The organism is Sphingomonas sp. 4RDLI-65, from assembly GCF_049472435.1.
In the GTDB taxonomy this organism is placed as follows: Bacteria; Pseudomonadota; Alphaproteobacteria; order Sphingomonadales; family Sphingomonadaceae; genus Sphingomonas.
Window position 1 is genome coordinate 1 of the sequence record NZ_JBCEBT010000009.1, and the last position, 53,887, is coordinate 53,887.

The window sequence follows — 53,887 nt, forward strand, 5'->3', positions numbered from 1 at the left end:
TACGCCTCCGGACGGGCTACGCCCGCCCTACGCCGCAACCAGCGCGAACGGCGCGTCCGTTACCGTCACGCCGCCCAACGAAGGGGGTCTCTTTTGGACGCCGATAGGGGGTCCTTTTTGGACGCCGATTGACACGGCTATTCCCCGGACAGCCAATGCGAAGCCCGACACGTCGCCGCTCAAGTCCGTTCGATCTGGCAAGCCAATGGCCGTCCTTACCTTCGGGCTAGCGATTGCAAGTTCGCGTTCCAGTACCTTGCCGCCTGCATCCGTAACGGGATCATCCCGCCGATCCCGACACTGGGCGACGTGGAGCCAAGCTTCCCCGCCAAACCGGCACCGCCTCACATTCTAAATATGTTCAAGGAAAACCAATGACCGCACTAACTCCCCGCCAAGCCATTAAGGTGAAGGCCGCTCTTTCCCTGATTGCAGTACATGGGCACAATCCCCGCTCAGTACAGAAGCAAGCTCAGGATGAAATGGCGAAGGGCTATCCGGCGAATGCTGCGTACTCTACGGCTCTAAACTCGTTCACGGCCCGCGTCCCCGCATTGAAGAACACGCTAGAGATTGCTGTCGATCTTATCCATAATAGCGATGATGCTACCGTTTCGATGTATGACAAGGCACTGACTGCTTATAACAATACCGGTGACGAAAGCCATTTAGATAACCTTGCCCCTATGATCCTTGAGGACGCAAAGGCGTTGGCTATCAGCAAGGGTGAAGTAACCGAAGCCGATGCAGCTAGCTGGACTGTTGACGATGCACTAGGCAGCACTGTCGAAGCCTATGCAGAAACGCCTGATGTTCCCGAGGCGTCTTCGATCCCACCCGGTGAGACTGTCAAAAGCTCATTCGCATTCAACCCGCCTCCCGGCGTCGCTCGCCAGCCTGCCCAGCAGCCCGCTCAGGCGCAACAGACCGGCCCGCAGTGGATCATGGGTCCGACCGGTTACACCCTCGTAGCGAAGGCTCCTACCGGCCCACAGACGGGGCAGAGCATGACCGGCTATGATCCATACAAGGGCGGACAGGATGCGACCGGCATTCGGGTAGCTCAGACCGGGGTGAAAGCCCGTCAGTCCCACGGCACGCCGGTAGGCGATGTTGTCGGTTTCCAGACCGATACGGGATACCGCGTTACGCCGACCGGGGAGCAGGCCCGCCGAGAGGCTGGCGTCCCGCTTGGCTATGATGCCTGATAGACCGGCTAGGAGAGTCGCTGAGAGGCGATAGCTAATCCGGCCACACAGATACCCGAACGCATCCTATCGACTCCTATCGGGGCTGAACGGGGCGCTCTCGGGTATCTGTGTCTTTGGCTTTTATGGCTTCCCGATTTCCAGCCCCGGAACGCGGTACGTCACCATAGCTTCCGCCAAGCCGTGTAGATCATAGCCGCTACCGTAATCGTCGGCTACGTCTTTGCCAGCATGGCCCATGATCTGCCGTTGCACACCCTCAGGCATTCTAGCCCTACGGGTATAGTCCTTGAAGGTATGGCGGAAGGAATGGAAAACCTTGCGCTTGTCAGTGATGCCGCAAACAGTACGCAGGTAAGGCCCAAACCACTCGCCCCACTTCGCGGTAAGTCTTCCATAGACGTTCGGCTTTAGCTCAGGGAATACCCGACCTGTTTGATCCTTTAGCTTTTCAACATAGGTAATGAAGCCAAGCCGCTCTAATTCAGGGTGCAACGGAACAAGCCTCTCGCTCGCTGCATTCTTAAGCCGGTTCTCTTGCCCCTTTTCGTCTATGGTCTCAGTGATATTCAGGAACCATCCCGATAGCATCTTGCCATCTTGATCGGGGTAACTGTGATGCTGCACGTCCGGCACGCGTAGCTGTCCAATTTCCTCTAATCGCGCCCCTGTAAATAGACCGAGCAACGGCAACCAGTATGCGGCTTCCGCACGGCCTTGAGTGGGGCGCTCCCCATTAGCATAGACCGGACTGGCAAAGATGGCCTGTAGTTCGGGCAGGGAGAACGGAAGCCGCTTGTTCTTACCGCCGTCCGCTACCTTGACGCTAATCCGTTCGGCTACATTCGAGGCGGTTAGATCATTCTGATAGGCCCAGCCGAGCAAAGTCCGCAGGCGAGATAGCTTAGTATTCGTATTGGATACGGACTGGCCCTCGCCAAGTAACTTGTCTTTGAAGGCTAGTACGTCTTGCCGTGTAACTTGCTCGACCGGCTTGCGCTCAGTGCGGGCATAGAACCATTCGGCTACGGCCTTATGAGTATCCTTGCCCTTGGCTACGACACCGCGTTCTGTTGCCCAGCGATCTAGGATATCCTTGTCGAGATACAGACCGGACCCGGTAACAGGCTCGCATTCAACGGCTTGATTTTGGCTTTCCGATGCGCGGGCATTTTGTCCGTTTCCGTATCGAGTATGGAGAGCGGCGACCAAGCTATCGGCCTTCTCCCTTTCATGCAGAATAAGGAGGCGACCGGCCCTAGCTATGTCAGCCGGAGAACCCTCAATCTCGATACCGTCAGCGAGGGCGTCCATGATCGGCTCTAGGCGCTCAGTTTCCATATGAGCAGCAAAGCCCGCATCCGAAGCCAAGTCGATTTGCTCTTGCTCATGCTCCCACCGTTGGCGTTCCCGCTCTATCTGAGCAGCAGGCTTTGCTACCGCAGGGGAGGGGGCAGGTTTCCCCGTCGCATCTTTATCCCGCTTTGCCTTATCGAGCAGGGCATGAGCGGCCTTAGTCATATCCGGTATGACGGCCTTTGCGGCCTCCCGATCCTTGAGCCCCAGCGAATGCTTAATCTCCCGCTTGCCACCTATGAATGGGCGCAAGTCGGCAGGTATCCCCATGCGGAAATAATAGACGCCATTGGGGGCACGATGCAGGTAGGAACACATAGGTTTTCGTCCTAGCACGTTTGTACTAGACGCTTGTAAAAAGTCTTTGCTTTTCAATACTTTGCTGTCTTTTCAACAGCTTAAGCGCGCTGGTGGAGCCGAAGGGAATCGAACCCTTGACCTCTGCAGTGCGATTGCACTTTTTCGAACCTCGTAGGAGACGATCCCGCCCTTGGCAGGAGGGAGTTTGCCGGAACGGGGTGCGAACATCGAGCAATTTGCGGTCCCGGTGCGGTCCCGGATACTTCCGTGGTAGATCGGCAGGCCAACTGATTCTCCGGAGCCCGCCCGCACCATGACCAGCTACACGATGTTTGATCCGGAAGTCCGCGATACGAAATCCGAGATCATCATGGCGACGCATACCGCGCCGCTTGGCACGTTCATAATCTACGTTCAGACGGACAGGACGTACGAGAAAACGCCGGTCGTCCTGTGGGGTGTCGATCAAAACGCGACAGCGGTCCCGATCACGCTTTCCGGTGTCTGGGACGGGGTCACCAATCTCAACATGTGCGTCCTGCACCCGACCGGTCAGTGCAGCCGGTACGAGGAATCCTGGCCGACCTTGGCGGACGCGCTCGACGCGCTGGCATCGGTCGGTGACTGACGCGATGGCGGCGGGAGCCCCTCCGACAGATACCGAAACCCCGGAGCAGTTCCTGCGCAGCATCGTCGATCTCTCTCGCAGATGGACGAGTGCTGGGGTCAAAGGGAAAGGGATTCGTTTGGAGGGACACGAAATCGACCTTCTCAACGCTGTAGGGTTGGGGGACATACTCATGTCCGCAGCGGCAGTTGAGCAAAAGAAGCGCGCGATCGAACGGCGCTCGCTTCGCGCTCATGCAGAACCCGCGCCGCCCGTGGAGGCACGAGCGCTAAATCCTGCCACAGCCGACGCGGAAAAAATATCAAGGAGCGCCGGCGACCGTCGCGGCGATAATCTCCTGCGCATTCCGGAAGTCCGCCGGCGTACCGGACTGTCCCGCGCCACGATTTATCGCCGCGTAGAGGAGAAGACTTTCCCTCCGAAGGTTCGTCTTGGACCAATGTGCGTGGCTTGGTACGAGAGTGATATCGACACCTTTGTTGCTGATCCTTCCGGCTATGGCAATCGAGGAGAACACGGTGACCAGGCTTAGTCCGGTTTCGTTTATGCCAACTTGGCCTGCTGGAATGTCGCGTGAGATGGCGCTTGCCTACACCGGGGTTGCATTGGCTCAATTGTGCCAATGGGAGCGCGAACGGGTTGTAAGGTTCGTTGCGCGAGGACCTCGGGGGGCGAAGATCACACTCCGCTCCGATCTGGATTCTGCCCTTTCCACCCTTTTCTCGTCAACTGCGGGAGATGGGGCAGACCTCGACTTTGGCTGATGCGAGTGGTCGTACGGGCGCGATCATCGGGCCGGTCGCGCGAGGCGCATCGACGGCTCATGGCGGGCGAGGAAGATATCAAGCCCGCAGCATGATCATCGACACCCTCTATCCCAACCTCAGGAGCGCGAGAGCATGACACCAGCGAGAATCGAGGGCGATGCATTCCCGCTCGGCAAGCCCCGCGATTGGAAGGATGATGAGCATGGCCGGTGCTCGACGCTATGGGTGCGCCGAGACGTCGAGCAGGGCATCCCGTTCCTCCGGTCGGCATGGGACGTCGACAGCGACGAGGCGGGATGGCTTCTCGCCGGCGCGAAGGTCCAGTTCGGTCTATGCGTTCCTCAGCACCCGGTCATCAACGTCGGGCTAGGGCCGATCCCTGAGGACTTCGCGCCCCCGGTGACGGTGCAACAGATCGTCAAGCCGAACGGAGGCCGCGCAACGCGCGTGACAATGTTCCTGCCGAACCGCCAGAAGATCTTCGCGGAGGCATGGATCGGTGACGATGGGCTCGGTGCCGCCGTCAAGTTCGCAATCGATGAGATCGAGGCGCTCGCGCGGCGCGAGGGTTGGCTATGATCGTCAATGGCGTTCGCATGGACCACGTGCGCCGCTGCCACTGCGGCCGGCGTCCGGAGATCATGACCGGTTACAAGGGCTTCGACGATGGCACAGGCCCGTTCGTCACCTCGTGCATGCACGGGCGCGGCGGGATCATGGAACAGTACGAGAAGACCCGTCGCGGCGAACTCGATGGCGAGCGCTACGTTATCTCCCGGTCCTGGTACAAAACCCGCGCTGTCCGGAACTGGCGCGCGCTAATCGCCGACACCCTCAATCTGGAGAACGCCCGTGGCTGAGAAAACGCTGACGGAGGTGTTCGCTGCACTCGGCGCGGCGATGAAGCCCGCGCTCGATCGCGAGCGTGCGGAGTGGGATGCCCATGGCGCGGAGGCGACGTTCAGGCTGGAGGCGACGGGCGCGATCCTCGATCAGCTTGGCGGCAACTGCCCGGTGCAGGCTGAGGGAACCGTCGACGGGCAGGCCTTCTACTTCCGCGCCCGGGGCGACGCGTGGGAACTGTGGATCGGCGCGGCTGACGACTGGTGGACGGACCGCGCTTGGTCGATCTACCGCGATTACGGCAAGTGGCCCGACGCAGGCTGGATGCCGCGGCATGAGGCGCTCGGCTTCATCGTCGAGGGCATCGAAGTGTATCGCGCCCGATGAGCGGCCGGAAGCGCTGGACCCACCTCGACCAGATGGTAAGATCAGGCATGGCAGAAGAAATGAGTCCCCTAGAACGAGCATGTCGCGCGGCGCACGCGGAGCATAACGACGATCTAGTATCACGGCGGGAGGCGGCGGACCCAACGTGGGGTGGCTGGCTAGCTTGGACCGACGTCGTTCGCGCCGTTCTGCTGGCGGCTCGCGAGCCCACCGAATTCATGGAAATGAATGCCGTCTACAATGTCAGCGACACCGCCCAGGACAGCCCTCGCTATGAGCCTGCTGACGTCTGGCGAAATATGATCGACGCCCTCTTAGTGGAAAAGCCCTAAGCTCCGAACTCCGGCCCTTCCTCATCAGGATAGAACGCGTGGGGATCGTACACCGGTCGCTGCGCCGGCCGCATCTGGCGGGGAGGCTGGGGCTTTGGGACATCAGGGACCGGGTCGGGCAGGGTAGGTAACCCGCCTCCGAACCGGATCCGGATATAGGCCCCGTTACCGTGCATCGCTTGGAAGACCGCGGTGACCTCGTCCTGACCCATCCGCTTGCCGATGAGGGGCGCCCGCTCGGCGCTGACGTAGCCCATTTGCACACCGCGCTCGCTCCAGATCGCAACGGCGTTGCTGTCGAAGGGGTTCTTCGGCTCGAGGCGTAGTTCTATCGGGTCACCCGGAGCGCAGAGCATGCACTCCATGCGCCTGTTGCTCTTCGACTTATCCTCGTTCGGGAAGTCGATGCCGACAATGGATGTGGTGAGCTCGTCCATACCGTTTTGTATGTAGTTGCGGGGGCGATGGGAAGGTTTAGAAGTAGACGCCCGCCCCTAGCTCAACAGGACAGAGCGCGTGACGAGTCCGAGGTTGCAGGTTCGACTCCTGCGGGGCGGGACTTCATCGACTTGCGCGAATCGAGGGCCCGCGCATAGGCTCTGCGGATGGCACAAGCACCTGACCTCAACGACGCCGTCGCCCGCCTGAAGGCGTTCCGATCAACCTGGAACCCCGGCGATGTGATCGACGAGGAATCGGGTGTCACCGCGGACGACATCGATACGATCCTCAGCTTCGTCGCCGATTTCCCGTCGAGTGACTGAAACTCGGCGCCTTACTGAACAGGAAGTGTGGATAAGCGCGAGCGCCATTCTCTCCGAACACGGCGCAGGCTCTGCCGACCACATCATCAAGCAGCTGGATGACGTTTTGGGAGACCGGGTCGCCGTCGAAGACTGGCGTCGAGTTGCGGCTGCCCTCGACGCGATCGTCGACGCGCAGCCGCAGTAGCTAGGCGCTCGTTTTTTAACAGGCGCCGGACTCACGCGATGGTTCGTATTGAGACACGCGGTACCTTCTGAAGGCTTGTGCTACGCTAAGGTCGCCGTTTAACCGCTGGAGAATGGCGAACTTTGGAGAAAATTCTTACGCAAAAGCCGGCAACATAATGCTGTCAAAGGCGTGTTGTGGTGGCTAAAAAACCTCAATTTTTCAACAGCTTCGTGCTAAGCCGGTTTCTTTTCAAAGTCTCGGCGTTGTACGTTGGTATGCTTAGCGTCGGAAGTGCGTTCAGCGATTATTCGCAGTTCGTCAGCGACCTGCGCGACGCATTGAAAGCTGAGCGGTGGACCGTTTTCTACATTTACGGGTTTTGGGTCGCAGCATTTTTCGCGCTCGAGTTGGTTCGCCGAAAGGTCAGATACGATCTTGACGTGCTGCGCTATGAGCGGCTTTCTAAAAGCAGGCGACGGCGGTGACAACGCAACGATCCGTTAACCCGCTTGTTGATAAGCGAAGCGCCATGAGCATATATAGGGCTATGTTGGAAAATCGGATATGAATGTGTTGGTTGCAGCCATTCTCGTTCTGACTGCGTATGTAGGCATCCTGTCGGCGACGACGTTGTTGTCACAGCCCTTCCGCGTCCGCGCCCAGGATATCGGGATGGACCTACTGGAAAGTCCCACGCTATCGAAGGTTGAGCGAGACGAAGTTAGCTGGATGATTGAATCTGGAACGTCGTCGGCTATTGGCCTGATGTTGCCCTTCGCCGCCGTATTTTTGCTGGTCGGGATGCTATTAGGGGCAGATTTGAAGGACGACGTTGCTACTCCTCATCTCAACAAAGATCGACGCTTTGGAGAAATGACCCGCTATTACGTACTGTCGATCATGGCATGCAGCCCATTCGCGTCTCTACTGGCAATGCCGCTAATCGTTATTTTGGTGGGGGCGGTAGCGCTTCGCGGGCACCGCGGGCTTATTGATGCGGCAGAAGCCCCGGCAATGAAAGCGGCTGCTCATTTTCAGCCCGCAAGAGCCTGAAAATAGTAGCTGACTGGGCGATCGCACTGGATGACTGGCGTGTAGTTGCTGTCGTAAACGATACGATAACCGGTGAGCGCAGGCCTACTACGAACTTGTGACTTCAGAATACGCGCCCGACCGGCGCAACTGGCGTACGATGCCGTTAAACGAAGCGGTGACGCTTTGGCTTCGGCCTATTTGATTATCCTGCTGCGCGCCTTCCCAGAACATCACGAGAGGCCAGCGCTCGGGGCAATGCGACCATAGGCATCGCAGCGCCAAGCGAACGGGCACCGTATCTACGCGACCATGCTCGGTTTGCTCCAGCGTAGCCCGCAAGATCTGGACGGCCAAGTCGACTGTGATTCGCGTTTGCCGGTGCATCCTCTTATGGAACGCAACGGGAACAAACTTGCAAGGATTCGATATGGCCGGGCGGTGCAGGCTCTGTACGAGCAACGATGAGGACGCGGTGATCGAGCACGTCGCTGCTTATATGTGGGAAAGTCGTATGGAGCGGGTCGAGGACCGGACGCCGTGGGCGGACGCGGGTGCGACATGGAAGACTGCTTTTCGAGAGATGGCGGTTGCCGCTCGTCAAGCGCTCACGCTACCGTAGTCCGTCGCGGCGTCATCTCTGCCTTGGTGAGTGACGCCGCGGCAATTAGGCTGGAAGATCCTTCAGGCGCCGCGCGCGGATAGCCCCGGTCGGCCCCGCCATATTAACGTATAGCCCGTTCGGCTCTGTATCCTCGATGACGAGCGACTTCGCCCCGATCATGCATCCTGGTGCGATCGTGACCCCAGGATTTATGGTACAGTCGGCCATTACCCAAGAACCCGTTTTAATCGTGATTGGCGCGACGGATATCTTAGGAGAGGATCTGCGCGCAGGATCGCCGCTGTGGGGATGGGTGCTACAGGTAAACGTGCAACGTGCTGCAACGCGAGCACCATCCTCAATCGTCAACGTTGCCCCACCGTCATAGTACGCGAAATTATTGAGCATCGCGTTGCGGCCCATAACGAGATCCGCGGATGCCAGCCAACAGGAGTGTCTAACCGTTGCCGTGGGATGGATGCGAGCACCGATAAAGTTCAAAATACCCCGCCGCATGCGGTCGGAGAGAAATCGTGAGCCTTGCAAGCGAAGTAGTACCGATCGGAATTTCGTTCTTTTCCAGCCTTGTGCAGATTGCAACGTAACCCCCCGAACCAAAATCAATCATCCTGCCAACGGCAATGTTTCTGTCGTATAATGGAATGAATTATTTGTCACGTTAACATAGTGATAGACACCACCTCTTCGAGCACCTGGTCCCCGTCGGTAGGGCAATGAACCTCCACCCACTGCACGACTTTGGCCGCTGCCGTCCCGCCCGACAACGTGAAGTGGATCGCTGTCCCTTCGATGCGTGCGGCCGATACCGCGATGTCGCCTCTCATCACGGCCACGGTCGGCTGCCCGGTTAGGCCTTCACCATCCGACAGGGCGGGTGCGAAGTCGACGACCGCGTTGCGGACCTCGTGCGCGTACTTGGGCGGGAAGTTGAGCATGCGTTTGCACCCGGTGCTGGAGAGGATGAAGGAGCGATGGATCGCCGTGGCGACGAAGCGGCGAGGGATGGTGAACAGCGTCCAGCCGGGACCGACCAACTGGTTATCGGTGCCCTGACCGACCGTGGCGGACGAGGTGCCGACGATCCCGCTCAACGTCGACGAGGCGACCGCCGATGCTATTGCACCGCCCCGGCCGTCCGCGCGCACGCCGCCCAGGTTCGCCGAGCCGATCGCGCCGATCGGGATACTGCTAGAGGACGACGACACGACCGCGCCGAGCGATGCCGATCCAGCACCTCGCACCGCAGAAGCCGCGCCGCTGTTCGATGCGATCGTCCCGAGCGTGGTCGAGCCATTGCCCACGACAGGGACCGAGCCCGTCGCCGCTGTCGAGATCAAGCCGAGCAGAGATGCACTGGACGCAGTCGCCAGGGATTGCCCCCCGGCCGTCGCGCTACCGACAATGCTGCCGAGCGACGCCAATGCCGACCCGTGCACATCCGCGCGCGCAGCTGACTCCGTACCGACCGCGCCCAAGGTAGAGGACACCGCACCTGCGACGTGCAGCAAGCCGTTCGCGCTACTCGAGACGCCGCCGATCAGTGTCGCGCCGGCTGCCACGACAGGCAGCGCTCCCGTAGCGCTCGTGCTGATCGACTGAAGCGCAGCGGTCCCGGAGCCTATCGCCGTGATCCCACCGGCGCCTGCTGAGACGACCGCGCCCGGAGAGGCTTGCGCCTGCGCGGCGATCGGCGCGGACGCCGTCGACGTGGAGCCGATACCAGTCAGGGCGAGTGCGGCCACACCGAGAATTGTCAGACCGGCCGCTGAGACCGCGCCGAAGCTGGAAAGAGTAGTCGCACCCGATCCCGTGACGACCAAAGACGCTCCGTCCTCAACCATTGGCGGCAACGTACGATAAGGATTGTCTTCCGGAATCGCACGCTTGGACTTATTGGCGGCAACCCACCATTCAATACGCCAATGCTCGTCTTGGGTAGGTGACCTTTTTCCGATGATAACGTAGAATGTGCGGCCGACTATTGTGTAGAACGCCTCGTCGTAACCCGCGATGCCGAACGAGTTAGCCTGCGTCGCAAGAACTACGCTGTAGCTTCCAGCATCGACGCCATCGACGCGCATCGTGGAAACAGACGCTTCGTGCGCCACGCTTACAAGGTGGACGAGAGACTTATCTACCGGTAACTGCGATGTTACGGTGTTGCCTTCGTAGTGAAAGCGGTATCCGGGCTCATAGTGCGAGTCGATCCAGTAATCATTGGCAAGCGTATTGCCATAGCCGCCGATAATGCCGTCGTTGTGGAGCACCACGAACGCCATGTATCGATCAGCGTTACCAACAGGCAGGCCGCTTAGGTCCGAAAGGAACAGACCGCTTTCGTCCGTGTTGGAATTGTTGCCCGGCTTGTAAGCGCCCTGGACGCCGTTGAACGTTTCCAACGTGCGCCGACTGGATGACGATGGCGTACGGGCAAGGCGGCCCTGCCAGTTATCGACGATTGACGCGATGCCTTCGTTTGCGTCCAGTGTGATCCTGTCGTTGCGCGCAAAATCCCACTCGAACAGCTTGAAGTCGTCTGGCAGGTCGTCCGGCGTCCAGAGGCGCTGCGCCATGTTAGATCACCATCAGAATGAGTATCCACAACACCACCGCCGGCACGAGGCCGACGACGGCCCCGAAGCCAGCGGATCGGACACCCTTCACGCGTTGGGGGCCGTGAGGCTGTAGCTGTCGATCGAGAACTTCTGACCGGCCGCGAAATTGGTATTGTCGACGGTCATGTCGCCGCCGCCGCCGGTTGCCGTCACGGTCCCCTGGAGGTGGCACGTCGTGCCGTCCGCGGCGTAAATCCGGTAATGCCCGACCGTGCCCGCCGCGTCGGCGCTGTCATCGCCCCAGGTGCCGAGCTTGGCCTTCACGCCGCCGGCAGCGGCAGCCATCCAGTCGGCAGGCAGGGCAACGGTCGCGAGGACGGTGCCGGTGTTCGCTGCGGACGGGCTAGCGGGGGCCGCCCCGCTGCGCATCATCAGGATAGGGCTCGCGCCGATCGCCGTCTCGATCGCATCGAGCAGGGCGTTGCGGACGGCAGTGGAAAGCTGGACGGTCATGTTCGGATCCTAGTCAGGTGAGGGTCGGGAGATCGGCAGGGCAGCCGCGTCAGGGCGTGGCCGTAGCCTCGATCCTCGCAGTCGCGGCCTCGGCCTGCTTGAGCGCGGCGAGTTGCTCGGCAGCGGTCGCGGCGTAGCGCGCGGCGAGCAGGCCGCGCTCTGTCAGTGCCATCGCCAAGCGAACGCGCGCCTGGCGCTCGGGCGACAGAAACGGCAGCACGAGGTTCGCCGATACCGAAATGCGATCGTACGCAGCCTGCGCCCGGTCGATCGCTGTGCCGATCTGCGCGGCCTGTTCGGTAGTCGGGGTCGGCAGGGTCGAGCAGCTGGCAAGCGCCATCGACGCCGCGCACAGCGCAGCGGTCAGTAGTTTCTTCATGGTGGTCCTTTCAGGTGACGTCGTTGAAAGTGAGCCGGGCGACTTCCGCCATGTCCTCGCGGTACAGGGCGGCTTCGGCAGCGCGGCGACGGACCAAGCCCGACATCACCTTGCCGGCCGCCTTGGTCCACGACCCGAACGCGAGAGCGGACGCGTCGTATTTGCCGGCGCGGTGCTGCTTCAGGACGTCCGACTGGCGGAATCCCTTCTGCATGCCGGGCACCCAGACCCGCGGGCCGATGCCAATATTGTATGCCAGCGCTACCATGGCGCCGAACTGCGCCGGGGCCGTCGGCGCATCGCCGATCGCAGCCGACACCGGCGCCGCGAAGTCCCGCTCGACCAGCTGGGCGAACATCGTGTCCGCTTGCTCTTGGGTGATGCGGTCACCGGGCTGGACCGCACGACCGTCGAGATAATACGTCATGCCCCAGCCAATCGTCCAAGGCTTCCCGCCCGTCCCCGGATCGGGATAGGCCTTCAGCTTGCACGATTCGAAGTGATGCATCAGGGCGCGCGCCTTCGGCCCCACCTTGCGGTCGGTCATCGTCGTTTCCTTCCAATGTGAAGCAATCGGGCTCCGCGGCCCGTTGATGCTGTGCCGGGGTAACCCCCAAGCATGCCCCGGTCGGCCCGCTCTTGGATTTCGCCAGGGGCGGGCCGTTACGGGAGGAACAACACAGGCATGAGGCGTTGATGCTGGCCGGAGACGTTGCAACCGGCCGGCCCGCCCTCGCTCCCCGTTGGGGCGGGCCGTTATTCGGATAGCAACCTATCGCTGCCAGACGGGGCCGGAGGCGAAGACCTCGCGTATGCGTTCGGGGAGAGTGCCCGTGGCCTGCCTGTCGTCCCCCCACACTAGGCAGGCCGCGATACAGTTATCCGCTATTACTAATTATCGAACCTGCGCAGGGTGCGGCTTTTCTGCCGTATTTTGCAGTCGGCTATTTTCTTTGTCTGTGATCGCGTCTGAATTGGACAGGTTTTCGTACCTGTCGGTCCGCGGCGCGGTTTTGCTCCCACGTTGATCCGCCGCGAGGCTCGGGACACGAGCTACCGAGGCGGTCAGCCTATCCGTTTTTCTCAGCAGTTTTCCGGATAGGCTGGCCGCTGCTCATTGCAGCTTGTCGATCTCACGCAGGGTCGCGGTCATTTCGGGCGGAACCGCAGGCTTTCCCGGAAGGGCGGCGTCCAACGCGTCGATCGCGCTTTGCCCGCGTCGCTTAAAGAAGCTGATGATACCCGCGCCGACGCCCCCAGCTGCACCGCCAGTGCCCAGCGCGGCGAACAGGTCGACCTGATGCTCGACGATCCAGACCGCGGTGATCAGCATCGCGAGCCCGGTTACGATCCCATCGAGAAGCCAGCGCCTGGGACCCGGCGCGTCGAGAGTGATGAACAGCCGCACCATGAAGCAGGCGAGCAGCCCGACGAACATGGAACCGGCCGGGAAAGAGTAGCCTAGGACAGACCAGATAACCGGTACCGTTACGCTCGGTACCGCAGCGATAGCCCCCTCTTTCATCACCGCAGCCCGACGGCTGCTGCCGCCATCAGGAGGCTGACCAGCAGGATCAGGCCGGGTCTTCGAAGCTGGGGCCAGCGTGACCACATGTCGACGGGCAGCGGCGCCTTGCGCAGCTGGTGCTCGATCATCGGCTCGGCAAGGATATGCAGCGCCATCCACAGGAACCCGCAGCCCACCGACAGCGGATCGAGCCAGCGTTTCAGTTCGGCCACGCGCTCGATCGTCGCCGCATCCCCCGAGCTCCACGACCAGAGACTGACCGCTTCCGCGCCGCCCCGGCTGGCTACTGCGCAGCCCGCCAGGAAGATGATGATGCGATAGACCGATACCGGGTCGGTCGGGTGATCGATGCACCGCGCGGCCCAGAGCCGGCGCGCCTGTTTCCCTGCCATCATAATCCCCAGGCACATCGCCGCGGTCATGACGAACAAATTCCAGGTAAGCAGACCCGGGTTGTCGGCAAGGGAGGGCGGCGCCAGCGCTGTCGTCGCGCTCATCGCCTGCCCGATGTAGTTGCTCGTGGCTGTCGCGGTCATGCGTCATCCTCCGCGAACCCGGCGGGCACGACGTAAACGACGCCATCGACACTGGTCGCGCGCACCGAGCCGTCGTCCTGCCGGACCTGCTCAACGATACCGGCGAGCCGGATCTCCATGACCTTTGGCCGGCCACCGGTGACCGCTTCGACGTCATCGGGGCGCGCCCAATTTGGCACGGGCGGATTCCACGCCACTGCATAAGGGTAACGAAAGACGGGGTTGGTGATGTCAGCCATAGGTCACCCGATCCGATCGAAGTTGAAGCCGTTGACGGTAAAGCTGCCGGCAGAAAGTCCGTCGCAGTTGAAGGTGATGAGCTGGTGCGTTGCACCGCCCGGCTTGCGGTTGGACGAACTGGCTGCGCCGAAAACGAGCGTGTCGCTGTAGGCGGCCGAACTGAAGGACGCCGACGTGCCGTCGATCTCGCGGATTGAGATCGCTTGCGGAATGACGCCGCCTTGGGGAACGGGGTCGATGCGAGCCCATTGCCGGCTAATGAAGACAGTGCCCGACTGATCGCCCGGCTTGCTGATCCGAAGCTTGCCGCTCAGCAGTTCGCCTGCCATCTCCGCCGGGACGGCGACGACGAACCGGGAGAACGAGCCCCCGCCGAACGTCTTTTTCGTGAGGGTCAGGCCCTCGCTCAGCACGGTGATATCGCCGGACGCGGGATGCGTATCCTTGTAGCGACTGGTTTGTCCGAAGTTCGGGATCACCCAGGCCATGTCCGACATGGTCGAGAAGTCTCCGTCGATGAACCGGCTCTTGGTGTCATGGAGCATGTAGCAATTCTGATGCGCGGTCTGGTACATCTGCATCAGACCTCGCGTGACTTGCCCGGCACCGGTCGCAAACGCACCGGTCGAGGTGCAGTCGATGATCGCTTCGACATTCTGCTCGCGGTAGTGCGTCCCCTCGGCGACGCTCACCCAATACGGGAACGACCCGCGACCGCCAGCCGGAACGCCCGTCAAACGTCGGTTACCGCCATCTACAATGACTGACGCGCCGTTGCCCGCGATTGTGATAGGGATCTGGGTGAAGTCATGATTCTCGATGTGGCAGCCGCGTGCTTCGAACAGTCCGTTCGTGATATCGAACAGCTTTTCATTATGGTCGAACGACATACCGTCCGCGAAGAGATCGGCGTTCGAGTTCGCCATCCGCACAGCAATCGCGCACTGGAAGATGACGCCGTCCGCCAACCTGATGTTTTCCCCCCCGTCAAATGCATCGAGAATGTCCGCACCAATGCCGCAGCCCCAGATATCAGGGCGCGAAACCTTGATGATGTACGCACGGTCGGAGAACACGAGCCCGCGCTTGCAGCGGTTGATGTCGGCGCCAACGAGTTCGAGATGCGAAGGTCCCCCGCCGATAGACACCTTCTGCTCGAGCAGAAGGCCATCGACATTAGAGGTCGCGCCAGGGCCAACGATCATTGGAGTGTGGAAGCGGTTGCGAGCCTGGGTATAGGGGGCATCCATGGTTCCGCCGAGCGTCAGGATCGCACCGCTCTGCATCGTCGTGCCGTTCAACGACGCTCCGTTGTGAAGCAGCGTGACGAAGGCATGATCGAGACGGATGCCGGCGCCCGTGACCAAGATCTCGGCGCCGGGCTTGAGCCGGAGCTCACGGCAGTCGCCCGAACTCACGATCATGTCGTTGGCCTGCTGGATGCCGGCCATGTCCTCGCCCCAATAGCCGAAGCGATCGAGGAAGCCTCCAAGCGCCAAGTTGGGCGCTCCGCCCAGGGCGTTGTGGCCGACAAGCCCCGACCCTTCTCCGCTCGCGTACGCGGCAGCGCCGGGCAGGCGAATGATCGGTTGATCGGCGTCTCCGCTTGTGCCCTTGCGGTAGACGTTGACCCACTTCCCGTCCGCCGAGACGACGGTAAAGTCGACACCGGCAGCGCTAGCGGCGTTGCCCGCGGCAAACGTCAGATAGCGATTGGCGAAGGCTGCAGCTGCTGCTGCATACTGTGAGGCCTCGACACTCTTCGCGGCACTCAGTTCCGAGGAAGCGTCGCTATCGCTTGCGCTCGCCGCCGACGCGTCTGCGCTGAGTTGCGCCTGTCCCGCGACTAGACCGGCGAGTTCGGCACCTGTCACTTTGACGACTGCGCGCCCATCGATCGCCCGTACAGTTGCATCGGAAATCATCGGGTTACTCCAGGCGAGATAGTGAAGGGGCCCTCGATCCAGCGGCGCTTGCCAACCGGCGAGATTGTCAGGTGCAGATCCCACGCGAGCAGGACCGGCTCGGCTGGCTCGAGCCCGTTGTCGGGAAAAGGCAGCATCTGCTCGATCGTCGTTTCGTTGATCCGGATCTGCAGAGTCGACGTCGGGATGCCGGCGATGTCCGTTGCCACCTCAACTGATAGCCCTTCCGCCAGCGGTTGCGCGGCGACGAGACTGACAAGCGGCGCGCCCGGCTGGTCGCGGTACAGCCGCACCTGCGCGGCTAGCCCGGCATTCGTAAGGTCGAAGTCGGGAAAATCGATGCGGTAGACGAACGGCGTCCCCCGCTGCACCGTCAGTGGCAGCGTTCCAGGTGTCATCGGTATCTCCGCGGATTAGGTGTTGAGGCGCGCGATGCGCAGCGGGATCGTGAAGCTGGCGCCGATGGCGAGCAGCGGGGCAGTGAAGCCGACCGAGATAGAGGTCGGGGAAACAGCGACGACATCGTGAACGGCGTATCCGGCGACGGTAGCGGAAGGCAGGGCCATCAGCGGGTCACCAGCGCCGACCCCCCAGCCGGCCGGGATAGCGACGATGAGGCGGCGCGTGCCGGCACTTATCGCCACGGTCGCGGTTTGCGTCAGATTGACCGTGCCGAGCAGCGCGGACGCGTTCTTGCCGTCCGCGCCGTTCGTGCCGTCTTTCCCGTCCTTGCCAGCAGCACCGACCAGCGTGGCAAGCCATTGGGTCTTCGTGCCGCCATAGCCAAGCGATCGGGCGATGTCGTAAGCGGACTGCCCATCAACGCCGTTCGTCCCCGCCTTGCCGTCTGCACCGTTAGAACCGTCCTTCCCATTTCTGCCGCGAAGGTCAGGGTTTGCCGCGGGGTCCGTGACAAAATCGATGTCGACGACGGCGCCTTCCATCAGCACGCCGCGGACAATCAACGCCGCCATCGCCTGTCCGACGTTGGGCGGGCTCAGCGAAAGCCGCATCGACGTCTGCCCAGCGGCGCCCGGCTCGAAGATCAGGTAGAGGCGCCGGTTCAGCGGGACAGTCTCGCTCATACCTGCTCCACTTCTTGGCGCTTATTGTGGCAAAGTTTCCATCCACCCCCTGGCTTGCGCGCCATGTAAGTGTGCGCCGTACCGACCAACGCGCGCATCACGCGGCCGACGCGGACCGGTGACCCGATCGTCTCCATGAAGAACCATGATCGCTCTTCGCAGAAAGGATGGTCGGCACTCGCGTCTGGATACCCCTCAGCTGCCATGATCGTGCATGTTGGGAATTCGACGGCTTCGACCTGATACGCACCCCATTCGAAGGAGAACTCATGCTGGGTCCACAGCCAGTCGCCGACGACGATATCGCGGGCCATCCGCTCTTGGCCCGGTCCGTTGCGGTCCGCATTAGCAAGCAGCACAAGCGAATCGTCCGAGACGCAGCCGGACCCACCACCGCCGCCGCCGTCACCACCGGGTGCCGTAGGCGTTGACGGATACACACCGCCTTCGGACGTCGACGCGAACCGGATCTGAACATATGCGCTTGATGCGATTTCTTCGGTCGCGGGCTCCGCAACGGCCAGATAGGTTCCGGCTGCCAGATCGTAGAGCACGACATAGGCCATACCCGGCATCAGCCCCTCAAGCGTCGCAGCCGGGAAGGTGATGATACGGCCATCGTCCAAGGTCCCTTGGAATGCCGCGACCGTTATGCTGTCGTCGTCGCTGGTCACAGGGTAGGCCACCGTTTGAGCGCGCAGCGTGTAGGATGCTCGCGCGATTTCCAGCGGGTATGACGGGGGGACGCTCAGGTCAGGCGTTGGAGGGGCATTGCCAGTCTTGCCTAGACAGAACGGATGCTTGGCCGCAGTTTCCGAGCGACACGTCAGGGTTACCCCCATGGTGCTGCCCTCGATCTCGCGGTTACGGACGACGACGTCGCGCGCAACGAGCGACGCTTCGGGGATATCAACCGTCAGGCAGTCGCCCGGCCGATAGCCGATCGCGTAGACCTTGGCCGGCAGCACGATGCCGTCGAGTTCGCGGCCGTTCCACATGGCGTACAGGCCCAACTGCACGCCCTGGTCGACCTGCTGCACAAGCGGGAAGGTCAGTTCGGTTGGCCGGCTGCCTCCGTCAGCAGCAACGTACGAAGGGATCGCGACCGCATCGAGCGGCACCTCTTCCCAACCATGGGTCTCCAACCTGACACGAGCGATCACGGTGTTGCGGCGCAGACGGCGCGACGCCGTTCCGGGCGCGTCGATATCACCCGTGATGTCGTCAGACGTGATAGTGCCGATCGAGACCCGCGGTGCCGAGTAGGTGCACGACAACTGTGCGCCGACTGGCATGACCTCGCCGCCGCCCGCCTGGGCGATCATTTTGAGAATGTCCCAGCTGTTATCCGACGTCGTGTAGACGATCCCGCCGACCTTCCAGCCGTTGGCATCGCAAACGTTCGCCCAATCGACGAATGGCGCCATGTCGATGCCCCCGACTTTCAGCCCGCCACCGGCGATGAGAACACCGTTCTGGATTCGACCGAACGCCCACGTCAGCGCGTGAAGAGCCGGGCATTCCGACCAGATGTAAGTCGTCTCATCGCCCAGACGGCAGGAACCGTTCCCGCCGGGATAACTGCTGTCTAGCCGAGGGTCGTAGACATAGACGCCTTCGACGATGCGTCCGCGTTGCGGAACGCCGTTCGGGTAGATCTTGCCCTTCTCATCGAACTTCAGCGTCCAGAGATCAGCGGCCAGGCCGGACATCTTGTGCGCCGCCGACCAGCCGGGGAAGTTGCCCTGAGGCCCCGCCAGCGCGCGTGCCTCCGGGACGGCGCCGAGTTGCTGATCCAGCCACATATAGCCGGCGTACGCTCCACCGATCGCGGTACCGGCTAACGCGACAGCGACCTTGTTGATCAGGAGCGGGCCGAGGCTTCGGATTGGGCCGATGCTGTGTACGGTTACCCAGCTTTCGAGGCTGTTCTTCGCACCGTAATACTGCCGATGCACGACGTTGCCGCCTGAATAGGTCCGCCCGATCGCAACCGGCAACCCGGCGTCCTTGTCGATCTTGAACTGGGTTGCGCTGCCGCCGATGCTCCCCTTCGGCGTTCCCGCTGCAAGTGACAACACCGCGCTCGCTGCCCCCGCGATCGCGCCCACCGCGGTCAAGGTTGCGGCTGAAACGCCGAGGAAGCCGGCCGTCGCTCCTGCCGCAGCACCCGCGCCCGCAGTTGCGCCAATGAGCCCGGCGCCCGCCAGAGCGCCAGCACCCGAGGCCACGAGTGCGACAGCACCGATTACGAATGCGGCTGTGCGAAGGGTCTTTGACATCGCTAGAGCCGCCAGGCCGCAAGGTACTCGACCGGCTGCAGGATATCCGCGCCTTCGAGATCCTGATGATAACCCAGCACGCGCCCGTTGCCGACGGCGATCGTCAGCGCGCCGTCCAACGGAGCTTCGCCGGGGATCATGACGATATCGGCAACGCGTGCGGCTGCGGGGGCAATGCGCTCAAGTCCCAGATCGTCGAGCGCGCTGGAGAGCGTGCTGTACCCGGCACGCTTCAGCGCCAGCAATGACCCCGCCCCCGTTTTGTACGAGCCGGCTTTGCCGAGTTGGGGCCGGTGCCCCATCTTGCGTAGAACGAAGGCGGCCATCCGGACGCAATCGTTCTTGCCAAGCTCCCACGGCTGCCCCTTGAAGCGATCAACGGCCGCTTGTGCCGCCTGCTGACGCCGGATCATCTCGATCATAGCCCCATCGCTCCTAGGAAGGACGCGCGCGTCGTGCCGCTGATGACGCTGACCGCGGACGGTGGCTTCTCAACGCCCCAGTAGCTGGTGCGTTCGATGCCGGTCATATTGGACAGGCCCAATTCCCCGGGTGCGACCAGCTGATGCCAAGCATCAGAAAGGCGGGCGCCGATTTCCTGATCATGGAAGGGCTCGAGCGCGGAAGTGCAGCGCCATTCGACCGACCGCGTACCTTTGCCGACGCGCAGCCGCGGCACGTCCAGTTCTCCAGCGAACAGCTGGATAGGCTCGGGCAACGGCAAACCCGTCGCACGATCGATCACCGCCAGCCAGCCGTTGACGAGGCCGCCCTGCGCAGTCGCGGACGTGAGTTCGGACGCGGCGATCGCGCTGGGCGGGACGAAGGTCAGCAACCAGTCGGGCGCCTCGTCGCCGATCCCGTCCTTCAGGGTGCTTGCGGCGACCAGCGCGCCGAACTTCGGGTCCAGGCCAGTGAAGACCTTGGTGCCCCAAGCCACTTCGCCAGCGCCGACCAGGTGACGCATGGTATAGGCCGGGAGCACCACTTCGACGAGCGGCGCGAGAGGCGACTGCCCGGCGCGCAAGGCCGCCGACATCTGGGGGGTCAGACGAAACGTCATTTCCGCTCCTGGATGCTGAAGGCGAGGGGCTTGGTGCGGTTGCGCTCGAAACCAGCGCCCTTGTCGAACCCGACAAGTTGCCCCTCGATCATAGGATCCTCGAAGTGGCACGGCTCGTCATCGATCGTGATGAAGCGCAGCATGGGCCAGATCGGCACAGCAGCGCGGCCTGAGGCATCCACCAGCACCTGAGACCTGATCATGTGCACGTAGTGAACGCCAGCATGCACGATGCTGAAGAACACGCCCCAGTGAAGAGCCGCATTGGGGATCATGCCGCTGACGCGAAGCAGCGAGCCAGTTTGCCCGGCCCCATCGACGACGCCGTTGCCGCGGATCAGCGTCGGCGTATTGGGCAGGCGCAGTGAAATCCTGGCATCAGCGGTGGTCGCCTCCATAAGTGCAGCGACGAGTTGGCGGCTCTCGGCGTCCTGGCGCAATTGTGAGGTCGATACGTCCACGACGAAGCGATCGCCCATCCTCGGGATCTGCAGATCGGCACCGCCGAGGACGCCTTCCTGGTTTCCGGAAAACAGGCGTGGCCGGATCGTCAGATCGGCGATCCGCGTCCAGGGAATGAGGACGCTCAACGGAACCTCCCCAGACGCTTCATGCCCGCGGCCTGTGCATCAGCCTGCCCCATCGCCGCGCCTCCCGCTGCGCCCTGCATCGCTGCATTCGCGTCACCTGCCTGGATTTGTTGCCAGAATTCGGGCGTCAGCAGGTTGCCGTTGAAGTAGTTATGCGTAACACCGCCGCGCGGCTGATCGTCAGCCATGCGGCGCGTTGCTCCTGCCGGCGTCACGCGTGTTCCCTTGGGCAGCCACGCCTTTTCCGGTCCGTGCTCGCCAAGAAGTGCTTCGCCGCCCGACCAATACTCGGTGCCGGAAGCAAGTTTCGGCACAGACGTAGTGGGCGCCGCGGCTTTCCCGCCAGATATCAACGTGGCGAGCGACCCGATGAAGCCGCCAGAGCCAGCCAGTTTGCCAATTTGGCTCATCGTCCATTTGGCAGCGAGCTCTGTGATAGCGTTGATGCCCATAGCCTTGAAGCTTTGGAACAGGGACCGTGTCCCCCCTGACATCGCCGTGCTGTAAAGGTCGGCAATCGTTCGAATGCCGTTCGTCTGAACCCGCTGCCGACGCTCTTGCTCGGCATCGAAAGCTGCGCGCTTGACCTCGGCATCAGCATCGTTCCGTGCGATCGCGTCGCCGATTGGATCCCCAACGTCGCCGAACAGATTTTTGATCGTTATCGCGCGGGCTGCGTCTTCCCGCGCCTGATCCTCACGCATAGCGGCGAAGATGTACTCAGCGGACTGATCCGCGGTAATTTTGCCTTTGCCGCGCAACACCGCGATTTTAGCGAGCGACGCCGCGTATTGGTCGGCGCCTTGGCGAGCCGGATCGAACCGATTAACGACGTCTTCGAGATCGCTATCCAGCTCCTTGTTCGCCTTGTCGAGTTCGCGCTGGGCGTCCTTGGTACGCTTCGCGGCATCGTTGAAATCGTCAAGGGCGAGCTTTCCCTTAGTCCATGCGACGTGGAAGTGATCGCTATGCCCCTTGTCGCCTGGCCCGAGCAACTCGACGACATCGATGCCACGCGCGGTAAATATCTTGCGCACATCGTCCTTCGACATCGACGACATGCCGCCCTTAGGCACGAAATCGACGGCCTGATTCCGGTAGTGATAGCTGTTCTTGACGTGCTGCCCGCCGGTTGTGCTGGTGACCTGAACGCCAGGCAGTTCCGACCGCAGGAGTCTGGCGACCTGAGCAGCGGTGACCGTTTCCTTGTCGACCTTAGCGGTCCGCTGAAGTGCACTTTGCTTATCATGCTCAGCTTTCACCGCAGCAGCACGGTTGATCTCAATTTGACCGAGTTGCCGCGTCAAAGCCGAGGTTACGACATTGTGGCCCTTGGCTGACTTATCCGCAGCCGCCTGCGCCGCGCGACCCTGCTCGTCATACTTCCGATTGATCTGCGCGATCGGGTCAGCCATCCGCTTCGCCGCCTCGGCAGCCAGGCCCACGCGGGTGCGCTGAACGTCGACCTCACCCTCGGTGATCGACTTGTTGAGCACCTTGAGCCGTGCCTCAAGCTCCGCGATCCGGGCCGACGCGGTGCCGACGTTAACCTCCGACCCTTGCGAACCGGACCGCATTGCCGCGGTGCGAGCGGCGCGCGCTACCTCCAATTCTTGGGTTAGCGTGGCCCGCGAGGCGGTGAGGGTCTGAAGGCTCTGCTTCGCGCGGATGTTCAGCTGCTCGGCATTCGTCCGGAGCGACGCGTTCTGCTTGTTCAATTCCTCGGTGAGCGCGGCGATATCAGCCCGCGCCGCTACCTCAGTTTTCGAGAACGCCTCTTTGGCGCGCGAGGCAACACCTGCCTTCTCGGCATTGTCCTTGAGCTCCTTCGTCTCCTTCTCGAGCGCGTTTCCGCCCTCCAGGATCTTGGCGACCAGCGGCGCGAACAGCGTCAGAGCGACCGTCGCGGCGATGCCCCACCCGCTCGTCAGGAAGGTGCCGACGGCCGCGAGCTTCCCGCCCATTCCTTGGACGGCAAAGGCTGCTTGCCCGATCTGCTGCGAGAACGCGGTAGCGATGCTGCCGCCGTTTGCCACCTGAACGCTAAAGTCCTGCATCTGCTGCCCGAGCATCATGTAGGACTGGCGCTGCTGGCCGGTCTTGCCCGTGACGAGGCCGTGCTTGACCGAGACCGCGTCGAGGGCTGCCTGCTCTTGCCGAAGCTTCGCGACGTAATCGTCGAGCGAGATCGCGCCGGCACTGATCAGCGTCCGTGCTTCGACCATCTCCCGATCGAAACGCTGCTGCGCACCGTAGACGGGATCGATGGCGACACGCAGCGCGATCGCGCGCGCCTCCATCTTGGCATAGGCAGCCTCGAAAATTGCAGCCGACGATTCGGCGCTCTTGCCGATATTGTCGCGAACCCCTGCCGCCATATCCAGCTTGGTCGGGTTCAGGCCGGGTAGCAGCGCCGCCAGTTTCGATGCCTGCTTGTTGGCGAATTCCATTGCGGTATCCGCATCGCGCCCTGCCTTCATGGCCGACTTTGCCAGGCGATTGAATGCGGCGTCACCGGTCGTGCCGATGGCATCGAGATCGGCGACGACCTGCGCCTTACCCTCAGTCCCAAGACGAATAGCGATCTGACGTGGCATCGGACCTCCTATTCGGTGAAATCGTCGGGCTCTTGGCCGGACAGGTTGTCGATGATGATCGGCTCGATTGCCGGCATCACGTTGGCGAGCAGGGTCAGGTCAGCCTTGAGGTGCGAGCCCATGGTCATGATCGCACCGAAATCGAGCCCAATCGGCGCGCCCATCATGCCGGAGCGCAGCTGCCGATCGCAGGCGGTCAGGACCCGCCAGACACCTTCTTCGGCCTCGGTTTGCGGCTCCTCGACGATGTACGGGCATTCGTTGCAGCGCCGCCCCGTTTCCGCGGTGCAGGCTTGCTGGCAGTATCGCTGTCCTGCGTCGCCGCCGCCCCAGTGCCATTCTGAGAGGCGGCGAAGGCGTTTCCCGGCTCTTCCCGTTCCCGCTCGGCCGTGACGAACGGCACAACGTACGCGACATCGAACGCTTCGAACGTGACCGGGTCCGAAAGGACGATCGCAAGGTTCTCAGGGGTGAACGGCAGCAAATCAAAAACCGGGTCGCCAGCAGGCGTAAGAACAGGCTCTCCGTCGTCGCCGAACCGCTGCGAAGCGACGTTGCGCCACCCCTGCGTGCCCTCGGTGATCAGCGCCCGGCTCATGGCGTCGCCCATTTCCTCGAGCATGTCGATTGCCGATGTCCCGTCATCATCCGCCTCGGCGACGGACACTGCTCGCGCCGCGCGCCGGGCGCGCATCAGCATGGGCCGGTCGATCGGGGCGAAGAGCACCTCGGCACCCATAACGGGGGTCCACTCTTCCCCCTTCGGCTTGCGGACGACGAGCATCAGGCGGTGTACGAAGGGACGTCGTTGATCAGCGTGACCACGACCGAGTTGCCCGATGCCGCTTTCGACGACTGCCAGTTGAAGGCCTGCATGATGCCATTCGGCCCGGTCACCGGCTTCTTCGCCTGAGGCATGAATACGCGGCCAACCAGGAAGATCAGGCTGAACGCGCCGAAGTTCCAGCCGAAGGCCAGCTCCATCGGCGTGGGGGGCTGCGAGGTCGCGGCATCGAGCAGCACGCGGTCCTTGAAGCGGACGTTCACCGACCCGGACATCTGCGCCATGCCGGGGTCGCTGTCCTCGATGCGGCCGTCGGGCTGGATCGTCTCGACCTTCTCCAGGTTGTTCGAATAGGTGAAGTCGGCACCGACGACGCTGCCCAGCAACTGCCCGTCCTTGCGCACGAAGCCGACCGCCTGCGGGAAGCGCGTCGTGGCGAGCGTCGCCGGCACCGCGGCACCGACCGTCGCGGCAACCGGCGTGGTCTCGCCGATGCAGATCAGGCTGCAGGTCGCATTGAGCAGGCCTGAGCGCGACTGCGAGATGCGCAGCTGGTTGCCGCGCGCGCCGCGGTTGACCGAGAACGCGGGCACCTCGGGGGCGCCGACCTCGATCGACATCGACGGCAGCACGACCGCGCCCGATTTGAAGACGTGGGTGAATGCGCCGGAAGCGCCGGAGACCGTTGGGTCGCCGAAGAACAGACGCAGCCAGCGGCCGAAGTTGCGGACGTCGACCGGCACGACGATGTCGCCGTCATTGGTAGCAACATCGGGGGTCGGGTCCTGCATCTCACGGCCCATGCCGAGCAGGTCGCTTTCGATCAGCGGGCGCTCTTCGCCGAGCGAATGGCTGACGAGCGGCACATTGAACCATGCGGCACTGTTTGCCGGCACGACGCCGGGCGTGTCTTCGAATGCTGCGACGACCTTGGCGTTAGAGCCGCGGGCGCGGGTAGGGGCGACGGCCATTCGGCTTCTCCTTCAGGACAATTCGGAATCGGTGACGTAGTTGGCGGTGAGCACGAGCTCGGCCCCGCGGGGCGGCTCGGCGCCGTCGGTGTAGATGTCTTCGCTGCCGGGCGCGGCGATGCCGAGCCAGTCGCACAGCCCGCCAAGGTGACGATCGGCCGCGATAGCCGCGCCGAACCGTACGAGCATGTTGTCGAGAGCTTCCTCGCTGGTCAGCGTAGCCGTCTCGACCGCGACGAACTCGATCGGAATACGATGCGACCAGTTGTAGGCGAGGGGGCTCAGGTCAATCTCGGGCTCGCCGGGATCGCCGGTGCGAATGATGATGCGACCGTTTGCGGGCACACGCGCCGGCGCCGCCTCTTCGCCGTCCAGGCCGACGACCTCGGCGAGCGGAATCGCGACGGCCGTGAGCAGCTTCAGCTTCTTGAGGATTTCGAGCTTCTTGCTCATTTCGCCCCCAGACGCTCGGTGAAACGAGATTCGAAGTTGGCGGCCCAGCGCTGCGCCACGACGTCCAGATCGAGCACCCGCGGCAGGCGGACGCTCGGCACCATGACGAACATCAGCACGGGCTTCGGATCACGGCCTTGCGCACGCCGACCCTTGGTAGCGACACGGAACCCGCGGCCATTGCGCGCGCCGACGGCGTTGATGAAGGCGAGCACGCGGCCGGATCGACCACGCTTGAAAAAGAGGTCCTGGTTGAATGCGTTCTCGACCTGCGCTGGCGTCATCTTGCTGCTGGAGCCGCGCCGCCCCCGCGCGCTGGGGACGTTTTTGGTCGGGATAGCGAGAAAGCGGCGCCCGGCGAGCGGCACGATCTGCGCGCCGCGCGAAAAGGCGTCGATGATGTCGGGAGCGTTCGACCAGATATAGCCCGACGGAGTCATGCTGCGCCGCTTCTCGGGAAAGACCCGATCGCGCCAGGTATTGGCGAGGCGCTGACCCATTCCGGCGCTGGTGACCTGCTCCCGCAGTTCCAGCAGGGCCTTATAGGTCGTGTCGCGCATCGCCAGCGACGCGGCTTCCGCGAGATCGCCTTCGATACCATCCATGAGGGACTTCATGTCGAAGTCGCCGACGTTGATTCTCACGCGACCGAGCTTCCGCCAATCGTCCAGGTCAGCCCCTCGACATCGAGCATGGGCTCGCCGAGCAGCTTGTACGTGGCATCGCCAATCACGACGATGTCGCCCTTGGCGGGCATCGTGACGTCGCTGACCCGTATTTCGAAGACGTTGGTGCCCTCGATGATCTGCTGCTCGCCGAAGCCGATAGCCTTGTCCGGCTGGCCGAGAATTACGCGGACTCCGGCCCGCCCAGGGCCATCTTTCGAGTAATAGGTAACCTCTTTCGACCCTGGCGCGCTGAACAGGGCGTCCAGCGCCAGGGCGAACGGGTCCATGATCAGGCCTTGTTCTGCCGTCGCGCGCGGATCGCCACGATCAGGTCGTCTTTCAGTGCAGCCGGGCCGACCGAGACGGCTTCCGCCTGCGCGACCACACGAAGCTCGTCTACCTTCAGGGTGTCGAGGTCATCGGCGCGCGCAAGTCCGGCTTTGATGAGGTCGTCGGCCTGCCGCGGCGACGTTTCGATGACGCCCTCGGAAGGATAGCGCAATTTGCCGTCGACCGGCGCTGCGCCGACCAGATAGATCTTCTTCATCGCTGATCTCCAGCAAAGGGGGCGGCGCGACACAGCCACGCCGCCCAGGTGCACCGGGTAGAGGGGAGGGCCCCCCGGTGTTAGATGGCAGCGACCAGCTTGACGGCGACCGAGGCGTCGCCTGAGAGGGCGCCGGCCTGGAAAATGCCGACCTTGAGATTGCTGCCGGCGACGTTCGTGACGACCTTGGCTGCGTTGTCCCAGTACGCGACCGTCTTGCGAGTGATTGCCACAGCCGCCTTGGGCAGGGTGAACACGCCGCTGGTGACGCCGATGACCGGTGCGCCGTTTGCCGCATCGGTCGAGGCAACTGCGAACTCGGCGCCGTCTTGGAAGCCCGCGCCGCTTGCGAGGACATAGGGGGCGATGCAGTCCAGGTTGATACCCGGCTGGATGAAGTTCTTCATGTCAGGGGCTCCTTACGCCGCGGGCGCCGCGCGATGGGCGCGGATTGCCTTGATGATGTCGGGCTTGTTCTTGGCGTCGCCGAGGTCGACCTTTTCCTCCGTGGCGAGCTTCTTCAGGTCTTCGACCTTGATGTCGTCAAGGCCATCGCCGTCGGTTGCCTCATCGGCATGCTCGGCAAGCTTCATTTCGACGAGACGATCCGCTTCGGCATCGTCACGGACCGGGATAGGTCCCTCGGAAGGGTATCGAACGGCACCGGCGATGACGGTGGCGCCCAGCAAAACGATCGTTTTCATTGTGGGTCTCCTGCCAGCCGTTCGCTGGCGGTATCAGGGTGACGAGCCGCGACGATCGCGGCTCGTCAAGTCGATCAGGCCGGGGCCGCGCCGGGGTTGCGGTAGAAGCCGCGCCGATCGATCGCAGCCGCGCCTACATCGAGGCGCGCCTTGTTCTCGACGCCGTCGACGTCGAACCCAACACGGGTTTCCGTGAAGAGCTCTTCCTGACCGTCGAGATGCGCCAACACGATCGTGTCGAAGGCGTCCGGCGAAGCCGACAGGAACCACTGGTAGCCGGTGATGCGCGGATCGACGATCAACTGCAGGTTGCCCGGGTACGGGTTCACGTTGCTGGTCTGCTGCGCCGTCACCGCGGTCAGGAACGCCTGAGCGGCGACCTTCTGGAGCGGCCCGACGATGAGGAACTCGGGGCGGATGGTGATGTAGCCGCCTTCGTCGTTCTTCTGCTGGAGCATCGCCGTTTCGCCAGCAGAAACCGACGCGACCGTGATCGCCGAACCGGTCGCGGCGAGGTTGCCCAGCGCGGTGCTGAACAGCGGGTTGCCATCGCCCATGTTCGGGTTGCTGAGCAGAATCCCGTAGACCAGATCGGATTCGAGATCCGCAGCCTTGCGGCCGAACATCGTCGGGATACGCCCGAAGAGGTCCTTATCGTCATTGACGATTGCCTGCCGGCTGAGCGCGATGACACGACCATAGGTCTGCAAGCGATAGGTCAGGCCGGTGTCGGTGACCGCACCGCGCTTGAACTCGCCCATCTCGGGGACGAGCAGCATGGCCGGCGCATCGCCCAGACCGACGATCTGGGTCGGCTTGAAGTCCGGCAAGGTGCCGGTCGAGATGAACGGGCGGAAGGTCTGCGGCGCGGCTTCGAATGCGGCGCGGACCCGACGGTTCGTCGCGAACGACAAAGCATTGGCGAAGTCGCTCGTCGTCATCGCGCCGTAGCGCATGCCGAGCGCAGCACCGGCGATTTCAAGCCGACCCATGCCGCGGGGGGAAACCCCAGTGCGGTCGAGATGTGAGCGCGCCATTTCCATGAGGGTCATCCCTCGGAAATCACGTGCCGCGGCGATGCGCTGGGCAGCGGGACGCGCGGGGTCGTCGTCCAAAGGGTCGCTCGGATTGGCCCGCAGCGACACCGCATCGGACAGGGCGAAGCGGTAGCTGTCGTCATCCGTCCCGTGCGATGCCGCGCGGGCATCGATCGAGGGCCGCGCACGGGCTGCGATCAGACGATCGCTGATCCGCTCCTGCATACCCGCTTCGGTCAGCGTGCCGGCTTCGCTGTCGCGGATAAGCTCGCCGGCGAAGGTGCTGCCGAGTTCCTCGGTGCGGCCGCAAAGCTCGAGGATGCGCGACGCTGCGATAGCAGGGCCGCGCTGGGCATCGGCTGCAGCCGTGCCGGCGGGGGTATGCGGTTCGGTGCGGGTCGCGCCGTTCGGCTCGACGACCACGGTCGTGTCGGCTGCGGGCGCCGCCGCGCCACGATTGGCGTTCGGGTGGGCGACACCGCCGCCCGGCTGGTTGCGGTACATATCGTCTTCCTCATTCTGTGATCCGTGGGCGGGGGTCCCAGTATTTGACCGAACCACGGCGTTCGGATCGGCGGGAACAGGTACGAGGCTGGCTTCCAGCAATTCCCAGGCGACTGCGCGCCAGGTCTCGTGATCATTTTCGTCGGTGGCGGTGATCTGCCACCGGCTGACATGGTAACCGATGCTGATCGCGCGGAGCTCGCCGGCGGCAACGCGGGCTTCTACTGCGCGCCCGGCGTCGGTATCGGAAAAATTCAGGGTGCCGATCAGCACGCCGTTCTCGATGCCCACGTCGGTGATGCGGCCGAGGACGGCGTTTAATTCGAACTGGTTATGGGTATCGAGCAATGGGCAAATGCCGCGCTCGACGCGTCCGAGATCGATCGCCTCTGCCGAGATCTCCAGTTCTTCGGTAAAGTAATACCGACGGACTGCCGAACCGGCCGAGAGGATAGCCTGCACCGTTCGGGCGCCTGCATCATAGCTTTCCGGGGTCACGGCCAGATTGCGCGTCCCCCGACCGCCTACCTGAGGCTGTTGCCGCTCCGAACCGTCGGGCTGCCGGCCCGGCGCATCACGCGTCATCATTCCCGCAACGAAGCTGGCCGCGGCGAGCCCGACAAGCGCTGCACGCTTGCGCTTCAGTGGGGGCAGCCCGCCGGGACCGGCGGGAACAGCGGGGGGCGAGGCGTCCGCGGAGATCCGCGGCGCCGGGTTTGGCTTCGTCATAGAAACTCCTGTTGGTTACGCAGTGCCGCGCTCTTGCAGGCGGCCGATCATCCGAAGCAGGCGGGTTGCCAAGACGCGGTCGGCTCGGGCCGATTCATCGCCCGCGGCCGCGCCCTCGGGCACGTCGCCTACAAACGTCAGCCCTGCCGCCTTTGCCTTCTCGCGGCTTTTGCGGATCTGCTCGAATATCTCGTCTTCGTCGTAGCCCCGACCAGCGAGCAAGTTCGGCCGGCTCTCAAGCCCAAGCGACATTTCGAGTTCGTCCGCCTCGGCGTCGCCAAGGCGATCGATCGATTCAATGGGTGGGGGCGTCCACGTAATTGTGACCGACTTGTTCGGGAACCGTCCAAATTCGATCCCAGTCTGCATGAACCACGCCCAGATCCGGTCGAGACCGATCGGAATAAAGGTGAGGTACTGGATGCGACCGACCTGACGATTGAACTCCAAACGTCCAGCCTTGTAGCTGGAGAAATTCACGTTCGAGAGGTCGCCCGTCATCTGCTCGTACGTCGTGCCAATGCCGGCCGCCGAGGCGAGCAGCGCGATGCGCGCCAGTTCGCTGATACCGCCGCTCCGTGGCGGGTTGGAGAAGACGATTTCCTCGCCCGGATCGAGCGTTTCAACCATGCCGGGGACCAGTTCCTCGACAGGCGGCCGGTCTGAGTCCCCTTCGACTGGCATCCCGATCGTATCGTCTTCGTCGGCATTCGCGTTCGGCTTGCGATAGCGGAAGCCGACCAGACACGCAGCGATGTTGGCCTTCACGACCTCCGCCTCGATTCCCTCGTCGACATCGCCGAGGCGCTTCACGACGCTATCGAAGATGCTGGCGCCTTCGGACTGACCGAAATACTCGGCGTGGAAGAGGTGGATGACCTCATCGGCCGGGAAGCGAACGGTCTCCCCGGTCCACCAGCGCTGACCGGGTCGGGTGCGATAGAAGTGGTAGGCGACGACCTTCCCGTCCCCATCATATTCGATGCCGCGTTCAATACCTGCGCCGATTTTCGACACGGCAAGCATGCCCTTGTCGAACGACTGCAGTCGGAGCGGAATGCCGCTCGCACCGGCGATGAAGCGCTTCACGATGAACGTGTCACCATCGCGGAACATTGATCGCGCCCACATTTCCTGAAGACCATAGAGATCAAGGCGACCATAGAAGTCGCACGCCTTAATCCATTCGGCCCAGGACGTTTTCAACGCCTTCGAACCGGCAGGAACGCCCTTGATTCCCCAGCCAATGACGCTGTTCAGTAGGGCGTTCATGGCCTTGCGCGCGAATGGGTTCTCGGCGACGAGTTTCAGGATAGTTGCGCGGTTCACATACCGTTTTGGGCGCGCATCATTGGGATTGCCGGTATTGATCCCGAAGTCGCGGTCTGAACGGGTGCCCGCGCGCCTGGTGGACCGCGTTGGCGACACCTTATCCAACACCTTCCGCGCCTGCTGCCTCTGGAGGCCGCGAACAGGGGAGACGTAGCCGATGGTCCGGTCAATCCAGTTCATCGACGACATCCCACCCGCAAGATAGTCGCCCGACGACGGCTTTGCCTGCCGTTGGCGACGCCCGCCAGATCAGCCTCGACCACTTTGATGGCCGCAAGGATCATGTCAGCGTTCTGGTACTCAGTGCTTCGACCATCCGCGAAGGAGACCTTTCGGATCCCCGACGCAGCAGCGGCACGAAGACTGTCCAGGTCGGTTTGAGTCCATGCCATCAACCGTTCACCTGCCGGCGACCGGCGCGGGACAAAACCTTGTCCTGCGCGGAATGGATCGCATGTCGAAATTCGCGCTGATCGTCGCTGTGCTCAACCGGCAGCATGAGAAATGCATTCCATGCGTCAGCAAGCTTCACGACCACGGCGTTTTCTGCGGCGGTGACCATGTAAGGGTCGCTCATCAACGCCTCCTGTTTATCCAGCTGCCCTTTGGGCCTGCCCGTTCGGCGAACTTCATCGATTTTCCGCGTTTTGCAGCGGCCTGAGCCGGTTCTAGGCTCGCCGTAGGTGCCGTCGGCAGCGGGCGAGGCGCTTCGGGCACCGGTGCGACTGCCGCAACAACCATGTTCAACTTCATGCCTAGCTGGATCAGGCCAGCCAGAGCCGCCATGGCATTGACGCGGCAGTCTGTAGCTTCGTTGGCTTTGCCTTTTGGGCAGTCCCAAATCGTGAACACTCGCCCGCTGATGACCTTGGGAATGAGGCGTTCGGCGGTAAGCTGCTCGTACCAAGAGAGTTCGCGCTTGCTGCTGAAGTGCATGTAACCAGGGCCGGGATCGGCAAATGATAGCCGTGCGCGGAGCGTATCTTTGGCCGAATTGACGCCAATGATGATCGGCTTGAACACTGTTCTTGTGCGGTTGCTCGGGCGCGTGGTCGGCCAGAGCGGCGACCTTTTGCCATTGCGGTCCGATGCCCCTTTTGTGGCCCAGACCTTGCGCCCGAGACGGGCCTTCGAGAACTCGTAGACTTCTTTTGCCCGGTGACCGCCAGAATCTATGCACGTCGCTTCGATCGCGAACTCGCGACCATCCGCGCGCTTGAAGGTGCGCCGCAACTGGCGGTCAACCTCATCCCACGTCGACTTCTTCGACGTGTCACCCTCGACGATCACATAAAGGAGAGACCAGCTTTCCTCATTGGTGCCCCAGCCCACGAACTCGAGTTCTACGCGATCATCCTGCGTGTCGCCGCCAACAGTGATGAGGCCGACACCGTCGGGTACTTCGGCCGGCCAGATCTCCGCGCGAGCGGCGAGCAGTTCGGCGACAACCTCCTTCGACGATGACCGCTTGTGCGGCTTGCCCAGCTGCGTGTTGTCGAACTTCACCCGCTTGTCGGGATCGTTCTTGCTCGCCAGCCACTTCGCCGCGATCTTCGGAGGCGCGTCGTTCGGCCAGGGGCTAAACACCTTGCCGGCCGTGAAGCTCGCGTGCTCGTTCGAGACCGGCCAGGTGCCGCAGTCCGGACAGCGCGCCCGGTAAACGGCGTGCCGCGGCCCCTCCCACCAGTCCCACGTCAGCGCGACCGCGTCAGAATCAGGATCCGCCTTCCATGCTGCGGCGTACGCCGACAACGGGTCAACATGCTTCCCGCAGCAGCGGAAGCGCTTGGTCTGGTGCCACCGGATCGTGCCCAGCGCGGTTAGGCGCTGGCCTTCGTTCCAGCCACACCCGCATGCTTCGCAAAGCACCTGCGCCGTTCGAGGATAATGAGCGGTGACGTTGCCGTCATCGTCGTAATCCTTGTCCCAGTTGATGTGCTTGAAGAAGTCGAGGAAATTGCGGTGGCCGCATTCCGGACATTCTACCGAGGCCTGCCGCTGATCCCCCTCGAGGTAGCTGCTCTCGATCAGGCTCTCGCCCTCGATCGTCGGCGAGCAAACCCGAACCGACAGCGAGCCCACGTACGTTGCCATGCGCTCATCAGCGAGACCGATCGGGTCACCTTCTCTGGTGATCGGATACTTGTCAGTCTCGTCGCAGAACACTCGCTTGACCGGGCGGCGTGCCAGGTTGTCGGGACTGCCGGCGCCGGCGAGGGCAAGGAAGCCTCCGGGGAACGCCTTGTAGAGCAGCGTCTCTTCGGCCGACCGGGTCTTCTTCGTACCGATCAGCTTGCGGAGGACAGGTGTGGCACGAATGAGCGGGGTGATGCGCTCCTTCGAGAACTGCTCGGCAGCCGCCTCCTTGGGCTGCACGATGAGCATGGGCGCAGGGTCGAGGTGAACGAAGAAGCCGACCGCGTTCTCGATGAGCGCGGTCTTCATCAACTGCGTGCAGACCATGCCGGTGATCGTCTCGACACCGAGCTCGGTCACCGCGAGCATTGGCCCGCGCGCAATCTCTACGGTCCGGGTCGACCAATCGCCTGACGTCGAGCCCGCCTCTGGGGCCAGCTTGCGGAAGCGATCGGCCCACTCGGGGACACTGATGCGTGGCGGCGGGGTAAGCCCTCGTCGCCACGATCGTTCTAGCCGTTCGTCCTTACTCTGCGTTTGCGAAGTCGGCTTCCGGCTCGCCGAGGGAGGCGAGGTGCTGCTGGACATGCTCGTTCAGCGCCTCCAGCAGCGGCTCGACAGCGATCCCTAAGGAGGCGGCGATCAGCGGCGAGACGCGCGACGGCCAGTTGAGCCAGGCATCACGCAGCGACCGCGCCATGTTGAACAAGAGGGTCTCGGCAACTTCGAGATCCACGACGTCGCCAGCTTCACGGCGGGCGGCCAGGAGGCTGCGAGCAGCGAGACCGTTTTCCTTTACCCGCTCGGCTTCGCCGGTGAGCGCGAACCGGCCGGCGAGCACCTCGGCGATGAAGTCCTCGTCGTCGAGACGGAGCGGATCAGGTGCATGGTCCGCGGGTGCGGACACTTTTGCGGGCCGCTTGGAAGTGCGGACAGTAGGTGCGGACATTTTCGCGGTGTCCGCACCATTGTCCGCACCCGCCGCGGCCCGCCGATTGGTCCGCCGCCAACCGGTTCCAGCAAGCGCTCGATCGAGCTTGCCATCGGCTGAAACCCGCAGTTTTCCTTCACTTATTGCCCTCCGGACTAGCTTATCGCTGCACCCATCGAGGCGGGCGAACTCGCGAATGCTGACGGTGTCGGAGGGTGCGGACATTTCAGGTGCGGACCCCTTTGGAAACTCGTAGCTGGGGATCGTTCACGCCTTTGCCCCCCGTATTACCCGGGATGCCCGGAAGGACCCAAAGGGGCCATCCCGGCCCTTTCGTGATCGTGCGTGGTCGCGCAACAATCGTGCGCGGAAACCGAGGCAGATCGGAGGTTTAGCCCTCACGGTTTGAATACTCGGTGAGGTCAGCGACCTCGCACGGCGGCCCGCAGGTCGATTGCTGCTTGCTCAGCCTGTTCGATCAGACGTTCGCCGCGCCCCTGGTGACGCGACCCGAAGGCCATGTCCTCGGCGATACGCAGCACGCGCATGCCGATGGCCTCGACATAGTCGGCAGTGGTGAGCCGCAAAGGCGGTGCGGCCATGATACCCCCATTATCTGATCATCAACACAATTGTTGCGATAGTCCGGACATGACAGACTATCGGGCGTATCGGCGCGAACAGCAGCGCTACGCGGCACGTCGAAACCGTGGCCGACAGGGCAATGCGATGTTCGTCGCCCAGATCATACTCGGCATGGCCAGCATCGGCACGATCAGTTGGATGGCGGCCCCTAGGGTGCAGTCAGCTTGGTTCGCAAACACAGCACCTGCTGAGAATGTCCAGCAAGTTGAGCGATCGGTCTACTACCCCGGTTGCGACGAAGCGCGGGCGGCTGGTGTCGCGCCAATCTACCGTGGTTCACCCGGCTACCGCGAGGGTATCGATGGCGACGGGGACGGTATAGCGTGTGAGCCGTACCTTTAGCGATGCTCCATATATGTGGAACAGGCGGGCCCGGTCGACCTTTCCATACCGTGGGACAATCGCCCGAGCGCCCTGTTCGGGCCTCTGCGTTGGGGACGAGGGCAGTAAGGCGAAGTCGCCAGCCGGTCACGCTCGTCGCGGGCTGCTTATGCAGCGGATGCGACGTCTGATACGAGTTGAGACCGCAGGTGTAAAGTCTCCACCTTGATCTCCTGCGCCCGCCCGAACAATGAGACTGACAGCGTTGTCGTCAGTCCGTCGCTAAGTTCGACGTAAGCCTCGAACCCGGTGAATGCGCCCTTGGTGATCTTCACCGTGTCCCCGGACTCGAACGCCTGCCCTCGCGGCTTGCCCGGGGCACGGCCACTCGCTGGCAGCGCGCTGCGGTAGCTGTCCTGCTGACGTGCCCGAAGCGCGTTCAGTTCGCGATGCCGGACGAACACCGTCTCGCCGTAGTAACGGAAAATGGAGAACCGCGGGTGAGGCGACACGTCAAGGCGCTCGATCCGCTTCAAGTCGTCCAGATGGATGCCCCGCACGAAGGCGTAGGTCGGCGCGAGGGGGACGATCCGGTGCTCGGTCGACTTGCACCTCGGCACCCGGCGGCGGACGTGCTCAGTCGGCGTCCAGATGGCGAACCCTGCGTCTTGCAGCGAGGCCACGAGGCGGAGCGTGCCCGGTCCCGACGTTCGCAGGATGCACCAGCCGCTTGCTGAGTGTCCGGCGTTTTCCCGACCTATCATCTCAACCCTCGCAATTTACTGAATTATCCACAGGCAAAGATGCTGCAGCACAACCGATCGCAACGCTTTTGTAAGCTGCCAAATCTAGAGGGAGGGCATGACTCCCCGCTTCGAGATCGTCGCCGACCCCAAGCTCGACTTGGTAACCATCACCATGGGAGGGTTCTTCGCCCAACCTGACATCGACGCGTTCGAACAGGCGCGTGACGTTGCTCATCGTGAGTTGCGGTGCGGCCCGAACGAACACGTCACCCTGGTCGACATACGTGAGATGCTGATCCAGTCCCAAGCGGCGATAGAGGGCTTCCAACGGGTCCTGAACAACCACGCAACCAAGTCCAAGCGCATCGCGATCGTCACGAGCAAGACGCTCGCGCGAATGCAGGTCGAGCGGGCCGCAGAACGCCGAGACGTTGGGTATTTCAGCGGCGAGCCTTCGGAAGCTAAGAAGTGGTTGTTGGCTGGCTAACGGATCCGCGCCCGGCATGTCCGCTTGTGCGTTGGACGGGCCGGACCAAAGGAGATCTTGATGACCGAGCGCAACACACCCGAGCCTGTCGACAACGTCAGCATCAAGTCCGACAACGCCGATCGAACCGCGGACGGTTTCGGCAAGGGCAGCGGTTACTCCGGCGACGAATACGACAGCGCGGATCATGCGGCTGAGCGCCATCTTCAGAACCGTGATGGTGCCCACAACGCCGGTGCGGACGAAGCCGCCGACGGTCGCGATATCCCGCCGGAAGCCGGCAAGCGTGCCTACATCGACAACAAAACGGGTGAGGTCCACGGCAGCGGATCGGGTGCTGGCGGCGGCAACGCTGGCGAGGACATCGACCTCGACACGTCGCGGAGCGGTCCCGAGGAATGACCAAGACGGGTAGCATGCGGCGGTGGCAACGTGGGTATCCGTCATACCTCCCCCTCGACTACCAACATCAGCCGCTCGATCAGTCGTGCTCGTTCTGCAACAAGCGGTTCAGCGGTAGCCCGCATCTCGCCGATCGACGGGATGAACCCATGCCGCGCTGATTGGACGGCGCGATCGATGGCGATTGCGACGATATCGTGCGGAAGGTCCGCCAACAGCCGTAAGTGCTCGGATAGCCAGAGCGTCAGCAACTCGGGATCGGCCTGCGAGCGCGATGCCATGAATAACGACCACAAGATCGTCAGCCGGTCCCCCAGCCATTCCCGCGGCACTGGTCGTGCGCTGCGCCGGAGCGTGTCCAGCGTGCGGACTGCCTCGGCCTCGTCGCCTGCCTGAGCAAGCACGCGGCGCGCATGATTCGGTGTCCAGGCGGGCGACCCATCGAACACGAAACTACGGTCCGCCAAGGCCGACAGCAGCGCGGGCGGCACGCATGGCGTCGAGGGGGGAGGAGCGAGTAGGTGGCCGGACTCGGTCAGCGCCAGATCGGTCATCGTAATTGCCTTCGTTGATCTTCAGGAAGTTCTTGGGCTCGAGGATCCAATCGATCTCCGCGAACCGATAGTTCGGACCGGTCTCGCCGCGCAGGAAGGGCGACCCGCGGATACTGGCGAGGACCTTGGCCCATCCCTCGCTACCACCGACCTCCCTGATCCGCGCCGCCAGCTTCGTCCGCCGAACGTCGGTGAGCGTCAGCGTCTTGGCGCCGGGGAGAAACTCGCGCCGAACGGCCTGATATCCGGTAAAGGCATCGATCACGGCATCGCCAGCGGGCACGACGGCAGGAAGTCGCATGGGCAAGCTGGGCGGGAGGTCGGGCAGCGTGCTGCTCGACGAGTCCGAAGGACTTAAGCCTTCTTCCCTTTCTTCCCCTTTTTCCCTGTATTCTCTTGTGGGTTGGTCTTGGGTTGCCTTTGGGTTGGTCTTGGGTTGCTTCTTGGGTTGAGGTGATGCCCTTCCCTCGACAATTTCCGCGGTATCGCCCTGATAACGCTCGTAATTTACTATGGTAACGATTGTCCCGGCACGGGCCGCGCTATGGGTTGAGTTTTCGCAAATCATGCCCGCGTTCAACATGTCGGAAAATAGCCGGCGGACCTGTTGTCGGCCCATACCAAACTCCTCGGCGAGCATGCGCTGCGACACGAAGACTTGCCCGCGTTCCAGGTGGACTATGCCGAACCGCGTCTGGAACGAATGCGCGCGCCACCGCGCCGTGTCGGTCATCCAAGCCCATACTGCGGCTTCCTGTTTGTTTTTGAACAGGTGGTGCTCCCACCTGCCGCGATGCGCGCGAGCATAGCCGCTCATCTGGCAGGCCCCGGCTCTGGGGCGTGCTGATCGAACGCGCAGACCGCGATGATAAGCATGCCACCGCCGGTCGATCGGACTTGCCAGACGCCCGACCGTTCCATGCGTCGCAGAAAGCCGCGCACCTTGGGCTGAGACCAATCGAAGGCGCTTGCCAGCTTATGGACTGCAGTCAGGAGCTCGCCCCGCGCGAGGGCAGCGTGCGGGATGCCGAGGCGCTCCTCGCCGCCATAAAGCGCGGCGTGCTCAACCGACCATAGGAAGGCCTCCCGCTCCGTGAACGGCTGTGGCCTGAAAGAGTCCATCCACCCGCGTTGAAGACGAAACGTCTCGCTCATACCGGCCACGCGGACGCGCCGCCGCCCTCGCGCATGTAATCGACGCCGCGAACGGCTTGGCGAGCGCCAAAGAAATAGACCTTCCGGCGCTGCGTCGCGCCTTGGCGAACTTTCGCGCTATAGACATCGAGGCGATCGCGTTCAGTGCCCATCTCGACCTCCCACGCGTCGCGCTTGCGGACGTCGTGAACGTCGGGTTCGGTCTGTTTGAGGTAATATTCGGCGCGGTAGGCGAACACGACGGTGTCAGCGTCCTGCTCGAGGCTGCCGCTGTCGCGCAGGTCGGAAAGCATCGGTCGCTTGTCGTCGCGCGATTCCACGCCACGGTTCAGCTGGGCAAGCGCAACCACCGCGGTCCCCGTGTCCCGCGCTGCCATCTTCAGCTCCTTGCTGGTGTCGCCCATCTCCTGCTCGCGGTTCTGGCGTTTCACTGGCGGCTCAAGCAGTCCAAGGTAGTCGACGATCGTGATCGCGAGCGTGTGCCCCTTGCTCTCCAACTGGCGCTGGTGCTTCCGGATCAGTGGCGCGACCTGCGCGGCGTTCAACCGCGGCGGCTCTTCGAATACGAGCGGCCAGTCATCGATACGCGCGCGGATCCGCTCCGCACGAACGAGGTCGTCTTCGTTCAGCCGTCCTGACATGACGTCCTCAAGCGTAACCGCCGATCCGGCCTCGAACATCATGTCGGCGATGATGCGGAACATCAGCTGATCGACCGGCATCTCGCGCGAAATGAACAGCACGCCTAATCCCGCGGCAGCGGCTCCAACGGCAACCGCCAAGGCGATGGCGGTCTTTCCCATGCCCGGGCGTCCGCCGAGCAGGATCAATTGCCCCGGCGACATTCCACCGGTGATTTCGTTCCATTCGACGAATCGCGCGATCATCGCGCCGCGCGACGCCGTGCCGTTGGCTACAGCTTTTGCCTTACGGATCGCGCCGTCCCATGCCTGCGCGAAACCTACGGGCTTGGGCGCTGCCGCACTGCCGCCGATCGCAACGGATGCGAGTAGCGTTTCAGCCGCCTCTATCTGCGCGCGCGGGTTGATTTCCTCGGAGGTATCCATCGCTCGCTCGACAAGCGTGCGGCCAACCTCGATCAGCGCCCGCAGCGAGGCGAGGTCATAGATCTGCTGGGCGAACTGCCGCGCGCCGATAAGGCCTGCGCCGCTCCCCGTCAGCGCACCCAGGTATGAGGGCCCGCCGAGCGCGATGATTCCTTCATCAGCTTCGAACATCGGGCGCAGCGTCACCGGCGTCACGAGCATGTCCCGCCGGCGCATGCCGGTGATCGCGGCGAAGATGCGCGCATGCAACGGCTCGAAGAAATGAGCGGGCTCAACCCGCCCGACCACTTCATCGGCGATTCGATTATCGATCATCATCGCGCCGAGAAGGGCCGCCTCAGCCTCGACGTTACGAGGCAACGCTATGTTATCATGGGTCCGCACGAGAACTAGCTCGCGGACTTAGATACTGGCGAAATCGCGACGCCCGACGGCACGAACAACTCAACCGGCAGTGTCACACCACGCAATAACGCTGCACGCTGTATTCGCTCCCAATAGCGCGGCGGAATGGCGCCCGATCGATTCCGCCATTGGCGTACGGTCACATCGCTCAATCGAATGTCGTCGGCCATCGCCTTTGCAGAAGGCCAAGCTGCAAAAATTGTATCTATCGCCGTCATCGAGTAACGATACCTTAAGTATCGTGACCTAGCAATACATTCGGTACTGAACGATACGATTAGGACTGGCATGACATCGTTAAACGCCGACAAACCGTCTGATAGGTTGCGCCTCGCTCGAGAGCGCGCTGGCTTTTCCAGTGCGGCTGATGCCGCCCGAGCGCACCGCTGGTCGGAGGGCGCATACCGCCACCATGAGAATGGCACCCGGAACTACCCGACGAAAACAGCCGAAGATTATGCCCGTGCGTACGGCGTATCTGCCAGTTGGCTACTTGGTTTGACGGACCGCGATTGGCGGAGTCATGCTCGTGAAATTCAGAGCCAGTTGTACACAGACGCCGAAGCTGAGTCGGTTCGGGAATTTAACGAAAAGGTTGCCAAGGAATTTGGCATTGTCGTCCTGGATAGCACGCCATTATCCGAGTTAGGCGATCACCGCAAAACTGAAATGTTCAACGAAACCTTTTCGCTAGACGTCAGCATCATTGAGCAGATTGCGCCAGGGCGCAGTACGACACCTCTCACCTTCAAAGCCATTCGGGTTGATACCCGCGTTGATGCGCGAGAGATCGAACTTGGTGCCGTTTTGATCGTCGATCAGACTGGCCCAAGGATCGGCCGTCAAGGCGCGCTAATGCTTTACACATACGCCGGGTTTGCAGGGGTTAGCGAGATTTTCCGGCATTCCGACGAAACGGTCGAACTACTGCGCACTGGGGCGGCGGGGGCCTCCATTCGAATAGCGCTTAAAGAGCTTAAAATTTGGGGACAAGTCGTTTGGATTGGCCAAGCACCTAAGTAGCGGTACATTTTGTATTGCGTAGTGACGATACCTAATGTATTGAGTGCTCATCAGACGATCTGGTGCGCACGTTCGAACGACGCTTCCGGTCCCGTCTGATAAAGCAGGACCGGAAAGCGCGTCGCGAGCACTGATATCAGGCTCCGACCTCCGCCAAGCGACCTGTTCCATCATTGCAGGGAGGATGGCTCATGGCCGCCGAAGCACAACACGCGTCATTGCGTGAACAGTCGAACTTTGCCCAACGCGCCGGACCGGCCCCTCGCTTGGCGCCTCACCCGTCCAGCATGGCCGCACTCGCTGCGCGTCGCTCCAACTTCCGCCAGATCGTCAGCGTTCTCTTCCCGAACGCCACGGGAACCCGGTCATGAGCGGCGTTCCACGCCAAATATGGATCTGCGCCGCTGGCAAGGAAGCGCCCGATTGGATCGTCGAGCGCATGACAACCTTGGAAATCGCCGCCGACGGTAGCTTCGAAATCGAGGCCACCGACGGCAAGGTCACAGTCGAACGCGGTTTTGCGGTCTTCGAGTTCAACAACCAGGTGTTCGCCTGCCCGCCGCGCATGGTCCAGGACAAGCTTGCCGCTGCGGCAGGAGAGGAAGCGCCGGCGGTTGTGGATTTATCCGAGAAGCTCGGTCGGATGCGTGAGCAGCAGATCGCGCAGGCTCAGCCGAAGTCGTCGCGCATCACTCACAACGACCGGCCATTGCGCTTGAAACCTGTGATCGGATCGCCTCCCGCCCCTCAGTTCATTGCGGTGAGCGATCTACTCGTCGACGATAGCTATCAGCGGTCGATTGAGGGCGGCGCCAGCCGCAAGCTCATCACAAAGATCGCCGAGAATTGGGATTGGCGGCTTTGCCTCCCGCTTCTCGTTTCCCGCCGCGCTGGCGAGCTCTACGTCATTGACGGGCAACATCGGAAGGAAGCCGCTGACCTGCGTGGTGACATTCCGCACCTGCCAGTCGTCGTGTTCGACTTCGACGATCCAAAGGCAGAAGCTGAACTGTTCGTCGCGGCGAACCGCAGCCGCCGACAGATGAGCAAGCTTGACGACTTCCATGCAGCGATCGTTGCCGGGGACAAGAAGGCTGTTGCGGTCAACGAGGTGGTGACCGGGGCCGGTCTCGCTGTCGCGCGCATCGCGGCATGGCAATACTGGAAGCCCGGCGAAGTCGTCTTCGTCGGCGCGATACAGCGGCTTCTCCACTCTCAAGGGAAGCCCGTAGTTGCCCAAGCGCTCGGCATGATGGGCCGCGCGTTTGAAGGTTCAACGCTCGTGGGCGGTGGCGCGATCTTTGAAGGCCTCGTGACCTTCATTCAGCAGCGCGGGCGGGACGAGAAGCCGGTCGACGATGATCTGATGACGTCTGTTCTTGCGGGTGTCGGCATCCCCGGATGGAAAGAAGCTACTGCCGAAGTCGATAGCGGAAATGAGCGGGCCGACGTCATGCTTAAAGCGATCGCCGACGCCTACGCCGAGGCGGAGGAAGAATGATGCAGCATCATCGCGGCGTCTTTTTCGGTGAAGTCCAGAAGGCACTTGCCGCTGCTCTTCACGACGCAGGCCAAACCGATCGCGAGATCGCCGACGCCATCCCCACGTCAGTCAACAACATCATCTGGTGGCGCAAAGAGGAAGCGCTGATCGAGCATCGCCCGGTGGGCGAGGCTGACGAATACAGCGAGCCCTTGAAGCGTGAACCAGCTGTCCAACAGAAGCGGACAGCTGAGCCCGCCGTCTTCGCGCCGCCCATCACCGACGCTCGAGCGATCTCCGTTAGTGACGCCCAGATCGCGTTCGTCGCGCCGGTGCGGCCCGAGGGCGACAATGCCTTGGAGATCGGCACATGCATGGACGCGAAGGTGTTCATCGATCTTGAGGAGCTCCTGACCACGCGGCTGCTGATCCAGGGCAATAGCGGCAGCGGCAAGAGCCACCTGCTTCGCAAACTGCTCGAGGAAAGCACCGGCGTCGTTCAGCAGATAATCGTCGATCCGGAGGCGGACTTCGTCTCCTTCGGCGAGACGTTCGGCTATACTGTTGTCGACGCTGCCAAGTTCAAGCCAGCGAAGCTGGCGAGCGTCGCTCGGAAGGCGCGCGAGTTGCGCGGTTCGATCGTGCTGACCCTCGAAGGCATGCCCATCGACGACCAACTGCGCGCGGTCGCTGCGTTCCTCAACGGCCTGTTCGACGCTCCGCCCGAGCATTGGCATCCGGCGATCGTCGCGGTCGACGAGGCGCACCTGTTCGCCCCCAATGGGGACAACGGCGAAGAGAAGGAGGCGCGTAAGGAGGGCCAGCAGGCGATGGCGAACCTCATGAGCCGGGGTCGTAAACGCGGGTTGGCCGGGGTCATTGCAACGCAGCGCCTCTCTAAACTGCACAAGAACGTTGCCGCCGAGGCTTCGAATTTCCTGCTTGGCCGAACCTTCCTCGACATCGACATTGCGCGCGCGGTCGACCTCCTCGGCATGTCGCGCGCCGATGGCGAGCAGGTGCGCAACCTCAACCGCGGCGACTTCTTAGGCCTCGGTCCCGCAATAGCCCGCCGCCCCATGAAGGTGACGGTCGGCGCAGTGATGACGGTCGGCAAGGCGGGCGGGTCAAAGGGCCTCACCCCTCTGCCGTCGACCAGCGCTGCTGACATGACGTCGATGATGCTGGCCGACGACGACGTCGATCAACCCGCAACCCCAGCTTTGCGAGTAATATAATGAGTGGACCTAAACCTAAACGTGTCGCGCCAGAACTGTTGGCGATGATGATCGAATTACTGCCGACGATTAGTAGTCTCCGGGATCTTTCGGCCGTCACCGGCTTGCACTTGTTCACCGTCCGGCGTGTGACAGCGCCGTTCCTCGCAATCATGAAACTCAACGGCACGCATCCGAAGTGCGGTTGCGGCAAAGATAGATTTCACCCTTTCGGCTGCAGTGGATTCCGAGGCAAGAACAAGCCTACGGACCATCTTCCGGGGCATACTCGCGAGGAAACGAAGCGTCTGCTTCAGCAACGCGAAATTGCAATTGATATGCTCGTCGACGGCGCGCGATTCGCTGAGGTCGATGCGGCCCTTGGAATGTCAAAGGGTAGCGCAAGTAACTACCTACGGTTCATGAACGACGGGCAGCGACGCCAGCGGGAGGCGATCCGCCCGCCGGTCCGCTCGCCCGGCTATTGCGCGAGTGCCGCAGCGTGATCCGCCTTGCCGCTACAACGCCGCCGGTCGATCTCGCCTGGGCAGCCTTCGACGCCGCAGCCCTGCGCTTCCAACACATGTATCGACATATCGATCTCGCGACGGACACGCCAGCCGATAGCGCGGTTCGCCAACGGCTGGCCGGCGAGACCGCCCGCCTATGGGATGAATGGCGCAAGCTGTTCCTAGGCGATGATCCGGGCAGCGCCGCGTGACGCCCGCCGCCGAACAGGCCTGCAGATTCGTACAGTTGGTCGCTCAGGCCCAGCCGCATCCTGGCAACGCGCTCGACGAACGGATCGTCACGACCGCGCAGAAGATCGCCGCCGAGATCAGGCGTGAACTTTTTGAAACCAGCCGCTCAGATGTACCACTCACAAGGAAAGCATGATGACCGACGCCACAACGCCCCCGATCGCCTTGCCGACGCCGGCAGACCGATCGTTGCCTACTCGCGCGCTCGACACCAAGCGTTTCGGCGGCAACTTCCTCTTGTTCCGCAAGGCTGGCGACAGCCTCAAGCGCGGAGGCGGCGCTGGCGGCATGGAACAGGCCAAGGCGCATCGCGTCCGCCCGCCGCGCTTCCGTCACACCTCGTTCGCTGCCGCCGAGATCGAGGCCGGCCGCTTGCTTGATCTCATGCCGGACTCGACGTTCGTCATCCTGCAGGAGGTAGCACGGGTGAAGCTGGCGCCAGCTGCGGCTGAACACACCACGGTGGAACAGTGATGAACCAGCCTCAGCACCCCGCCGTCGCGAAAGCGTTACTAGCCGACGTCGTAACCCGTATGCCGACGCTTACCGAAATCACATCAGCCCCGCTGAGCGCCAGTCCGACTGACATGGGACCGGATGTAACGCTACCGGCGGTTCACATGCATATCTTGGCGCAGCACATCGAAAACCTCGACAATCAGGTGCTGATTATGGGGATCGACCTGACTATCGCTGAGCGGACGGCCATAGGGCTTGCGCCGAACGACGACGGGGACGCACGAACGCTTTACGCAGCTCGCCTCGGAGAGCTTCTCGTAAAGGCATTCAATAGCGATCACGACAGTGCGGTCGCCACGTTGCTCCACGCGGCGGCCGCAATCCTTTGCACGAAGTACGACGGCCGTTTCGCTGCGCGTGCTTTTGAAAAGGGCGCTGCCATTTTTGCTGATGGACTGCGAAACGACTTCGTTCCGAAGGGCGCATTGCAGTGACGTTCATTCGCACGCTTGTCGCGGCGATCTTGGTTGTCGCGCTCGGCGACGCAGACAACTGGCACGACTTTCTGGGCGTGATCGTCGTCGCGTGGATCGCATGGTCTTTCACTACCGACCCGCTGCCCGCCGCGGTCGATCGCGGGCTCGAGGCTTTCAAGGATCGGTATCATAGATGACCGGGATGCCCTTCACCGATATCACGGACCAGCTTGAGCGCTCGGCCCGGAATGGGACGAAGGCGCATCTCGCCCCTGAGCTTGCGCGAGCTTTGATCGAATCATCCGCGTACGGCATGATGCTCGCGGAACGAACGAAGGAACTGGTGTCCTCATGGGACGATCGTCAACCGATGCCGCCGTTGGCCGCGTCCAGATCGGAGCCTATTGGCTCGAATATCGAGCCGAGCGCGACGACTGGTCGATCTGCTGGTACGATGCAGCCGCACGTACACGCCGCCGCCGAAAGACTGGCATCGGAGGCGGCTCAGACGATGGGCCGCCGGAAGCGGCGCGCGAAGCACTTGCCCGTCATTATCTAGAAGCCAGCAAGCCTGCGGCCCCGCAGACCAAGGCCGCGGCGGTGGTGCCCGAACTCATGGCAGTCTGGCTCCGTGATCACGTTTCGACGAAGGAGGACCCCGCTCGGTACGCGATTTCCGTGCAGCACTGGTTGCGGTTCTTCGATCGTCAGCGCAAGCTCGGCCACGTCATCAACGGCGTGACCGTCGCCGACGTCAACAACGCCTTCGTCGATCGCTTCATCACGTTTCGTAAGACCGAGGGAGTTGGGGGCCACACTATTAGCCGCGATCTCGCAGCGTTGCGCGGATCACTCAACCACGCTTGGCGCGAGGAGCTAATCGAAGCCGCGCCGTTCGTGAAAGAGGTGGCAGCGAAGGACAAGGCGAAGCCCCGCGACCTGATCTATACGATGGAGGAAGTTGCAGCGCTGCTGGAGGCTCTATGGAGCAGGCCAGAGCGTCGGCATGCATTCCTCTATTCGATGATCGCTCTCAGCACCTGCGGGCGCAGCGAGGCCATCCTCGATCTCCACGATCACCAGCTCGACCGCGGGTTGATATTCTTCCTCGACCCAGACCGCGACCAGACGTCGAAGCGCCGCTCTATCGTACCGATCGCGCCGAGCCTTGCCCCGTGGCTGGACGGCGTAACGGGGAAGGTCATCAAGTTTCGCGCGCCGATCGCCGAAGCCAAGTGGGCCGACCCGGCAGAGCCCGAATATTTCGAGCGGGACTGCTACGACGTCGGCAAGGCGTTCGAAGGCGCGTTGATCGAAGCGGGGATATGCAAGCCTCTCGTCAATGCCGACGGTTCCCCGAAGATGCACCCGCCCAGGCGCAAGCTGGGCGAGACCGCCGGCCGCTCGATGCAGAAGGGGAAGGGCACGCCGAACACGCTGCGACATACGATCATCACCGAGATGCATCGGCGCGGCGTGGCGGAAGCACAGATCGACGCAGCATCAGGCCATGCCGGCGAAGGAACGAACAAGCGGAATTATCGCCATTTGCGTCCCGACTATCTGGCCGAGTTGATCGCCGCGGTTGAGGACTATTGGCAGGAGATGCGTCGTTTCACGACGGTGCATCTGCGGTCCCACTGCGGTCCCAGCGTAGTGAGTCTAGCAGCGGCTCGTGCCGATAAGAGGTCAGGAAATGGCTAATTTCAGCCATTGCCGCGTGGTGGAGCCACGGGGAATCGAACCCCGGACCTCTGCAGTGCGATTGCAGCGCTCTCCCATCTGAGCTACGGCCCCGCGCGGTTGGCCATAGGCCATGATCGCGCCTTAGCGGGTCGGTTTGGGCGATGCAACCGGCTTGGCTGGCGGGCTTTTCCGCGGCTCTCGGGCCGTCCTACTTTCAGCGCAGCGCGGGTTCGATATCCGTCCGGCCCGTCGTCGCAGCGTTGCGTCGTGTCGCCGTCAAGCTACGGCAAACACAGGAACAATCGACCGGCTTGGCGTTTGTAGTCTTCGGAATGTACGGCCTCGCAATCGACTAGAGCGATCGATGAGACCGGCAGCCGCAGGACAGCAATTAGGAGGTTCCTATGGTCTACGAACGCAATACCCGGGATCGTCAATCGGGCGATTATTACGGTCGGCCGAACTCGCAGGATTACGGCCGCGATTTCCGTTCCGACGGCGGCGATTACGGTCGATCCAGCGCGCGCGATTACGCAGCAGCCGGCGAGTTCGATCGCGACACCCGCGGGCGCGACGACCAGGGGAGCCGCGACCAATATGGTCGCGAGCAGAACCGTGATCAGGGCAGCCGTGACTATTATGGCGGCCACAATGATCGCCAGCAGCCATCGGGCGGCGATCGCTACGGCCAATCGCGATACGGCCAAGGTTCAGGCCAGGGCTACGGCCAACAGGGCTATGGCCGCCAGGATTCGGGCCAGCGCTATGGCCAGCAGAACCAGCGCAGCCAGGGTTCGGCCGATACCGAATATCACGGCAGCTATGCATCGGACGGTCGCCGCTTCGAGGACGTAGGGCGCAACCGCCACGCGGACGACGACAATCGTAACGCACCACGTGGAAACGATCGTGGCTACGGCCGCCAGCCGCAGGGCTACGACTATGACGATCGCGGCTTCATCGCCCGCGCAGGCGACGAAGTGCGCTCGTGGTTCGGCGACGACGAGGCCGAACGTCGCCGCGAAGCCGATGCGCGCTATGACGAGCGGTCCTATGGCAATTCGGACAACCGCGCGTTCGGCAACCGCGCGTCGAACCCGCACGACGATCACTATCACAGCTGGCGCAGCACGCAGATCGCCGCGCTCGACCGTGATTATGACGAGTATCGCAACGAAAACCGCTCGAAGTTCGAGAACGAGTTCTCGTCATGGCGCACCGAGCGCCAGGGCCAGCGCAGTTCGCTGTCGCAGGTCGCCGAGCATATGGAAGTCGTCGGCTCCGACGGCAGCCATGTCGGCACGGTCGACAAGGTGAAGGGCGACCGCATCCTGCTGACCAAGAACGACCGCGATGCGGGCGGCGTGCATCACTCGATCCCGTCGCGCTGGATCAAGACCGTCGACGGCAAGGTGACGCTGTCGAAGTCGGCGGACGAAGCCAAGGCGGCGTGGAAGGAAGAAGAGCGCAACTCGGCGATGTTCGAGTACGGCGACCGTACCGGCGGCGACAGGAAGGATGCCGGTACCACCGGGTATGCTTCGAGCACCCAGACCGGCAGCACGTCCACGACCGGCACGGCATCGGCCACTGGCACGACGTCGGACACGCTCGGCAAGTCGGGTTCGACCACGTACTAACCGTCTGAAAGCATTGGCCGGCGTCGCCTGATGCCGGCCGGCAACGAGCCCGGGCGGAAACGTCCGGGCTTTTTTGCGGGTTGCGCTGGACGCGTGTTTCGCCATACCCGCAACACGAATATTCTAGACAGGAGCAAGTTTATGGCCCGTGCATGGAGCCTGAAGGCACGTCCGCAAGGCATGCCGAAGCATACCGACTTCGCCATGATCGATCTCGACCAGTCCACGCTCGGCGCCGGCGAGGTCCGGGTTGCGAACCGCTGGCTGTCGGTCGATCCGTACATGCGCGGGCGGATGAACGACGTGAAGAGCTACGTCCCGCCGTTCGCGCTGGGCGAGGCGATGCAGGGCGGCGCGGTCGGCGAAGTGGTCGAGAGCAACGACGATGGCATCAAGGTCGGCGACATGGTGCTGCACATGGCGGGCTGGCGCGACGAGGCGGTCGTGCCCGCCGCGCAGGTGCAGAAGCTGCCCGCGCTCGACGTGCCGCCCCAGGCGTTCCTGGGACAGCTCGGCATGCCGGGGATGACGGGGTATTTCGGGCTGCTCCAGGTTGCCGAGGCGAAGGCTGGCGATACGGTGTTCGTGTCGGCGGCGGCGGGTGCGGTCGGTTCGACCGTGGTGCAGGTCGCCAAGGCCAAGGGCATGACGGTGATCGGCTCGGCCGGCGGCGCGGAGAAATGCGCGTGGGTGAAGTCGCTCGGGGCGGACGCGGTGATCGACTACAAGGGCGACGTGCCGGTGGTGAAGGCGCTGGGTCAGGCCGCTCCGAAGGGCATCGACGTGTATTTCGACAACGTCGGCGGCGAGCATCTCGACGCGGCGCTGGCCCATGCGAACATGCATGCACGGTTCGCGGTGTGCGGGATGATCGACGTCTATAACAGCGGCGCGGCGACGCAGCTTAAGTACCTCGCGCGGCTGATCGGTAACCGGGTGCAGATCCGCGGGTTCATCGTCAGCGACTACATGAATCGCGCCGAGGCGTTCTACAAGGACATGGGCGGGATGCTGGCGGCGGGGACGCTGAAGCGGCAGGAAACCGTGCACGAGGGGCTGGACGCAATGCCGGATGCGTTCCTGGGGCTGTTCTCGGGTGGCAATACGGGGAAGATGCTCGTCAAGGTTTGAGCTAAAAGTCTTCCATTCCAGCACCTACCCCCCCGGCGGAGGCCGGGGTCCAATTGGAAAGGTCGCAGTAACGGAGCGTAACGCCCGTCATTGGCGGCCCCCAATTGGGCCCCGGCCTTCGCCGGGGGGAAGCAAGGTTTGACCGCTTGGGTGAAATGACGATCAGGTCGATCCGCGTGCCTACAACCACTTCGCCTGCTTGAACTTCAGATACAGCGCCGAACACACCACCGCGATCACGCCCAGCACGACGAAATACCCGTATTCCCACTTCAACTCGGGCATGTTCTCGAAGTTCATCCCATAGATCCCGGCGATCGCGGTCGGCACCGCGAGGATTGCGGCCCACGCCGCAAGCTGGCGGGTGATCGCGCCGGTGCGTTGCTGCTCCAGCAAATTGCTGAATTCGAACACCGAGGTCAGCACCTCGCGCAGGCCCTCGACCATCGTCTGCACCCGCCGCACATGATCGAGCACGTCGCTGAAATACGGTTTCGCCTCGGTGTCGATGCAGGGAAGGTCGAGCCGAACGATCTTGCCCGCGACCTCGCCCATCGGTCCGAGGATGCGCTGGAAGCGGATCATTTCGCGCCTTAGACCGAAAATACGGACAATTTCGTCGCGGCCGAGGAACGCGTCGATGGTGCGCTGTTCCATCGCCAGCACCTCGTCCTCGATGCTCTCCATGATCGGCAGGTAGCCGTCGACGACGTAATCGAGGATCGCGTGGAGGACGTAGTCGACGCCGTTGATCAGCAGCGTGGGCGCGGCTTCGAGCTGTTCCCGTAACGCCTTGTGCGATCGTGCCGAGCCGTGGCGGACGCTGATGATGTGACTGTGGCCGACGAAGATCGCGGTTTCGCCATACGCGATCCTGTCCGCCTCGAGTTGCGCGGTGCGCGCGACGACGAACAGCTGGTCGCCGTAGACGTCGACCTTGGGCAGCTGATCCGCCTTGATCGCGTCTTCCACCGCCAGCGGGTGGAGGTTGTACTGCTCCTTGAGCGTCCGCATCTCGTCGTCGGTCGGGTCGCATATCCCGATCCAGACGAACTCCGAGCGATCCGCGGGGCAATCGACTTTCTCGTCGATCGAGACCGCGCGGACGCGCTTGCCATGGCGATAGAGATACGCGGCGACGACCGTCATGGAGCCTCTGGATTACGCTAACGAGGCCGCGCCGGTATCAGAACGCTGGGAGCACCGCACCCCGATAATGCTGCTCGATGAAGGTCTTGGTTGCCGGACTGCGCAGCGCCGCGATCAGTTTCACGATCCGCGGATCGTTCTCGCCACCGGGCAGGCCGACGACGAAATTGACATAGGGGCTGTTCTTGTCTTCGATCGCGAGCGCGTCACGGACCGGGTTGAGCTTGGCGTCGAGCGCGTAGTTGGTGTTGATCAGCGCGAGATCGACCTCACCGAGCGTGCGGGGCAGGGTGGCGCCCTCCAGTTCCTTGAACTGCAAGTTCTTCGGGTTGGTGGCGATGTCGTTGAGGCTCGACAGCGGGTTGGTCGGGTTCCGCAGCGTGATCAGCCCGGCCTTCTGGAGCAACAGCAGCGCGCGGCCGCCGTTGCTCGGCTCGTTGGGGATCGCGACGGTCGCGCCGTTGGGGATCTGCGCGATCGACTTCCACTTGCGCGAATAGGCGCCGAGCGGTTCGACATGGACGCCGGCATAGGTCACCAGATGCGTACCGCGCGAGGCGTTGAACTGGTCGAGATACGGCTTGGTCTCGAAATAGCTGACGTCGATCTGCTTCTGCTCGACTTGGAGATTGGGCTGGACGTAGTCGTTGAAGACGCGGATCTGGAGGTCGACGCCTTCCTTCGCGAGGGTCGGCTTGATCGATTCCAGGATCTCGGCGTGCGGCACCGCGGTCGCGGCGATCGTCAGCGTCTTGCCGTCATTCGTCTTGGCGCCTCCACAGGCGGCGAGCGCGAGCAGCGAGAACGAGGCGAGCAGGGTGCGACGGTTCATACGAAATCCTAGCGGCGGGTGAAGTGGCGGGCGAGCGCGTCGCCGGCATATTGGATGATCTGGACGAGCACGACCAGCAGCACGACGGTGACGACCATGACGTCGGTCTGGAACCGCTGATAGCCGAACCGGATCGCGAGATCGCCGAGCCCGCCCGCGCCGACCACGCCCGCCATGGCGGTGAACGAGACGAGCGCGACCGCGGTGACGGTGGCGCCGGCAATCAGCCCGGGGAGGGCCTCGGGGATCAGCGCGCCGGTGACGATCTGGCGCGTGGTGGCGCCCATCGCCTGCACCGCCTCGATCGTGGTGCGGTCGACTTCCTTGAGCGATCCCTCGACGAGGCGCGCGTAGAAGGGGGCTGCTCCGACGACGAGCGGCGGGATCGCGCCGGCGACGCCGAGCGAGGTGCCGACGAGCATCACGGTGAGCGGGATCATCACGATCAGCAGGATGATGAATGGGACGGAGCGGAGGATGTTGACGATGACGCCGAGCACGACGTTGGCGACGCGGTTCTGCGACAGGCGGCCCTGGCCGGTGAGGTAAAGCAGGACGCCGAGCGGAAGCCCGAACGCGATCGTGAGGATCAGCGATCCGCCGAGCATGATCAGCGTGTCGAGGCACGCCTGGCCGATGTCGGACCAGTCGATGTTGGCGAAGAAGCTCATGCTGCCAGAGCCGCTAGCATGCGTCGCGTCGCGGGGTGCGTGGCGTTGGCGAAGATGTCGGTGACCTCGCCGGTTTCGACGATGCGACCGCGTTCGAGCACGGCGACGCGGTCGCAGACGTAGCGGACCACGTCCATTTCGTGGGTGATCAGGACGATCGTCAGGCCGAGGTCGCGGTTCAGCTCGCGGAGGAGGGTGAGGACCGAGCGGGTGGTTTCGGGATCGAGTGCGCTGGTGGCTTCGTCGCAGAGCAGAATGTCGGGATCGGTGGCGAGCGCGCGGGCGATGCCAACGCGCTGCTTCTGGCCGCCGGAGAGTTGGGCGGGGTATTTGGTGGCGTGATCGGCGAGGCCTACGCGGTCGAGCAATGCAGCGACCTTCGTCTCGCGCTCCGCCTTGGAGACACCAGCGAGGACGAGCGGGAACGCAACGTTAGCCGCGACCGTGCGCGACGACAACAGCCCGAAATTCTGGAAGATCATGCCGATGCGGCGGCGTAGCGCGCGCAGGTCCGCCGCGGACAATGCCGCAACGTCGACGCCATCGACCTCGACCCGGCCCGACGTCGGGCGTTCGAGCGCGTTGATCAGGCGGATCAGCGTCGACTTGCCTGCGCCGGACTGGCCGATGACGCCGAACACGCCGCGCGCCGGAATTTCCAGCGAGACTCCGTCGAGGGCCGCCGCTTCGCTGGCCGGATAGGTTTTAACGACATCGGTGAGGCGGATCATGCGGAGCCCATCACCTGCACCGCGAACCGCTCCATCTCTTCGGCCTGCGGGCTCATCTGGAGCAGCAACAGGTCGAGACCAGCCGCCTCATACTCCGCGATGCGCTCCTTCAACTGTTCGGGCGTACCGACCAGATTGGGGCGCAGGCCGCGGTTGGAAACCGAATATTCCTGGATTTTAAGCTCACGTTCGAGCTGCGTGCCCGACAGCCACTGGTCGAAATTCGCATAGCCCGCAGGGAGTTCGGTGACGCTGGTGATACGTTCAAGCTCACGCTTCGCCTCCGCCTCGCTGTCGCGGACGATCGCGTAGGCGGCCATGCCGTATTGCATCGGCGCGCCGCCAG

At 62.9% G+C, this 53,887-nt stretch carries 69 protein-coding genes and 2 tRNA genes (1 of these 71 cut by a window edge); 27 read left to right on the plus strand and 44 right to left on the minus strand.

The window, feature by feature from the left end; genetic code table 11:
• The first annotated feature begins 374 nt into the window (after positions 1–374).
• Positions 375–1,208 carry a hypothetical protein gene (locus tag VH567_RS15420; RefSeq protein ID WP_423327131.1) on the plus strand — a complete coding sequence of 278 codons (834 nt, stop codon included), beginning with the start codon at positions 375–377 and terminating at the stop codon, positions 1,206–1,208.
• Positions 1,209–1,331: 123 nt separating this feature from the next.
• On the opposite strand, the gene VH567_RS15425 is transcribed toward VH567_RS15420, so the two are convergent.
• Complete coding sequence (locus VH567_RS15425; protein ID WP_423327132.1) at positions 1,332–2,882, minus strand: DUF6538 domain-containing protein; 1,551 nt, start codon at positions 2,880–2,882, stop codon at positions 1,332–1,334.
• Positions 2,883–3,177: 295 nt separating this feature from the next.
• Between VH567_RS15425 and VH567_RS15430 the strand changes: the two genes are divergently transcribed.
• The 6 genes from VH567_RS15430 (at position 3,178) to VH567_RS15455 (ending at position 5,821) form a co-directional block, all read left to right on the plus strand.
• The gene (locus VH567_RS15430; protein WP_423327133.1) at positions 3,178–3,492 is read left to right on the plus strand and encodes a hypothetical protein; all 315 of its coding nucleotides are present in this window, start codon (positions 3,178–3,180) and stop codon (positions 3,490–3,492) included.
• Positions 3,485–4,024 carry a helix-turn-helix transcriptional regulator gene (locus VH567_RS15435; protein ID WP_423327134.1) on the plus strand — a complete coding sequence of 180 codons (540 nt, stop codon included), beginning with the start codon at positions 3,485–3,487 and terminating at the stop codon, positions 4,022–4,024. The genes VH567_RS15430 and VH567_RS15435 overlap by 8 nt, the downstream gene beginning before the upstream one ends.
• Before the next feature lie 367 nt (positions 4,025–4,391).
• The gene (locus VH567_RS15440; RefSeq protein WP_423327135.1) at positions 4,392–4,838 is read left to right on the plus strand and encodes a hypothetical protein; all 447 of its coding nucleotides are present in this window, start codon (positions 4,392–4,394) and stop codon (positions 4,836–4,838) included.
• A complete protein-coding gene (locus tag VH567_RS15445; protein ID WP_423327136.1) occupies positions 4,835–5,119 on the plus strand; it encodes a hypothetical protein in 285 nt (94 codons plus the stop codon). Before VH567_RS15440 ends, VH567_RS15445 begins: the two co-directional genes overlap by 4 nt.
• Positions 5,112–5,489, plus strand: a complete 378-nt coding sequence (locus VH567_RS15450; protein WP_423327137.1) for a hypothetical protein — start codon at positions 5,112–5,114, stop codon at positions 5,487–5,489. Before VH567_RS15445 ends, VH567_RS15450 begins: the two co-directional genes overlap by 8 nt.
• Positions 5,486–5,821, plus strand: coding sequence for a hypothetical protein (locus tag VH567_RS15455; RefSeq protein ID WP_423327138.1), 336 nt, complete (start codon positions 5,486–5,488; stop codon positions 5,819–5,821). Before VH567_RS15450 ends, VH567_RS15455 begins: the two co-directional genes overlap by 4 nt.
• Here VH567_RS15455 and VH567_RS15460 read toward each other — a convergent pair.
• Entirely contained in the window at positions 5,818–6,258 is a 441-nt protein-coding gene (locus tag VH567_RS15460; protein ID WP_423327139.1) for an HIRAN domain-containing protein, read from the minus strand. The genes VH567_RS15455 and VH567_RS15460 overlap by 4 nt on opposite strands.
• Before the next feature lie 51 nt (positions 6,259–6,309).
• Here VH567_RS15460 and VH567_RS15465 point away from each other — a divergent pair.
• The 5 genes from VH567_RS15465 (at position 6,310) to VH567_RS15485 (ending at position 7,807) form a co-directional block, all read left to right on the plus strand.
• Positions 6,310–6,379 (plus strand) — tRNA-Ser (locus tag VH567_RS15465).
• Between the two features lie 47 nt (positions 6,380–6,426).
• The gene (locus VH567_RS15470) at positions 6,427–6,585 is read left to right on the plus strand and encodes a hypothetical protein (RefSeq protein WP_423327140.1); all 159 of its coding nucleotides are present in this window, start codon (positions 6,427–6,429) and stop codon (positions 6,583–6,585) included.
• Positions 6,578–6,772 (plus strand): hypothetical protein, encoded by a 195-nt coding sequence (locus VH567_RS15475; protein ID WP_423327141.1) that lies wholly within the window; start codon positions 6,578–6,580, stop codon positions 6,770–6,772. Before VH567_RS15470 ends, VH567_RS15475 begins: the two co-directional genes overlap by 8 nt.
• Before the next feature lie 179 nt (positions 6,773–6,951).
• Positions 6,952–7,239: a hypothetical protein gene (locus VH567_RS15480; protein WP_423327142.1), complete on the plus strand. Its 288-nt coding sequence runs from the start codon at positions 6,952–6,954 to the stop codon at positions 7,237–7,239.
• Between the two features lie 79 nt (positions 7,240–7,318).
• Complete coding sequence (locus tag VH567_RS15485; RefSeq protein ID WP_423327143.1) at positions 7,319–7,807, plus strand: hypothetical protein; 489 nt, start codon at positions 7,319–7,321, stop codon at positions 7,805–7,807.
• A 1,257-nt stretch (positions 7,808–9,064) separates the two neighbouring features.
• Here VH567_RS15485 and VH567_RS15490 read toward each other — a convergent pair.
• The 31 genes from VH567_RS15490 to VH567_RS15640 form a co-directional block, all read right to left on the minus strand.
• Positions 9,065–10,984 carry a hypothetical protein gene (locus VH567_RS15490; RefSeq protein ID WP_423327144.1) on the minus strand — a complete coding sequence of 640 codons (1,920 nt, stop codon included), beginning with the start codon at positions 10,982–10,984 and terminating at the stop codon, positions 9,065–9,067.
• A gap of 87 nt (positions 10,985–11,071) precedes the next feature.
• Positions 11,072–11,479 carry a hypothetical protein gene (locus VH567_RS15495; protein ID WP_423327145.1) on the minus strand — a complete coding sequence of 136 codons (408 nt, stop codon included), beginning with the start codon at positions 11,477–11,479 and terminating at the stop codon, positions 11,072–11,074.
• A 49-nt stretch (positions 11,480–11,528) separates the two neighbouring features.
• Positions 11,529–11,858: a hypothetical protein gene (locus VH567_RS15500; RefSeq protein ID WP_423327146.1), complete on the minus strand. Its 330-nt coding sequence runs from the start codon at positions 11,856–11,858 to the stop codon at positions 11,529–11,531.
• 10 nt (positions 11,859–11,868) lie between these two features.
• Positions 11,869–12,405, minus strand: coding sequence for a lysozyme (locus tag VH567_RS15505; protein ID WP_423327147.1), 537 nt, complete (start codon positions 12,403–12,405; stop codon positions 11,869–11,871).
• A gap of 567 nt (positions 12,406–12,972) precedes the next feature.
• A complete protein-coding gene (locus tag VH567_RS15510) occupies positions 12,973–13,296 on the minus strand; it encodes a hypothetical protein (RefSeq protein ID WP_423327148.1) in 324 nt (107 codons plus the stop codon).
• 86 nt (positions 13,297–13,382) lie between these two features.
• Complete coding sequence (locus tag VH567_RS15515; protein ID WP_423327149.1) at positions 13,383–13,922, minus strand: hypothetical protein; 540 nt, start codon at positions 13,920–13,922, stop codon at positions 13,383–13,385.
• Positions 13,919–14,161 (minus strand): hypothetical protein, encoded by a 243-nt coding sequence (locus tag VH567_RS15520; RefSeq protein WP_423327150.1) that lies wholly within the window; start codon positions 14,159–14,161, stop codon positions 13,919–13,921. Before VH567_RS15520 ends, VH567_RS15515 begins: the two co-directional genes overlap by 4 nt.
• A 3-nt stretch (positions 14,162–14,164) precedes the next feature.
• On the minus strand, positions 14,165–16,087 hold the full coding sequence (locus VH567_RS15525) for a hypothetical protein (RefSeq protein WP_423327151.1): 1,923 nt from the start codon (positions 16,085–16,087) through the stop codon (positions 14,165–14,167).
• The gene (locus VH567_RS15530) at positions 16,084–16,485 is read right to left on the minus strand and encodes a hypothetical protein (RefSeq protein WP_423327152.1); all 402 of its coding nucleotides are present in this window, start codon (positions 16,483–16,485) and stop codon (positions 16,084–16,086) included. Before VH567_RS15530 ends, VH567_RS15525 begins: the two co-directional genes overlap by 4 nt.
• A gap of 15 nt (positions 16,486–16,500) precedes the next feature.
• Positions 16,501–17,172 (minus strand): hypothetical protein, encoded by a 672-nt coding sequence (locus VH567_RS15535; RefSeq protein WP_423327153.1) that lies wholly within the window; start codon positions 17,170–17,172, stop codon positions 16,501–16,503.
• Positions 17,169–19,454: a hypothetical protein gene (locus VH567_RS15540; protein WP_423327154.1), complete on the minus strand. Its 2,286-nt coding sequence runs from the start codon at positions 19,452–19,454 to the stop codon at positions 17,169–17,171. The genes VH567_RS15535 and VH567_RS15540 overlap by 4 nt, the downstream gene beginning before the upstream one ends.
• 2 nt (positions 19,455–19,456) lie before the next feature.
• A complete protein-coding gene (locus VH567_RS15545) occupies positions 19,457–19,876 on the minus strand; it encodes a DUF6950 family protein (protein ID WP_423327155.1) in 420 nt (139 codons plus the stop codon).
• Positions 19,873–20,517, minus strand: a complete 645-nt coding sequence (locus VH567_RS15550; RefSeq protein ID WP_423327156.1) for a hypothetical protein — start codon at positions 20,515–20,517, stop codon at positions 19,873–19,875. The genes VH567_RS15545 and VH567_RS15550 overlap by 4 nt, the downstream gene beginning before the upstream one ends.
• On the minus strand, positions 20,514–21,107 hold the full coding sequence (locus VH567_RS15555; RefSeq protein WP_423327157.1) for a hypothetical protein: 594 nt from the start codon (positions 21,105–21,107) through the stop codon (positions 20,514–20,516). Before VH567_RS15555 ends, VH567_RS15550 begins: the two co-directional genes overlap by 4 nt.
• Entirely contained in the window at positions 21,104–23,704 is a 2,601-nt protein-coding gene (locus VH567_RS15560) for a hypothetical protein (RefSeq protein WP_423327158.1), read from the minus strand. Before VH567_RS15560 ends, VH567_RS15555 begins: the two co-directional genes overlap by 4 nt.
• 8 nt (positions 23,705–23,712) lie before the next feature.
• Positions 23,713–23,868 carry a DUF7697 family protein gene (locus VH567_RS15565; protein WP_423327159.1) on the minus strand — a complete coding sequence of 52 codons (156 nt, stop codon included), beginning with the start codon at positions 23,866–23,868 and terminating at the stop codon, positions 23,713–23,715.
• Between the two features lie 32 nt (positions 23,869–23,900).
• Positions 23,901–24,488, minus strand: a complete 588-nt coding sequence (locus VH567_RS15570) for a hypothetical protein (RefSeq protein WP_423327160.1) — start codon at positions 24,486–24,488, stop codon at positions 23,901–23,903.
• Positions 24,488–25,459: a phage tail tube protein gene (locus tag VH567_RS15575; RefSeq protein ID WP_423327161.1), complete on the minus strand. Its 972-nt coding sequence runs from the start codon at positions 25,457–25,459 to the stop codon at positions 24,488–24,490. Before VH567_RS15575 ends, VH567_RS15570 begins: the two co-directional genes overlap by 1 nt.
• Positions 25,460–25,471: 12 nt before the next feature.
• Entirely contained in the window at positions 25,472–25,912 is a 441-nt protein-coding gene (locus tag VH567_RS15580) for a hypothetical protein (protein ID WP_423327162.1), read from the minus strand.
• Complete coding sequence (locus VH567_RS15585) at positions 25,909–26,529, minus strand: DUF6441 family protein (protein WP_423327249.1); 621 nt, start codon at positions 26,527–26,529, stop codon at positions 25,909–25,911. Before VH567_RS15585 ends, VH567_RS15580 begins: the two co-directional genes overlap by 4 nt.
• A 23-nt stretch (positions 26,530–26,552) precedes the next feature.
• Positions 26,553–26,867, minus strand: a complete 315-nt coding sequence (locus tag VH567_RS15590) for a head-tail joining protein (RefSeq protein ID WP_423327163.1) — start codon at positions 26,865–26,867, stop codon at positions 26,553–26,555.
• 2 nt (positions 26,868–26,869) lie between these two features.
• Positions 26,870–27,127, minus strand: coding sequence for a hypothetical protein (locus VH567_RS15595; RefSeq protein WP_423327164.1), 258 nt, complete (start codon positions 27,125–27,127; stop codon positions 26,870–26,872).
• 80 nt (positions 27,128–27,207) lie between these two features.
• Positions 27,208–27,534, minus strand: a complete 327-nt coding sequence (locus tag VH567_RS15600) for a DUF2190 family protein (RefSeq protein ID WP_423327165.1) — start codon at positions 27,532–27,534, stop codon at positions 27,208–27,210.
• A gap of 12 nt (positions 27,535–27,546) precedes the next feature.
• Entirely contained in the window at positions 27,547–27,831 is a 285-nt protein-coding gene (locus VH567_RS15605; RefSeq protein WP_423327166.1) for a hypothetical protein, read from the minus strand.
• Between the two features lie 74 nt (positions 27,832–27,905).
• Positions 27,906–30,101 (minus strand): prohead protease/major capsid protein fusion protein, encoded by a 2,196-nt coding sequence (locus tag VH567_RS15610; RefSeq protein ID WP_423327167.1) that lies wholly within the window; start codon positions 30,099–30,101, stop codon positions 27,906–27,908.
• Positions 30,102–30,116: 15 nt separating this feature from the next.
• Positions 30,117–31,613, minus strand: coding sequence for a phage portal protein (locus VH567_RS15615; protein ID WP_423327168.1), 1,497 nt, complete (start codon positions 31,611–31,613; stop codon positions 30,117–30,119).
• Positions 31,610–31,825: a phage head-tail joining protein gene (locus VH567_RS15620; protein ID WP_423327169.1), complete on the minus strand. Its 216-nt coding sequence runs from the start codon at positions 31,823–31,825 to the stop codon at positions 31,610–31,612. The genes VH567_RS15615 and VH567_RS15620 overlap by 4 nt, the downstream gene beginning before the upstream one ends.
• The gene (locus VH567_RS15625; protein WP_423327170.1) at positions 31,825–32,010 is read right to left on the minus strand and encodes a hypothetical protein; all 186 of its coding nucleotides are present in this window, start codon (positions 32,008–32,010) and stop codon (positions 31,825–31,827) included. The genes VH567_RS15620 and VH567_RS15625 overlap by 1 nt, the downstream gene beginning before the upstream one ends.
• A complete protein-coding gene (locus tag VH567_RS15630; RefSeq protein ID WP_423327250.1) occupies positions 32,010–34,043 on the minus strand; it encodes a phage terminase large subunit family protein in 2,034 nt (677 codons plus the stop codon). The genes VH567_RS15625 and VH567_RS15630 overlap by 1 nt, the downstream gene beginning before the upstream one ends.
• 52 nt (positions 34,044–34,095) lie before the next feature.
• Positions 34,096–34,725 (minus strand): hypothetical protein, encoded by a 630-nt coding sequence (locus tag VH567_RS15635; protein WP_423327171.1) that lies wholly within the window; start codon positions 34,723–34,725, stop codon positions 34,096–34,098.
• A 197-nt stretch (positions 34,726–34,922) separates the two neighbouring features.
• Entirely contained in the window at positions 34,923–35,102 is a 180-nt protein-coding gene (locus VH567_RS15640; protein WP_423327172.1) for a hypothetical protein, read from the minus strand.
• A gap of 49 nt (positions 35,103–35,151) precedes the next feature.
• On the opposite strand from VH567_RS15640, the gene VH567_RS15645 reads away from it, so the two are divergent.
• A complete protein-coding gene (locus VH567_RS15645; protein WP_423327173.1) occupies positions 35,152–35,487 on the plus strand; it encodes an excalibur calcium-binding domain-containing protein in 336 nt (111 codons plus the stop codon).
• Between the two features lie 146 nt (positions 35,488–35,633).
• On the opposite strand, the gene nusG is transcribed toward VH567_RS15645, so the two are convergent.
• Positions 35,634–36,149 carry a transcription termination/antitermination protein NusG gene (gene nusG / locus VH567_RS15650; RefSeq protein ID WP_423327174.1) on the minus strand — a complete coding sequence of 172 codons (516 nt, stop codon included), beginning with the start codon at positions 36,147–36,149 and terminating at the stop codon, positions 35,634–35,636.
• A gap of 178 nt (positions 36,150–36,327) precedes the next feature.
• Between nusG and VH567_RS15655 the strand changes: the two genes are divergently transcribed.
• Together VH567_RS15655 and VH567_RS15660 are read left to right on the plus strand one after the other, a co-directional pair.
• The gene (locus tag VH567_RS15655; RefSeq protein WP_423327175.1) at positions 36,328–36,699 is read left to right on the plus strand and encodes an STAS/SEC14 domain-containing protein; all 372 of its coding nucleotides are present in this window, start codon (positions 36,328–36,330) and stop codon (positions 36,697–36,699) included.
• A gap of 60 nt (positions 36,700–36,759) precedes the next feature.
• The gene (locus tag VH567_RS15660) at positions 36,760–37,101 is read left to right on the plus strand and encodes a hypothetical protein (protein ID WP_423327176.1); all 342 of its coding nucleotides are present in this window, start codon (positions 36,760–36,762) and stop codon (positions 37,099–37,101) included.
• 41 nt (positions 37,102–37,142) lie between these two features.
• On the opposite strand, the gene VH567_RS15665 is transcribed toward VH567_RS15660, so the two are convergent.
• The 4 genes from VH567_RS15665 to VH567_RS15680 all read right to left on the minus strand — a co-directional run bounded on the left by VH567_RS15665 (position 37,143) and on the right by VH567_RS15680 (position 40,500).
• Positions 37,143–37,655 carry a hypothetical protein gene (locus VH567_RS15665; protein ID WP_423327177.1) on the minus strand — a complete coding sequence of 171 codons (513 nt, stop codon included), beginning with the start codon at positions 37,653–37,655 and terminating at the stop codon, positions 37,143–37,145.
• On the minus strand, positions 37,555–38,472 hold the full coding sequence (locus VH567_RS15670; RefSeq protein ID WP_423327178.1) for a hypothetical protein: 918 nt from the start codon (positions 38,470–38,472) through the stop codon (positions 37,555–37,557). Before VH567_RS15670 ends, VH567_RS15665 begins: the two co-directional genes overlap by 101 nt.
• Before the next feature lie 334 nt (positions 38,473–38,806).
• Positions 38,807–40,261 (minus strand): DnaB-like helicase C-terminal domain-containing protein, encoded by a 1,455-nt coding sequence (locus VH567_RS15675; protein WP_423327179.1) that lies wholly within the window; start codon positions 40,259–40,261, stop codon positions 38,807–38,809.
• A gap of 5 nt (positions 40,262–40,266) precedes the next feature.
• Positions 40,267–40,500, minus strand: coding sequence for a hypothetical protein (locus VH567_RS15680; RefSeq protein WP_423327180.1), 234 nt, complete (start codon positions 40,498–40,500; stop codon positions 40,267–40,269).
• 70 nt (positions 40,501–40,570) lie between these two features.
• On the opposite strand from VH567_RS15680, the gene VH567_RS15685 reads away from it, so the two are divergent.
• The 10 genes from VH567_RS15685 to VH567_RS15730 all read left to right on the plus strand — a co-directional run bounded on the left by VH567_RS15685 (position 40,571) and on the right by VH567_RS15730 (position 47,405).
• On the plus strand, positions 40,571–41,305 hold the full coding sequence (locus VH567_RS15685; protein WP_423327181.1) for a helix-turn-helix domain-containing protein: 735 nt from the start codon (positions 40,571–40,573) through the stop codon (positions 41,303–41,305).
• Between the two features lie 367 nt (positions 41,306–41,672).
• Entirely contained in the window at positions 41,673–42,806 is a 1,134-nt protein-coding gene (locus VH567_RS15690; RefSeq protein ID WP_423327182.1) for a DUF6551 family protein, read from the plus strand.
• A complete protein-coding gene (locus VH567_RS15695; protein ID WP_423327183.1) occupies positions 42,803–44,026 on the plus strand; it encodes a helicase HerA domain-containing protein in 1,224 nt (407 codons plus the stop codon). Before VH567_RS15690 ends, VH567_RS15695 begins: the two co-directional genes overlap by 4 nt.
• A gap of 44 nt (positions 44,027–44,070) precedes the next feature.
• Positions 44,071–44,511, plus strand: a complete 441-nt coding sequence (locus VH567_RS15700; protein ID WP_423327184.1) for a hypothetical protein — start codon at positions 44,071–44,073, stop codon at positions 44,509–44,511.
• A complete protein-coding gene (locus VH567_RS15705; RefSeq protein WP_423327185.1) occupies positions 44,508–44,726 on the plus strand; it encodes a hypothetical protein in 219 nt (72 codons plus the stop codon). The genes VH567_RS15700 and VH567_RS15705 overlap by 4 nt, the downstream gene beginning before the upstream one ends.
• Positions 44,723–44,902 (plus strand): hypothetical protein, encoded by a 180-nt coding sequence (locus VH567_RS15710; protein ID WP_423327186.1) that lies wholly within the window; start codon positions 44,723–44,725, stop codon positions 44,900–44,902. Before VH567_RS15705 ends, VH567_RS15710 begins: the two co-directional genes overlap by 4 nt.
• Entirely contained in the window at positions 44,902–45,240 is a 339-nt protein-coding gene (locus VH567_RS15715) for a hypothetical protein (protein WP_423327187.1), read from the plus strand. The genes VH567_RS15710 and VH567_RS15715 overlap by 1 nt, the downstream gene beginning before the upstream one ends.
• Positions 45,240–45,719, plus strand: a complete 480-nt coding sequence (locus VH567_RS15720) for a hypothetical protein (RefSeq protein ID WP_423327188.1) — start codon at positions 45,240–45,242, stop codon at positions 45,717–45,719. The genes VH567_RS15715 and VH567_RS15720 overlap by 1 nt, the downstream gene beginning before the upstream one ends.
• Positions 45,716–45,898, plus strand: coding sequence for a hypothetical protein (locus VH567_RS15725; RefSeq protein ID WP_423327189.1), 183 nt, complete (start codon positions 45,716–45,718; stop codon positions 45,896–45,898). The genes VH567_RS15720 and VH567_RS15725 overlap by 4 nt, the downstream gene beginning before the upstream one ends.
• Before the next feature lie 154 nt (positions 45,899–46,052).
• On the plus strand, positions 46,053–47,405 hold the full coding sequence (locus VH567_RS15730; protein WP_423327190.1) for a tyrosine-type recombinase/integrase: 1,353 nt from the start codon (positions 46,053–46,055) through the stop codon (positions 47,403–47,405).
• A 17-nt stretch (positions 47,406–47,422) separates the two neighbouring features.
• Here the strand turns inward: VH567_RS15730 and VH567_RS15735 are convergent.
• Positions 47,423–47,498 (minus strand) — tRNA-Ala (locus tag VH567_RS15735).
• 293 nt (positions 47,499–47,791) lie between these two features.
• Here VH567_RS15735 and VH567_RS15740 point away from each other — a divergent pair.
• Both VH567_RS15740 and VH567_RS15745 read left to right on the plus strand, forming a co-directional pair.
• On the plus strand, positions 47,792–49,027 hold the full coding sequence (locus VH567_RS15740) for a DUF2171 domain-containing protein (RefSeq protein ID WP_423327191.1): 1,236 nt from the start codon (positions 47,792–47,794) through the stop codon (positions 49,025–49,027).
• A 141-nt stretch (positions 49,028–49,168) separates the two neighbouring features.
• Positions 49,169–50,158 carry an NADP-dependent oxidoreductase gene (locus VH567_RS15745; protein WP_423327192.1) on the plus strand — a complete coding sequence of 330 codons (990 nt, stop codon included), beginning with the start codon at positions 49,169–49,171 and terminating at the stop codon, positions 50,156–50,158.
• A gap of 180 nt (positions 50,159–50,338) precedes the next feature.
• On the opposite strand, the gene corA is transcribed toward VH567_RS15745, so the two are convergent.
• The 5 genes in view from corA to VH567_RS15770 are tightly spaced (at most 37 nt apart) and all read right to left on the minus strand, a layout consistent with a single transcriptional unit that may run on beyond the window.
• Positions 50,339–51,307 (minus strand): magnesium/cobalt transporter CorA, encoded by a 969-nt coding sequence (gene corA / locus VH567_RS15750; RefSeq protein WP_423327193.1) that lies wholly within the window; start codon positions 51,305–51,307, stop codon positions 50,339–50,341.
• Between the two features lie 37 nt (positions 51,308–51,344).
• Positions 51,345–52,139 (minus strand): MetQ/NlpA family ABC transporter substrate-binding protein, encoded by a 795-nt coding sequence (locus tag VH567_RS15755; protein ID WP_423327194.1) that lies wholly within the window; start codon positions 52,137–52,139, stop codon positions 51,345–51,347.
• An 8-nt stretch (positions 52,140–52,147) separates the two neighbouring features.
• On the minus strand, positions 52,148–52,810 hold the full coding sequence (locus tag VH567_RS15760) for a methionine ABC transporter permease (protein ID WP_333928460.1): 663 nt from the start codon (positions 52,808–52,810) through the stop codon (positions 52,148–52,150).
• The gene (locus VH567_RS15765; protein ID WP_423327195.1) at positions 52,807–53,541 is read right to left on the minus strand and encodes a methionine ABC transporter ATP-binding protein; all 735 of its coding nucleotides are present in this window, start codon (positions 53,539–53,541) and stop codon (positions 52,807–52,809) included. Before VH567_RS15765 ends, VH567_RS15760 begins: the two co-directional genes overlap by 4 nt.
• Positions 53,538–53,887: the 3' end of an LLM class flavin-dependent oxidoreductase gene (locus tag VH567_RS15770; protein ID WP_423327197.1), read on the minus strand. It continues 667 nt past the right edge of the window; 350 of the gene's 1,017 nt are visible here — the last part of the coding sequence; the start codon falls outside the window, past its right edge — the gene reads right to left on this strand; the stop codon is at positions 53,538–53,540. The genes VH567_RS15765 and VH567_RS15770 overlap by 4 nt, the downstream gene beginning before the upstream one ends.

Coding starts and splice junctions, on each gene's coding strand:
- VH567_RS15445 (WP_423327136.1), top strand. CDS start 4,835: ATGATCGTCAATGGCGTTCGCATGGACCACGTGCGCCGCTGCCACTGC.
- VH567_RS15745 (WP_423327192.1), top strand. CDS start 49,169: ATGGCCCGTGCATGGAGCCTGAAGGCACGTCCGCAAGGCATGCCGAAG.
- VH567_RS15625 (WP_423327170.1), bottom strand. CDS start 32,010: ATGAGCGACCCTTACATGGTCACCGCCGCAGAAAACGCCGTGGTCGTG.
- VH567_RS15515 (WP_423327149.1), bottom strand. CDS start 13,922: ATGACCGCGACAGCCACGAGCAACTACATCGGGCAGGCGATGAGCGCG.
- VH567_RS15690 (WP_423327182.1), top strand. CDS start 41,673: ATGAGCGGCGTTCCACGCCAAATATGGATCTGCGCCGCTGGCAAGGAA.
- VH567_RS15610 (WP_423327167.1), bottom strand. CDS start 30,101: ATGACGAAGCCAAACCCGGCGCCGCGGATCTCCGCGGACGCCTCGCCC.
- VH567_RS15595 (WP_423327164.1), bottom strand. CDS start 27,127: ATGAAGAAGATCTATCTGGTCGGCGCAGCGCCGGTCGACGGCAAATTG.
- VH567_RS15590 (WP_423327163.1), bottom strand. CDS start 26,867: ATGGACCCGTTCGCCCTGGCGCTGGACGCCCTGTTCAGCGCGCCAGGG.
- VH567_RS15695 (WP_423327183.1), top strand. CDS start 42,803: ATGATGCAGCATCATCGCGGCGTCTTTTTCGGTGAAGTCCAGAAGGCA.
- VH567_RS15560 (WP_423327158.1), bottom strand. CDS start 23,704: ATGCCACGTCAGATCGCTATTCGTCTTGGGACTGAGGGTAAGGCGCAG.
- VH567_RS15680 (WP_423327180.1), bottom strand. CDS start 40,500: ATGACGGCGATAGATACAATTTTTGCAGCTTGGCCTTCTGCAAAGGCG.
- VH567_RS15720 (WP_423327188.1), top strand. CDS start 45,240: ATGAACCAGCCTCAGCACCCCGCCGTCGCGAAAGCGTTACTAGCCGAC.
- VH567_RS15570 (WP_423327160.1), bottom strand. CDS start 24,488: ATGCTCGTCGTCCGCAAGCCGAAGGGGGAAGAGTGGACCCCCGTTATG.
- VH567_RS15685 (WP_423327181.1), top strand. CDS start 40,571: ATGACATCGTTAAACGCCGACAAACCGTCTGATAGGTTGCGCCTCGCT.
- VH567_RS15540 (WP_423327154.1), bottom strand. CDS start 19,454: ATGTCAAAGACCCTTCGCACAGCCGCATTCGTAATCGGTGCTGTCGCA.
- VH567_RS15455 (WP_423327138.1), top strand. CDS start 5,486: ATGAGCGGCCGGAAGCGCTGGACCCACCTCGACCAGATGGTAAGATCA.
- VH567_RS15425 (WP_423327132.1), bottom strand. CDS start 2,882: ATGTGTTCCTACCTGCATCGTGCCCCCAATGGCGTCTATTATTTCCGC.
- VH567_RS15700 (WP_423327184.1), top strand. CDS start 44,071: ATGATGATCGAATTACTGCCGACGATTAGTAGTCTCCGGGATCTTTCG.
- VH567_RS15615 (WP_423327168.1), bottom strand. CDS start 31,613: ATGAACTGGATTGACCGGACCATCGGCTACGTCTCCCCTGTTCGCGGC.
- VH567_RS15730 (WP_423327190.1), top strand. CDS start 46,053: ATGGGACGATCGTCAACCGATGCCGCCGTTGGCCGCGTCCAGATCGGA.
- VH567_RS15660 (WP_423327176.1), top strand. CDS start 36,760: ATGACCGAGCGCAACACACCCGAGCCTGTCGACAACGTCAGCATCAAG.
- corA (WP_423327193.1), bottom strand. CDS start 51,307: ATGACGGTCGTCGCCGCGTATCTCTATCGCCATGGCAAGCGCGTCCGC.
- VH567_RS15545 (WP_423327155.1), bottom strand. CDS start 19,876: ATGATCGAGATGATCCGGCGTCAGCAGGCGGCACAAGCGGCCGTTGAT.
- VH567_RS15490 (WP_423327144.1), bottom strand. CDS start 10,984: ATGGCGCAGCGCCTCTGGACGCCGGACGACCTGCCAGACGACTTCAAG.
- VH567_RS15530 (WP_423327152.1), bottom strand. CDS start 16,485: ATGACACCTGGAACGCTGCCACTGACGGTGCAGCGGGGGACGCCGTTC.
- VH567_RS15460 (WP_423327139.1), bottom strand. CDS start 6,258: ATGGACGAGCTCACCACATCCATTGTCGGCATCGACTTCCCGAACGAG.
- VH567_RS15755 (WP_423327194.1), bottom strand. CDS start 52,139: ATGAACCGTCGCACCCTGCTCGCCTCGTTCTCGCTGCTCGCGCTCGCC.
- VH567_RS15470 (WP_423327140.1), top strand. CDS start 6,427: ATGGCACAAGCACCTGACCTCAACGACGCCGTCGCCCGCCTGAAGGCG.
- VH567_RS15655 (WP_423327175.1), top strand. CDS start 36,328: ATGACTCCCCGCTTCGAGATCGTCGCCGACCCCAAGCTCGACTTGGTA.
- VH567_RS15740 (WP_423327191.1), top strand. CDS start 47,792: ATGGTCTACGAACGCAATACCCGGGATCGTCAATCGGGCGATTATTAC.
- VH567_RS15605 (WP_423327166.1), bottom strand. CDS start 27,831: ATGAAAACGATCGTTTTGCTGGGCGCCACCGTCATCGCCGGTGCCGTT.
- VH567_RS15600 (WP_423327165.1), bottom strand. CDS start 27,534: ATGAAGAACTTCATCCAGCCGGGTATCAACCTGGACTGCATCGCCCCC.
- VH567_RS15505 (WP_423327147.1), bottom strand. CDS start 12,405: ATGACCGACCGCAAGGTGGGGCCGAAGGCGCGCGCCCTGATGCATCAC.
- VH567_RS15440 (WP_423327135.1), top strand. CDS start 4,392: ATGACACCAGCGAGAATCGAGGGCGATGCATTCCCGCTCGGCAAGCCC.
- VH567_RS15640 (WP_423327172.1), bottom strand. CDS start 35,102: ATGGCCGCACCGCCTTTGCGGCTCACCACTGCCGACTATGTCGAGGCC.
- VH567_RS15510 (WP_423327148.1), bottom strand. CDS start 13,296: ATGTTCGTCGGGCTGCTCGCCTGCTTCATGGTGCGGCTGTTCATCACT.
- VH567_RS15535 (WP_423327153.1), bottom strand. CDS start 17,172: ATGAGCGAGACTGTCCCGCTGAACCGGCGCCTCTACCTGATCTTCGAG.
- VH567_RS15635 (WP_423327171.1), bottom strand. CDS start 34,725: ATGTCCGCACCCTCCGACACCGTCAGCATTCGCGAGTTCGCCCGCCTC.
- VH567_RS15645 (WP_423327173.1), top strand. CDS start 35,152: ATGACAGACTATCGGGCGTATCGGCGCGAACAGCAGCGCTACGCGGCA.
- VH567_RS15485 (WP_423327143.1), top strand. CDS start 7,319: ATGAATGTGTTGGTTGCAGCCATTCTCGTTCTGACTGCGTATGTAGGC.
- VH567_RS15550 (WP_423327156.1), bottom strand. CDS start 20,517: ATGACGTTTCGTCTGACCCCCCAGATGTCGGCGGCCTTGCGCGCCGGG.
- VH567_RS15760 (WP_333928460.1), bottom strand. CDS start 52,810: ATGAGCTTCTTCGCCAACATCGACTGGTCCGACATCGGCCAGGCGTGC.
- VH567_RS15765 (WP_423327195.1), bottom strand. CDS start 53,541: ATGATCCGCCTCACCGATGTCGTTAAAACCTATCCGGCCAGCGAAGCG.
- VH567_RS15670 (WP_423327178.1), bottom strand. CDS start 38,472: ATGAGCGGCTATGCTCGCGCGCATCGCGGCAGGTGGGAGCACCACCTG.
- VH567_RS15420 (WP_423327131.1), top strand. CDS start 375: ATGACCGCACTAACTCCCCGCCAAGCCATTAAGGTGAAGGCCGCTCTT.
- VH567_RS15430 (WP_423327133.1), top strand. CDS start 3,178: ATGACCAGCTACACGATGTTTGATCCGGAAGTCCGCGATACGAAATCC.
- VH567_RS15715 (WP_423327187.1), top strand. CDS start 44,902: ATGACCGACGCCACAACGCCCCCGATCGCCTTGCCGACGCCGGCAGAC.
- VH567_RS15575 (WP_423327161.1), bottom strand. CDS start 25,459: ATGGCCGTCGCCCCTACCCGCGCCCGCGGCTCTAACGCCAAGGTCGTC.
- VH567_RS15525 (WP_423327151.1), bottom strand. CDS start 16,087: ATGATTTCCGATGCAACTGTACGGGCGATCGATGGGCGCGCAGTCGTC.
- VH567_RS15585 (WP_423327249.1), bottom strand. CDS start 26,529: ATGAAGTCCCTCATGGATGGTATCGAAGGCGATCTCGCGGAAGCCGCG.
- VH567_RS15495 (WP_423327145.1), bottom strand. CDS start 11,479: ATGACCGTCCAGCTTTCCACTGCCGTCCGCAACGCCCTGCTCGATGCG.
- VH567_RS15565 (WP_423327159.1), bottom strand. CDS start 23,868: ATGGGCGCGCCGATTGGGCTCGATTTCGGTGCGATCATGACCATGGGC.
- VH567_RS15665 (WP_423327177.1), bottom strand. CDS start 37,655: ATGACCGATCTGGCGCTGACCGAGTCCGGCCACCTACTCGCTCCTCCC.
- VH567_RS15500 (WP_423327146.1), bottom strand. CDS start 11,858: ATGAAGAAACTACTGACCGCTGCGCTGTGCGCGGCGTCGATGGCGCTT.
- VH567_RS15620 (WP_423327169.1), bottom strand. CDS start 31,825: ATGGCATGGACTCAAACCGACCTGGACAGTCTTCGTGCCGCTGCTGCG.
- VH567_RS15520 (WP_423327150.1), bottom strand. CDS start 14,161: ATGGCTGACATCACCAACCCCGTCTTTCGTTACCCTTATGCAGTGGCG.
- VH567_RS15580 (WP_423327162.1), bottom strand. CDS start 25,912: ATGAGCAAGAAGCTCGAAATCCTCAAGAAGCTGAAGCTGCTCACGGCC.